The organism is Alloyangia pacifica (genome assembly GCF_020524285.1).
Taxonomy (GTDB): domain Bacteria; phylum Pseudomonadota; class Alphaproteobacteria; order Rhodobacterales; family Rhodobacteraceae; genus Salipiger; species Salipiger pacificus_B.
On sequence record NZ_JAIVKX010000004.1, the window covers coordinates 226,333 to 281,009 of the forward strand.

Annotated in this window: 55 protein-coding genes and 1 other RNA gene (1 of these 56 running past the window's edge); 15 read left to right on the top strand and 41 right to left on the bottom strand. The window is 68.8% G+C overall.

What is annotated here, in order from left to right; all coding sequences use genetic code 11:
* The 11 genes from ftsA to LC039_RS07455 form a co-directional block, all read right to left on the bottom strand.
* Positions 1-1,242 carry the 5' portion of a cell division protein FtsA gene (gene ftsA / locus LC039_RS07405; RefSeq protein WP_226622764.1) on the bottom strand. Its footprint begins 90 nt before the window's first position, so the window shows 1,242 of its 1,332 coding nt (coding positions 1-1,242); it begins with the start codon at positions 1,240-1,242; its stop codon lies off the left edge, out of view.
* The gene (locus LC039_RS07410; protein WP_226622766.1) at positions 1,242-2,162 is read right to left on the bottom strand and encodes a cell division protein FtsQ/DivIB; all 921 of its coding nucleotides are present in this window, start codon (positions 2,160-2,162) and stop codon (positions 1,242-1,244) included. Before LC039_RS07410 ends, ftsA begins: the two co-directional genes overlap by 1 nt.
* Positions 2,150-3,064 carry a D-alanine--D-alanine ligase gene (locus LC039_RS07415; protein WP_226622767.1) on the bottom strand — a complete coding sequence of 305 codons (915 nt, stop codon included), beginning with the start codon at positions 3,062-3,064 and terminating at the stop codon, positions 2,150-2,152. Before LC039_RS07415 ends, LC039_RS07410 begins: the two co-directional genes overlap by 13 nt.
* A 207-nt stretch (positions 3,065-3,271) precedes the next feature.
* Positions 3,272-4,201, bottom strand: coding sequence for a UDP-N-acetylmuramate dehydrogenase (murB, locus tag LC039_RS07420; RefSeq protein ID WP_226622769.1), 930 nt, complete (start codon positions 4,199-4,201; stop codon positions 3,272-3,274).
* A gap of 51 nt (positions 4,202-4,252) precedes the next feature.
* Positions 4,253-4,498 carry a DUF2484 family protein gene (locus LC039_RS07425; RefSeq protein WP_226622771.1) on the bottom strand — a complete coding sequence of 82 codons (246 nt, stop codon included), beginning with the start codon at positions 4,496-4,498 and terminating at the stop codon, positions 4,253-4,255.
* 123 nt (positions 4,499-4,621) lie between these two features.
* On the bottom strand, positions 4,622-4,849 hold the full coding sequence (locus LC039_RS07430; RefSeq protein ID WP_226622773.1) for a hypothetical protein: 228 nt from the start codon (positions 4,847-4,849) through the stop codon (positions 4,622-4,624).
* Positions 4,850-4,862: 13 nt separating this feature from the next.
* A complete protein-coding gene (gene murC, locus LC039_RS07435) occupies positions 4,863-6,260 on the bottom strand; it encodes a UDP-N-acetylmuramate--L-alanine ligase (protein ID WP_226623209.1) in 1,398 nt (465 codons plus the stop codon).
* Between the two features lie 32 nt (positions 6,261-6,292).
* Complete coding sequence (locus LC039_RS07440; RefSeq protein WP_226622775.1) at positions 6,293-7,498, bottom strand: UDP-N-acetylglucosamine--N-acetylmuramyl-(pentapeptide) pyrophosphoryl-undecaprenol N-acetylglucosamine transferase; 1,206 nt, start codon at positions 7,496-7,498, stop codon at positions 6,293-6,295.
* Between the two features lie 154 nt (positions 7,499-7,652).
* Positions 7,653-8,819 (bottom strand): putative peptidoglycan glycosyltransferase FtsW, encoded by a 1,167-nt coding sequence (locus LC039_RS07445; RefSeq protein WP_226623210.1) that lies wholly within the window; start codon positions 8,817-8,819, stop codon positions 7,653-7,655.
* Positions 8,820-9,041: 222 nt separating this feature from the next.
* On the bottom strand, positions 9,042-9,350 hold the full coding sequence (locus LC039_RS07450) for a hypothetical protein (protein ID WP_226622777.1): 309 nt from the start codon (positions 9,348-9,350) through the stop codon (positions 9,042-9,044).
* A gap of 223 nt (positions 9,351-9,573) precedes the next feature.
* Positions 9,574-10,746 (bottom strand): NAD(P)/FAD-dependent oxidoreductase, encoded by a 1,173-nt coding sequence (locus LC039_RS07455; RefSeq protein ID WP_226622784.1) that lies wholly within the window; start codon positions 10,744-10,746, stop codon positions 9,574-9,576.
* 169 nt (positions 10,747-10,915) lie between these two features.
* Here LC039_RS07455 and LC039_RS07460 point away from each other — a divergent pair, with 169 nt between their 5' ends.
* Positions 10,916-11,584 carry a hypothetical protein gene (locus LC039_RS07460; protein WP_226622786.1) on the top strand — a complete coding sequence of 223 codons (669 nt, stop codon included), beginning with the start codon at positions 10,916-10,918 and terminating at the stop codon, positions 11,582-11,584.
* A 22-nt stretch (positions 11,585-11,606) separates the two neighbouring features.
* On the opposite strand, the gene murD is transcribed toward LC039_RS07460, so the two are convergent.
* From murD to mraZ, 8 genes are all read right to left on the bottom strand, one after another.
* On the bottom strand, positions 11,607-13,010 hold the full coding sequence (gene murD / locus LC039_RS07465) for a UDP-N-acetylmuramoyl-L-alanine--D-glutamate ligase (RefSeq protein ID WP_226622787.1): 1,404 nt from the start codon (positions 13,008-13,010) through the stop codon (positions 11,607-11,609).
* A gap of 134 nt (positions 13,011-13,144) precedes the next feature.
* Positions 13,145-14,227 carry a phospho-N-acetylmuramoyl-pentapeptide-transferase gene (mraY, locus tag LC039_RS07470; RefSeq protein WP_226622788.1) on the bottom strand — a complete coding sequence of 361 codons (1,083 nt, stop codon included), beginning with the start codon at positions 14,225-14,227 and terminating at the stop codon, positions 13,145-13,147.
* Positions 14,228-14,245: 18 nt separating this feature from the next.
* The gene (locus LC039_RS07475) at positions 14,246-15,676 is read right to left on the bottom strand and encodes a UDP-N-acetylmuramoyl-tripeptide--D-alanyl-D-alanine ligase (RefSeq protein WP_226622789.1); all 1,431 of its coding nucleotides are present in this window, start codon (positions 15,674-15,676) and stop codon (positions 14,246-14,248) included.
* Complete coding sequence (locus LC039_RS07480) at positions 15,673-17,166, bottom strand: UDP-N-acetylmuramoyl-L-alanyl-D-glutamate--2,6-diaminopimelate ligase (RefSeq protein WP_226622790.1); 1,494 nt, start codon at positions 17,164-17,166, stop codon at positions 15,673-15,675. The genes LC039_RS07475 and LC039_RS07480 overlap by 4 nt, the downstream gene beginning before the upstream one ends.
* A gap of 69 nt (positions 17,167-17,235) precedes the next feature.
* Positions 17,236-19,029, bottom strand: coding sequence for a peptidoglycan D,D-transpeptidase FtsI family protein (locus LC039_RS07485; RefSeq protein WP_226622791.1), 1,794 nt, complete (start codon positions 19,027-19,029; stop codon positions 17,236-17,238).
* On the bottom strand, positions 19,026-19,388 hold the full coding sequence (locus tag LC039_RS07490; protein ID WP_226622793.1) for a cell division protein FtsL: 363 nt from the start codon (positions 19,386-19,388) through the stop codon (positions 19,026-19,028). The genes LC039_RS07485 and LC039_RS07490 overlap by 4 nt, the downstream gene beginning before the upstream one ends.
* On the bottom strand, positions 19,388-20,377 hold the full coding sequence (gene rsmH, locus LC039_RS07495) for a 16S rRNA (cytosine(1402)-N(4))-methyltransferase RsmH (protein ID WP_226622794.1): 990 nt from the start codon (positions 20,375-20,377) through the stop codon (positions 19,388-19,390). Before rsmH ends, LC039_RS07490 begins: the two co-directional genes overlap by 1 nt.
* Before the next feature lie 3 nt (positions 20,378-20,380).
* Entirely contained in the window at positions 20,381-20,899 is a 519-nt protein-coding gene (gene mraZ, locus LC039_RS07500) for a division/cell wall cluster transcriptional repressor MraZ (RefSeq protein WP_226622798.1), read from the bottom strand.
* 784 nt (positions 20,900-21,683) lie between these two features.
* Here mraZ and LC039_RS07505 point away from each other — a divergent pair.
* Positions 21,684-22,046 (top strand): teicoplanin resistance protein VanZ, encoded by a 363-nt coding sequence (locus LC039_RS07505; protein WP_226622799.1) that lies wholly within the window; start codon positions 21,684-21,686, stop codon positions 22,044-22,046.
* 12 nt (positions 22,047-22,058) lie between these two features.
* On the opposite strand, the gene LC039_RS07510 is transcribed toward LC039_RS07505, so the two are convergent.
* Complete coding sequence (locus LC039_RS07510; RefSeq protein ID WP_226622801.1) at positions 22,059-22,838, bottom strand: glycosyltransferase; 780 nt, start codon at positions 22,836-22,838, stop codon at positions 22,059-22,061.
* Between the two features lie 201 nt (positions 22,839-23,039).
* On the opposite strand from LC039_RS07510, the gene LC039_RS07515 reads away from it, so the two are divergent.
* The 5 genes from LC039_RS07515 (at position 23,040) to LC039_RS07535 (ending at position 27,542) form a co-directional block, all read left to right on the top strand.
* Positions 23,040-23,855 (top strand): TatD family hydrolase, encoded by an 816-nt coding sequence (locus tag LC039_RS07515; RefSeq protein WP_226622802.1) that lies wholly within the window; start codon positions 23,040-23,042, stop codon positions 23,853-23,855.
* Positions 23,852-24,652: an MBL fold metallo-hydrolase gene (locus LC039_RS07520; protein ID WP_226622804.1), complete on the top strand. Its 801-nt coding sequence runs from the start codon at positions 23,852-23,854 to the stop codon at positions 24,650-24,652. Before LC039_RS07515 ends, LC039_RS07520 begins: the two co-directional genes overlap by 4 nt.
* Positions 24,653-24,771: 119 nt before the next feature.
* Positions 24,772-25,701 carry an AEC family transporter gene (locus LC039_RS07525; RefSeq protein ID WP_226622805.1) on the top strand — a complete coding sequence of 310 codons (930 nt, stop codon included), beginning with the start codon at positions 24,772-24,774 and terminating at the stop codon, positions 25,699-25,701.
* Between the two features lie 304 nt (positions 25,702-26,005).
* Positions 26,006-27,301, top strand: coding sequence for an adenylosuccinate synthase (locus LC039_RS07530; RefSeq protein ID WP_226622806.1), 1,296 nt, complete (start codon positions 26,006-26,008; stop codon positions 27,299-27,301).
* Positions 27,302-27,308: 7 nt separating this feature from the next.
* Positions 27,309-27,542, top strand: coding sequence for a DUF2842 domain-containing protein (locus tag LC039_RS07535; RefSeq protein ID WP_226622807.1), 234 nt, complete (start codon positions 27,309-27,311; stop codon positions 27,540-27,542).
* Between the two features lie 308 nt (positions 27,543-27,850).
* Here LC039_RS07535 and LC039_RS07540 read toward each other — a convergent pair whose 3' ends face one another.
* Both LC039_RS07540 and LC039_RS07545 read right to left on the bottom strand, forming a co-directional pair.
* Positions 27,851-29,152, bottom strand: a complete 1,302-nt coding sequence (locus tag LC039_RS07540) for an MFS transporter (protein WP_226622809.1) — start codon at positions 29,150-29,152, stop codon at positions 27,851-27,853.
* A 290-nt stretch (positions 29,153-29,442) separates the two neighbouring features.
* Positions 29,443-30,045: an inner membrane-spanning protein YciB gene (locus tag LC039_RS07545; RefSeq protein WP_226622811.1), complete on the bottom strand. Its 603-nt coding sequence runs from the start codon at positions 30,043-30,045 to the stop codon at positions 29,443-29,445.
* A 108-nt stretch (positions 30,046-30,153) separates the two neighbouring features.
* Here LC039_RS07545 and LC039_RS07550 point away from each other — a divergent pair, with 108 nt between their 5' ends.
* On the top strand, positions 30,154-30,642 hold the full coding sequence (locus LC039_RS07550) for an MgtC/SapB family protein (RefSeq protein ID WP_226622817.1): 489 nt from the start codon (positions 30,154-30,156) through the stop codon (positions 30,640-30,642).
* A gap of 18 nt (positions 30,643-30,660) precedes the next feature.
* Here LC039_RS07550 and ftsY read toward each other — a convergent pair whose 3' ends face one another.
* The gene (ftsY, locus tag LC039_RS07555; RefSeq protein ID WP_226622819.1) at positions 30,661-32,046 is read right to left on the bottom strand and encodes a signal recognition particle-docking protein FtsY; all 1,386 of its coding nucleotides are present in this window, start codon (positions 32,044-32,046) and stop codon (positions 30,661-30,663) included.
* A gap of 110 nt (positions 32,047-32,156) precedes the next feature.
* Between ftsY and LC039_RS07560 the strand changes: the two genes are divergently transcribed.
* Both LC039_RS07560 and LC039_RS07565 read left to right on the top strand, forming a co-directional pair.
* A complete protein-coding gene (locus LC039_RS07560; RefSeq protein ID WP_226622820.1) occupies positions 32,157-33,059 on the top strand; it encodes a lytic transglycosylase domain-containing protein in 903 nt (300 codons plus the stop codon).
* Between the two features lie 169 nt (positions 33,060-33,228).
* Positions 33,229-33,621 carry a hypothetical protein gene (locus LC039_RS07565; protein ID WP_226622822.1) on the top strand — a complete coding sequence of 131 codons (393 nt, stop codon included), beginning with the start codon at positions 33,229-33,231 and terminating at the stop codon, positions 33,619-33,621.
* A 144-nt stretch (positions 33,622-33,765) separates the two neighbouring features.
* On the opposite strand, the gene xseA is transcribed toward LC039_RS07565, so the two are convergent.
* The gene (xseA, locus tag LC039_RS07570; RefSeq protein WP_226622824.1) at positions 33,766-35,256 is read right to left on the bottom strand and encodes an exodeoxyribonuclease VII large subunit; all 1,491 of its coding nucleotides are present in this window, start codon (positions 35,254-35,256) and stop codon (positions 33,766-33,768) included.
* Positions 35,257-35,452: 196 nt separating this feature from the next.
* On the opposite strand from xseA, the gene purD reads away from it, so the two are divergent.
* Positions 35,453-36,715, top strand: a complete 1,263-nt coding sequence (purD, locus tag LC039_RS07575) for a phosphoribosylamine--glycine ligase (protein ID WP_226622826.1) — start codon at positions 35,453-35,455, stop codon at positions 36,713-36,715.
* A 280-nt stretch (positions 36,716-36,995) separates the two neighbouring features.
* On the opposite strand, the gene LC039_RS07580 is transcribed toward purD, so the two are convergent.
* Together LC039_RS07580 and mgtE are read right to left on the bottom strand one after the other, a co-directional pair.
* The gene (locus LC039_RS07580) at positions 36,996-37,559 is read right to left on the bottom strand and encodes a 5-formyltetrahydrofolate cyclo-ligase (RefSeq protein ID WP_226622832.1); all 564 of its coding nucleotides are present in this window, start codon (positions 37,557-37,559) and stop codon (positions 36,996-36,998) included.
* A complete protein-coding gene (mgtE, locus tag LC039_RS07585; RefSeq protein WP_226622834.1) occupies positions 37,556-38,950 on the bottom strand; it encodes a magnesium transporter in 1,395 nt (464 codons plus the stop codon). Before mgtE ends, LC039_RS07580 begins: the two co-directional genes overlap by 4 nt.
* Before the next feature lie 122 nt (positions 38,951-39,072).
* On the opposite strand from mgtE, the gene guaD reads away from it, so the two are divergent.
* On the top strand, positions 39,073-40,374 hold the full coding sequence (gene guaD / locus LC039_RS07590) for a guanine deaminase (protein WP_226622836.1): 1,302 nt from the start codon (positions 39,073-39,075) through the stop codon (positions 40,372-40,374).
* Positions 40,375-40,420: 46 nt separating this feature from the next.
* Here guaD and LC039_RS07595 read toward each other — a convergent pair whose 3' ends face one another.
* The 5 genes from LC039_RS07595 to LC039_RS07615 all read right to left on the bottom strand — a co-directional run bounded on the left by LC039_RS07595 (position 40,421) and on the right by LC039_RS07615 (position 44,354).
* The gene (locus LC039_RS07595; RefSeq protein WP_226622838.1) at positions 40,421-40,984 is read right to left on the bottom strand and encodes a CAP domain-containing protein; all 564 of its coding nucleotides are present in this window, start codon (positions 40,982-40,984) and stop codon (positions 40,421-40,423) included.
* A 97-nt stretch (positions 40,985-41,081) separates the two neighbouring features.
* Positions 41,082-41,558: a CAP domain-containing protein gene (locus LC039_RS07600; protein WP_226622840.1), complete on the bottom strand. Its 477-nt coding sequence runs from the start codon at positions 41,556-41,558 to the stop codon at positions 41,082-41,084.
* A gap of 73 nt (positions 41,559-41,631) precedes the next feature.
* Positions 41,632-42,972, bottom strand: coding sequence for an 8-oxoguanine deaminase (locus tag LC039_RS07605; RefSeq protein WP_226622843.1), 1,341 nt, complete (start codon positions 42,970-42,972; stop codon positions 41,632-41,634).
* 113 nt (positions 42,973-43,085) lie between these two features.
* Positions 43,086-43,910: a histidinol-phosphatase gene (gene hisN / locus LC039_RS07610; protein WP_226622845.1), complete on the bottom strand. Its 825-nt coding sequence runs from the start codon at positions 43,908-43,910 to the stop codon at positions 43,086-43,088.
* Positions 43,911-43,967: 57 nt separating this feature from the next.
* Positions 43,968-44,354, bottom strand: coding sequence for a helix-turn-helix domain-containing protein (locus LC039_RS07615; protein ID WP_226622846.1), 387 nt, complete (start codon positions 44,352-44,354; stop codon positions 43,968-43,970).
* Between the two features lie 299 nt (positions 44,355-44,653).
* Between LC039_RS07615 and LC039_RS07620 the strand changes: the two genes are divergently transcribed.
* On the top strand, positions 44,654-45,619 hold the full coding sequence (locus tag LC039_RS07620; RefSeq protein WP_226622848.1) for an NADPH:quinone oxidoreductase family protein: 966 nt from the start codon (positions 44,654-44,656) through the stop codon (positions 45,617-45,619).
* Between the two features lie 3 nt (positions 45,620-45,622).
* On the opposite strand, the gene LC039_RS07625 is transcribed toward LC039_RS07620, so the two are convergent.
* Positions 45,623-46,495, bottom strand: a complete 873-nt coding sequence (locus LC039_RS07625) for a LysR family transcriptional regulator (protein WP_226622849.1) — start codon at positions 46,493-46,495, stop codon at positions 45,623-45,625.
* Between the two features lie 126 nt (positions 46,496-46,621).
* Here LC039_RS07625 and LC039_RS07630 point away from each other — a divergent pair, with 126 nt between their 5' ends.
* Both LC039_RS07630 and LC039_RS07635 read left to right on the top strand, forming a co-directional pair.
* Positions 46,622-46,846 carry a DUF1127 domain-containing protein gene (locus tag LC039_RS07630; RefSeq protein WP_226622851.1) on the top strand — a complete coding sequence of 75 codons (225 nt, stop codon included), beginning with the start codon at positions 46,622-46,624 and terminating at the stop codon, positions 46,844-46,846.
* 228 nt (positions 46,847-47,074) lie between these two features.
* Positions 47,075-47,818 (top strand): Bax inhibitor-1 family protein, encoded by a 744-nt coding sequence (locus tag LC039_RS07635; protein ID WP_226622853.1) that lies wholly within the window; start codon positions 47,075-47,077, stop codon positions 47,816-47,818.
* Positions 47,819-47,910: 92 nt separating this feature from the next.
* On the opposite strand, the gene LC039_RS07640 is transcribed toward LC039_RS07635, so the two are convergent.
* From LC039_RS07640 to LC039_RS07680, 9 genes are all read right to left on the bottom strand, one after another.
* On the bottom strand, positions 47,911-48,597 hold the full coding sequence (locus LC039_RS07640) for an aminotransferase class IV family protein (protein WP_226622854.1): 687 nt from the start codon (positions 48,595-48,597) through the stop codon (positions 47,911-47,913).
* Positions 48,555-49,712, bottom strand: a complete 1,158-nt coding sequence (locus tag LC039_RS07645; RefSeq protein ID WP_226622856.1) for an aminodeoxychorismate synthase component I — start codon at positions 49,710-49,712, stop codon at positions 48,555-48,557. The genes LC039_RS07640 and LC039_RS07645 overlap by 43 nt, the downstream gene beginning before the upstream one ends.
* Positions 49,713-49,846: 134 nt before the next feature.
* A complete protein-coding gene (locus LC039_RS07650) occupies positions 49,847-50,206 on the bottom strand; it encodes a hypothetical protein (RefSeq protein ID WP_226622858.1) in 360 nt (119 codons plus the stop codon).
* A 322-nt stretch (positions 50,207-50,528) separates the two neighbouring features.
* Complete coding sequence (rpmG, locus tag LC039_RS07655) at positions 50,529-50,696, bottom strand: 50S ribosomal protein L33 (protein ID WP_007799108.1); 168 nt, start codon at positions 50,694-50,696, stop codon at positions 50,529-50,531.
* A gap of 168 nt (positions 50,697-50,864) precedes the next feature.
* Positions 50,865-51,268, bottom strand: an RNA gene (gene rnpB, locus LC039_RS07660) — RNase P RNA component class A.
* A gap of 50 nt (positions 51,269-51,318) precedes the next feature.
* On the bottom strand, positions 51,319-52,026 hold the full coding sequence (locus LC039_RS07665) for an alpha/beta fold hydrolase (protein ID WP_226622863.1): 708 nt from the start codon (positions 52,024-52,026) through the stop codon (positions 51,319-51,321).
* Between the two features lie 254 nt (positions 52,027-52,280).
* Positions 52,281-53,324 carry an ester cyclase gene (locus tag LC039_RS07670; protein ID WP_226622865.1) on the bottom strand — a complete coding sequence of 348 codons (1,044 nt, stop codon included), beginning with the start codon at positions 53,322-53,324 and terminating at the stop codon, positions 52,281-52,283.
* Positions 53,325-53,386: 62 nt separating this feature from the next.
* Positions 53,387-53,815 carry a VOC family protein gene (locus tag LC039_RS07675; protein ID WP_226622867.1) on the bottom strand — a complete coding sequence of 143 codons (429 nt, stop codon included), beginning with the start codon at positions 53,813-53,815 and terminating at the stop codon, positions 53,387-53,389.
* A 10-nt stretch (positions 53,816-53,825) separates the two neighbouring features.
* On the bottom strand, positions 53,826-54,557 hold the full coding sequence (locus LC039_RS07680; protein WP_226622868.1) for an alpha/beta fold hydrolase: 732 nt from the start codon (positions 54,555-54,557) through the stop codon (positions 53,826-53,828).
* Positions 54,558-54,677: the final 120 nt, after the last annotated feature.

The window sequence follows — 54,677 nt, forward strand, 5'->3', positions numbered from 1 at the left end:
CTGCGGATGCGCCGCGAAGAGGCACATGCCGACCGCCGAGGCAAAGCCCGGCCCGGTCACAGCCTGCGGCAGCCCGTGCACGCGCATCGGTCGGCCCAGCCGGACCTGGCTGCCGAGGATGCGGCTCGCCAGCCCGTCGAGGCCGGGAATCTGGCTCGCGGCGCCGGTCAGCACGATCTGCTGGCTCGGCAGGTGCTCGAAGCCGGCCGCGTCGAGGCAGGCGCGGACTTCCTCGAGGATCTCCTCCACCCGCGGGCGCATGATGCCGATCAGTTCGGCGCGGCTTACCTGCCGCCGGTCGTGGTGCCAGTCGCCGGTGTCGCCGGAGATCTCGATCATCTCGCGGTCGTCCATGCCGGTGGCCACGACGCCGCCGTAGAAGGTCTTGATGCGCTCGGCCATGGCCATGGGGATCTGCAGCCCCATGGAGATGTCGCCGGTGACGTGATCGCCGCCCATCGGCACCGCGTCGCCGTAGATCATGTGCTTCTTCATGAAGATCGACACGCCGGTGGCGCCGCCCCCCATGTCGATGCAGGCCGCGCCCAGCTCCTGCTCGTCCTCGACCAGCGCCGCCACGCCGGACACGTAGGCCGAGCTGGCAATGCCCGCGAGTTCGAGGTCGCAGCGCTTGACGCAATGCGCGAGGTTCTGGATCGCCTGGGCGTTCACCGTCAGCATGTGCATGTCGCAGGTCAGCTCGCGGCCGATCTGCCCGCGCGGATCGCTGAGGCCCGAGCGGTGGTCCAGCGCGAAGTTCACTGGCTGCGCGTGCAATACCTCGCGGCCATGGCCGACGTCGGGCACGTCGCAGGCGGAGAGCACCCGCGCCACGTCCTGCTCGGTCACCATGCTGCCGTCGATGCTGACCTGGCCGTCGAGCCCGTAGCTGCGCGGCTCGGCGCCGGAGAAACAGGCCAGCACGTGGTCGACCCGGATGCCCGCCATCTTCTGCGCCGCCTGCACCGCGGTGCGGATCGCGCGCTCGGTCTCGGTCATCGCGGCGATCTCGCCGAAGCGCACCCCGCGCGAGCGGGTGGTGGCGGCGCCGATGACCCGGAAGCCGGCCTGCCCGGCCAGCGAGCCGACGCCGCTATCGGTGCCGCGCTCGGTGCCGTCGAAGCGGAGCACCAGGCAGGCGATCTTCGAGCTGCCCACATCCAGCACCGCAACGACACCGCGCTGCATCGCCGCCTTGCGCATGTTGCGCATCGCGCGCTGGGACTCGTAAAGCTCGAACATTATCGTGTTTCCCCGGTCTCGATGGACTTGATCCGCCAGTATTCCTGTGCCGCCGCATCGTGCAGCCGCAGTGTCGGACGCTGCGCCAGCCGCAGGTCCACCGCCGCGATGTCGCGCGACAGCATGTCGACCGCGCCATCCATCGCCATCGCCCGTTCGAGCGCCTGCACGGCGCCCTCCTCGGGCAGCATGATGCGTTGCCCGCCGTCCAGGACCACGTCCCAGCGGCGATTGCCGATGCGCTCCAGGCCGCGCAGCCGCGCGGCCATCGGCGCCGCGGCCGCGAAGAGCTCCAGCGCCTCGGGCACGCGGCTCTCGGCCCCGGCCCCGGCGATGACCGGCAGATCGACATGCGCCGCCCGCGTGCCCGCCGGACCGACCAGCACGCCGCTATCGTCCAGCAGCTCCAGGCCGCGCAGCCCGCGCCAGAGCACCACCGGCACGCGCTCGACGATGGACACCTCGAGCACCCCGCCCTGCTTGATCCGCAGGCTGGCCGACTTCACCGCGTCGAGGCCCGCAACGATGCCGCGCATCTCGTCGAGATCGAGGTCGAAGGAGCTGAGCGGGAAGTCGAGCGACAGGATCTCGCGAACGTCCTCGGCAACGCCGTCGCTGGCGCCGTCGATGGCCATGAGGTCGACGCGGAACTCCGGGCGGCTCTCGATCTGATCCCGGATCGAGTTGACCGCGCCGAAGAACGCCTCGCGGTTGCTGTCGATGGCGAAATACCAGCTCGCGCCGCCGACACCGATCAGGAAGGGTAGACCGAAGCGCAGCGAGAAGCGGAAGAGCGGCGTCAGCATGAGCCGCTCGAGCCGGTACTTCAGCCGCGAGGGCGCGGGATCGGAGCGGAAGACCTGGGCACGCGCGCCCTGGCCCTGCGGTGCGCGTGTCGGCGCGGCGCCTACCTGTCGCATGAGGCATCCTCCACCATCCAGCGGCAGAGCGCGCCGAACTCCATGCCGCAGGCCTGCGCCTGCTCGGGCGCCAGCGAGGTCGGCGTCATACCGGGCTGGGTGTTGGTCTCGAGCAGCACCAGCCCGTCAAGGCCGCGGCTCTCGTCCCAGCGGAAATCGGTCCGGCTCAGGCCACGGCACCCGAGCGCGCGATGGGCGCGCAGCGCGTAGTCGAGGCAGGCGTCGAAGATGTCCTGCGGAATCTCCGCGGGCACCACGTGGCGCGATCCGCCCGCCTTGTATTTGGCGTCGTAATCGTACCAGCCGTCGGTGAGGATGTCGGTCACGGTGAGCGCACGGTCACCGAGCACCGTCGTGGTCAACTCGCGGCCCGGCGCATAGGTCTCGACCATCACCGTCTCGGGCATCTCGTCAGAAAGCTGCGGCGGCTGGTTGGCCCCATCCATCACCAGGTAGACGCCGACCGAGCTGCCCTCGTTGTAGGGTTTCACCACGTAGGGCGGCGGCAGCATGTGGCTGGCGGCCACCTCGGACTTGGACGCCAGGACGCTGTCGACCACCGGCAGCCCGGCCGCGCGGTAGACCTGCTTGGAGCGCTCCTTGTCCATGGCGACGGCCGAGGCCAGAACGCCGGAATGGGTGTAGGGAAGCCGCATCCACTCGAGCAGGCCCTGCACGCAGCCATCCTCGCCCCAGCGGCCGTGAAGTGCGTTGAAAACAACGTCGGGAGACAGGTCCGCAAGCCGCACGGCCAGGTCCGGCCCCGCGTCCAGTTCGATCACCTCAAATCCCTCATTCCGCAAAGCGGCGGCACATTCCCGACCGGAACTCAGCGAGACCTCGCGCTCAGCCGAAGGTCCGCCCATCAATACCGCCACTTTGGGAGCTGCCCTGCTCGACATCCCCAAAACCGCCTCGTTGCGCGGGCCATGCCCGCCATGCCTGCCGCCGGGGTTTGCCCCGGTCAGCCGCCCGCGTGCCGCTCAATTCGGCGCGCGAACCTGATTCACCACGGCGCGCGACCCTGAGTTGATTCTGGGAAGACTGCCGCCTCGTTCATCGCACCCTGCCTGGGGGTGCTGCTTTTATCGTTGGGGCGTGTAACGCCCTCAGTTTTCAAGCGGATCGCCGACCCGCATGATTTCCCACTGTAGCTGCAAACCACTGTGTTGGAAAACCCTTTTTCGAACTTCCTCGCCGAGACCTTCAAGATCGGCGGCACTTGCCTCACCGGTGTTCACCAGGAAGTTGGAATGCATCGGGCTCATCTGCGCCCCGCCCCGCGTGGCGCCGCGCATTCCGGCCTCGTCGATCACCTTCCAGGCCTTCAGGTCATGCGTGTCGTCCGCGCGCCCGGTCGAGCTGAATCCCGCCGGGTTGCGGAAGGTCGAGCCCGCGGTGCGGTCCTTCGTCGGCTGGGTTTCGTCGCGCTTTTTCAGCTGCGCGTCCATCCGCGCCGCGAGCTCTTCGGGATCGCCCTGCGGCCCCTCGAAGACCGCTTCGACGACCACCGCGCCCTCGGGCAGCTCGGACTGACGGTACTGCAGCTTCAGCTCGGCGGCCGGCAGGGTCAGCAGCGCACCGTGCCGGGTCACCACGCGCACCTCGACCAGGTGATCGGCGACATAGGTGCCGTAGCATCCCGCGTTCATCCGCACCGCCCCGCCGATCGAGCCGGGAATCGTACGCAGGAAGGTCAGGTCCACCCCAGCCTGCGCCGCGCGCCTCGCCACATGCGCGTCAAGCGCCGCGCAGCCTGCGGTGACGCGGGTGCCTTCGGTCTCGATGCCATTGAAGCCGCGCCCCATGCGGATCACCACCCCGCGCATGCCGCCGTCGCGCACGATCAGATTCGAGCCGACGCCCATCGGAAAGACCGGCACCTCCGCCGGCAGCGCGGCGAGGAAATCCTGCAGATCCTGCAGATCGGCGGGCTGGAACAGCACCTCGGCGGGCCCGCCGACGCGCAGCCAGGTGAGTTCGGAAAGCGGGCGGCCTTCGGTCAGGCGGCCCCGGACGGGAGGGAGCTGGTCAATCATGTGCAGCGTTCTGACGCGTTCCGCGGCGCGGGTAAAGGCCCCGCGACAGGATCAGGATACGCGCCCGCGCAGCCAGCGCAGAAGGTAGAGCACCGGCCAGCGCAGCACGCTCGCCCCGGCGATCAGCACCAGCAGCGCCACCCAGGGGCCGTTCTGCCACCACACCCAGCCAAGCAGCGGCAGGCCGAGCGCGATCAGCACGTAAGCGCGGCTCCAGTGATTGTCACGCGAGGGGATCATCGCCAGCACATTGGCCAGCACCAGCCAGAGACAGGCGAGAAAGAGCGATAGGGTCATGCGGCAACTCCGGCAGCTCGGGCCAGAGTGGCGCAGGTATGGGCAAGTCGCAAGCTAGCCGCGCGTTGAGTGACCGCCCGGCCCCAAAACGAAATCGCTCGGCGAGCGCTGACCCGCGTCACCTCAGATCAGCATCCCGGTGAGGAAGCGCCGCACCGGCCAGGCCACCAGCAGCCCTCCCCCGGTGCTGGCGATGAGCGCCGCGCTGCCCGAGGGGTCGTGATGGATCTGCAGCGCCAGCCCCGCGAAGAAAGCCAGCGCGAAGAAGAAGACGAGGCGGCGCAGGATCCCCAGCACCGCCACCGCCGAGAGCAGGACGATCACGCCCGCGATGGCCCAGAGCACGCTCATGGCCAGCCCCGACTCACGTCTCCAGCCGCGCGGGCAGATTGTTGGCCCAGGCCGAGATCGTCCCCGCGCCGAGGCAGACCACCATGTCACCCGGACGCGCCTGCTCGCGCACCAGCCGCTCGAGATCGTCCTCGGAGAGGATCGCGCGGGCGTGGCGGTGGCCGTGACGGATCAGCCCGGCGACGAGATCGTCGCGGCTCGCGCCCTCGATCGGCTCCTCGCCCGCGGCGTAGACCTCGGCGATGGCGACCACGTCGGCCTCGTTGAAGCAGGTGCAGAAATCGTCGAACAGCGTGTGAAGCCGCGAGTAGCGGTGCGGCTGGTGCACCGCGATCACCCGGCCTTCCGAGGCCTGCCGCGCCGCCTTCAGCACCGCAGCGATCTCCACCGGATGGTGGCCGTAGTCGTCGATGATCGTCACCCCGTTCACCTCGCCGACGCGGGTGAAGCGGCGGTTGACGCCACCGAAGCCCGCCAGCGCCGCGCGGATCTCGTCGGCGGTCATGCCAAGGTGATGCGCGATGGCGATGGCCGAGAGCGCGTTCGAGACGTTGTGATCGCCGGGCATCGGCAGGGTGCAGCCCTCGATCACCGTGTCCTCGGCCTGGAAGGCGACGTCGAAATGCGCCACGCCCTTTTCATAGCGCAGGTTGACCGCGCGCACGTCGGCCTGGGCGTTGAACCCGTAGGTGATCACCCGGCGGTCGGTCACCCGGCCCACCAGCGCCTGCACCTCGGGGTGGTCGGTGCAGCAGACGGCGACGCCGTAGAAGGGAATGTTCGAGACGAACTGGTAGAAGCCGTCGCGCAGCTTCTCGATCGAACCCCAGTGCTCCATGTGCTCGGGATCGATGTTGGTGACGATGGCGATGGTCGCCGGCAGGCGGTTGAAGGTGCCGTCGCTCTCGTCGGCCTCGACCACCATCCACTCGCCGAGACCGACGCGGGCGTTCGAACCGTAGGCGTGGATGATGCCGCCGTTGATCACCGTGGGATCGAGATCCCCGGCATCCAGAAGCGTCGCGACCATGGTGGTGGTCGTGGTCTTGCCGTGGGTGCCCGCCACCGCGATGTTCGACTTGAGCCGCATCAGCTCGGCCAGCATCTCGGCCCGGCGGACCACCGGCAGGCCGCGCCGCCGCGCCTCGTCGAGCTCGGGGTTGCCCGGCTTGATCGCCGAGGAGATCACCACCACCTGCGCGTTCTCGAGGTTCTCGGCGCGCTGGCCCTCGAAGACCACCGCGCCCAGCGAAACCAGGCGCTCGGTGATCTTGGAGCACTTGAGGTCCGACCCCTGCACCGCGTAGCCGTGGTTGAGCAGCACCTCGGCGATGCCCGACATGCCGATGCCGCCGATGCCGACGAAGTGGATCGGGCCGACATCGCCCGGTAGCTTGGTCGCCGGGCTCATGCGCGCGCCTTCCTCGGTGAATTTCTCATCTTTCATCTCTGCCCCGTCTCCTGCTCATACGCCTGCTCTTTTTCTTCGCCGGAGTAATAGGCATCCGGCTCTTCTTCGTATGTATCCTCGGATCCGAACCCTGCCAGTTCCTCGACCATCTGCGCCAGACCGAGCGCGGCGTCAGGATGCGAGATCGACAGCGCCGCGCGCGACATTTGCGCAGCGCCCTCGGGGTTGCAGAGCACCGCCATCATCGCCTCGGTCATCGCCTCGACCGAGAGCTTGCTTTCCGGAATGCGGATCGCGGCGCCGGCATCGACCAGCCCCTGCGCATTGACCGTCTGGTGATCCGCAAGCGCGGCCGCGTAGGGGATCAGGATCGAGGGCCGCCCGATCACCGAGATATCGGCCACCGAGGACGCGCCCGAGCGCGAGATCACCAGCTGCGCCTCGGACATGCGCGCGGGCACGTCGTTGAAGAAGGGCTGCACCTCGGCATCGATGCCGTGCTCGTAGTAGAACTTCGCCACCCGCTCGCCGTCCTCGTCGCGCGCCTGGTGGCTGATCCGCAGGTGGCGCAGGATCTCCATCGGCAGGCGTTCGATGGCGGGCGGCACCACGTCCGACAGGATGCGCGCGCCCTGCGAGCCGCCGATCACCAGCAGCGACATCGGGTAGTCGCCCGGCGGGATGTAGCCCGCCCCCGCCCGCTCGCGCACGGCGTTGCGCACCGGGTTGCCGACAGGGATGCCCTCGACCCCTTCGGGCAGGCGCGTCGGCCAGGTGCCGCAGGCCACGGCATCGACCTTGCGGGCGAATTTCTCGTTCACCTTGCCCAGCACGCCGTTCTGCTCGTGGATCATCGAGGGCAGCTTCAGCAGCCGCGCCGCGCCAAGCGCCGGGATCGACGGGTAGCCGCCGAAGCCCACCACCACGTTCGGACGGTCGCGGCGGAAGCGCCGGGCCATGGACAGCACGCCCTTCACGATGCGCAGCGGCACCATCGCCTTGGAGACGATGCCGCCCCGCGCGAAGGTGGCCGAGGAGACCTCTTCGATCTCGGTGGAATGCGGAAAGCCGCCGGTGTAGCGCGCCCCGCGGGCATCGGTCGAGAGCTTCACCCGCCAGCCGCGGCGCAGCATGATCTCGGCCAGCGCCTGCGCCGGAAACATGTGCCCGCCGGTGCCGCCCGCCGCGATGACCAGAAGGGGCTGCTTGCCTTGGTCCGGCCCGCCGTGTTGCGCCATGTGCTCGACCTCGTTCCTGCGCGGGGTCTTGTGCCCCGCTGCCTCAATTCATCACCGCACCGACTCGTCTCGTGACCCGGGCGCGCTGACACGGTTTCGCGCCCGTCTAACGCAGCCGGGCACGGCGCGAAAGCGCCGCATCCCGGGCCCCGGATCAGCGCATCCTTGCGCGCAGGATCTCGCCGATCTCGCCCTGCGGGCGAGTGCGGGTGAAGGCCAGCAGCATGCCGACGGCAATGCCGCCCGCGATCAGCGACGAGCCGCCGTAGCTGACGAAGGGCAGCGTCATGCCCTTGGCGGGCAGCAGGCGCACGGCGACGCCCATGTTGATCATCGCCTGCACGCCGAACATCGCGGCAAGGCCGGTCCCGGCGAGACGGATGAAGGGATCGCGCTCGCGCATCAGCCGCAGCATCGAGCGCACCACCACCGTGGCGTAGAGCGCGATGATCACCATGACCAGCACCAGCCCGTATTCCTCGGCGGCGACGGCGATGATGAAGTCGGTATGGGCGTCCGGCAGCGACCATTTCACCTGCCCCTCGCCAACGCCGACGCCGAAGAAGCCGCCCTCGCGGATGGCGTTGGTGGCGTAGCCGAGCTGGGTGGTGGGGTCGACGTCGGGCGTCAGGAAGCCGTCGATGCGGCGGGCGAAATGCTCGGAGTTGTTGTAGGCAAAGGTGCCGCCCAGGACCACCAGCCCGGCAAGGCCGAGCAGCAGGACCATCGGCGCGCCGCCGACGAACCACATCACGCCCCAGCCGAAGAGCACGAGGCAGGCCTGCCCGAAGTCGGGCTGCAGCGCGAGGGTGATGACGATGGCGCAGGTCAGGCCGAAGGACCAGCTCTTGCCCGGCGGGCCGCCGATCTCCTGGCTCGCAGCCATCAGCCATGCGGCGACCACGGCGAAGACCGGCTTGAGGAACTCCGAGGGCTGCACCGAGGCAAAGCCCAGCGAGTACCAGCGCACCGCGCCCTTGCCGAAGTCGGTCCCCAGGACGGGCAGCGCCAGCAGCGAGGCGAAGGCGAAGGCAAAGCCGATCACCGCCGCGCGGCGCACCATCACCGGGGTCATCATCGAGGTCAGGAACATCGCGGTCAGCGCCAGCCCACCGAAGAAGGCCTGCCGCTGCACGTAGTGGAAGGGCGCGAAGCCGTTGCGCTCGGCCAGCGGCGGCGAGGCCGCGAGCCCCAGCAGGATGCCGACCCCGAAGAGCATCAGCACGCAGGACAGCGACCACCTGTCCACCGTCCGCCACCATTTGGGCAGGACAGGTTCGCCATCGCGCACGGAGACCGCGCCGTAGACCATTTCCGTCATGGGAATACCGCTCAATTTGCCTGATAGCCCGGGTTTTCCCGGGTCTTGCGGCAGAGGCTAGCACCTGCGGTGCCTTTTGGGAAGGGTCACGGCGGCGGCCTCCCCGCGCGTCCGCCGCAGGTGCACGCCGGCGCGGCAGGCCATCTGACGACCGTGCGGCCCAAGGCCTGACGCCCCTTGCGACGTCGAGAGCGGGCAGCGGCTGCGCCCGCTCCCGGGGGCTCACTTCTTGCCGAGGAACTGGCCGACGATCGCGGTCAGCACGCCGCCCCCGGCCGCGCCGCCAAGAAGCTGCCCGATCAGGGCACCGATATCCATGCCGCCCGCGGCGGTGGCCGCATCGGCCGCCGCCGTCGGATCGCCGCCGCCGAGAAGCGCGCCGATCGCCGAGCCGCCGAGGATGCCGCCGACCGCGCCCGACAGAAGCTTCGGAAGCACCGCCATGCCGACGGTCTTGACCACCTGCCCCGCGACGCCCCCGCCGACCATCCCTGCAATTGCCTGAACAATGAGTGCTGCAATACCTTCCATGAATGCATTCCTTATGGTTGCGCCGAAAAATATCGGTCGCCTCATGATAGCGTGATGCCGCGGATGCCGTTAGGTAAATTTTGCGCTGTTCATCCCCGGACCGGGAGCGGCGTCAAAGCCGCCGTCTGGCAGAATGGGAGAGACAGGGGACGACACGTCCCATGCCTTCGCTGCCTCCGGGAAGGTCCACGCCTAGCGCAACGCCCCGGACTGCCTGCGCCGTTCAGCCCGCGCGGCGTTCGGCGATCGCGGTGCCCGCGGCCCAAGCGGAAGACCAGGCCCATTGGAAATTGTAGCCACCCAGCCAGCCGGTGACATCGACCGCCTCGCCGATGGCATAGAGCCCCGGGACCGTCTTCGCCTCCATGCTGCGCGAGGACAGCGCCGCGGTCGAGATCCCGCCCGCCGTGACCTCGGCCTTGGCGTAGCCCTCGGTGCCCGTCGGGTGGAAGGTCAGCTGCGTCAGTGCGCCCGCGACCCGCTCGAGCTCGGCGTCGGAGCTGTTGCCGAGCTCCTTCTCCAGCACGATCCGGGTCGCCAGCACCTCGGCCAGGCGGTTCGGGAGATGTTCGCTCAGCGCCGCGCGCAGGTGGCTGCGCGGGGCGCGCCGCCGGGCCTCGCGCAGCAGGTCCATGGCATTGTCGAGCAGCGACAGCACGACGGGCTCGCCCGGTTGCCAGTAGGACGAGACCTGCAGGATCGCCGGCCCCGAGAGGCCCTTGTGGGTGAACAGCGCGGCCTCGCGGAAGGAGGCCGTGCCGACGCGCGCGGTGACCGGACAGGAGACGCCGGAGATGTCGCGGAAGGCCTGTGCGTCCGCCCCCAGCGTGAAGGGCACCAGCGCGGGGCGCGGCGTGACGAGAGGCAGGCCGAACCGCTCGGCGATCTGGTAGGCGATGCCGCTCGCCCCCATCTTCGGGATCGACGGCCCGCCGGTGGCGATGACCATCTGCGGTGCACGGGCCCCGGCAACGCGGAAATGCCCGTCCGCGTGACCGACCTCGCCGATCTGCGTCGACAGGCGGATGTCGACTCCGCCGCGGGCGCATTCCTCGAGCAGCATCGCCACCACCTGCCGAGCCGAACCGTCGCAGAAGAGCTGGCCCAGGGTCTTCTCATGCCAGGCGATGCCGTAGCGCTGGATCAGTCCCAGGAAGTCCCATTGCGTGTAGCGCGCGAGCGCGGACTTGGCGAAATGCGGGTTCTCCGACAGGAAGCACTCCGGCCCGGCGCCCATGTTGGTGAAGTTGCAGCGCCCACCGCCCGAGATCAGGATCTTCTTGCCCGCCTTGTCGGCATGGTCCAGCAGGAGCACGCGCGCCCCCGCCTGCCCGGCGGTTGCGGCAGCCATCAGACCGGCAGCCCCGGCACCCAGCACGATCACGTCATATTCCATGCCCGTCCTCTACGACTCGCGGACGGGGGAGAAAAGAGGGCATCGTGGTCCCCTGCCCCCGCGCCCTGCCGGTCGCGAGGGTCACAACACCGCCGACGCGCGCGAGGACTCTTGAAATCGTCACCCTTCCGTTACATTTTGTCATGCGATTGTCACATCAGGCAGCCTCATGGCCTTCACCGACCACCCGACGCTCTATCCCAGCAACTGGCTCCGGGACCTGCACGCGCAGGTGCCGCGCAAGGCGCTGCGCGACATGTGGAACCGGCTGCGCTACGGGCCGGGCGCGCCGCTGTCGGACGAGTTGATCCGGGTCGATGCCCGCGACGTGAACTACATCTACGCCGGCAAGCGCCCGCTGCGCCGCCAGCAGAGCGGCATGATCCTCGGTGGCAACTGGGACCAGCAGCGCCGCTCGGTCGAGGACAACCGCAAGCTGCTGAGCTGCCGCATGCATTTCGAGGGCGGCACGCCCTGGCGCGACACGCCGCTGTTCCAGAAGCTGCTGGCCGAGATCGCCCAGGGCAAGACCCCCGACGAATGCGCCACCGAAGAGCAGCTCGTGGCCCGCTACAAGCGGCTCGACGAGGTCTTCGAAGAGACCCGCCGCCGGGGCCGCCTGCTGACCCGGGCCGAACTGCCCGAGTATTTCCGCCGCGAACACGGCGGCATCCTGCTGCACGTCGGCCGCGACGGCACGCTGTTGCGCACCGGAGGCGGGGCACACCGCTTCGCCATCGCCCGCATCCTCGACCTGCCGAAGATCCCCGCGCAGCTCGGCGTGGTGCACCCGCAGGCGTTCTACGGCGGGCTGCTGGCGCCGATGCGCGACACCTGACGGCGTGCCGCCGCGCGAGGTCTCAGAGCCCCGCGCGCACCTTCTCGGCGAAATCCTCGCCGCGCTTCTCGAAACTGTCGTACTGGTCGAAGCTCGCCGCCGCGGGCGCCAGCAGAACGACGTCGCCCGGCTGCGCCTCGGCCCGCGCCTGCGCCACCGCGGTGGCCATGTCGGTGCAGACCTCGGCCTCGACGCCCGGCAGGCCAAGCGCGAAGGTCGCGGCCTCGCGGCCGATCACATAGGCCTTGGTGACATGGGCCAGCCCCGGCGCGAGCCCGGAGAGCCCGCCCTCCTTCATCAGCCCGCCGCAGATCCAGCGGATGTTCTTGAAGGCCAGCAGCGCCTTCACCGCCGCATCGACATTGGTTGCCTTGCTGTCGTTGACGAAGGTCACGCCGCCGGCCTCGGCCACGATCTGGCTGCGGTGCGGCAGACCCTCGAAGCTGTGGAAGGCCGCCTCGATCTGCCGCGGCGCCACGCCGAGCGCCCGGCAGGCCGCATAGGCGGCGCAGGCATTCTGGTGATTGTGCGCCCCCGGCAGCCCCCTGACGGTGCGCAGGTCGATCGAGGCCACCTGCCGTCCCTTGCGCCACTCGGTGAGAAAGCCCTTGCGCGCATAGACCAGCCAGCCCGGCCCGGCGAGCTTGGTGCCCGACGACACGCGGATCACCCGGTCGTCGGTCGGCGCCTCGGAGAGCTGGTTTGCAAGGTAGAGCCCCTCGTGCTCGTCCACGCCGATCACGCAGCGGTCCGGCCCGCCCTCGGCGAAGAGCCGGCGCTTGGCGGCGAAATAGCCGCCCATGCCGCCGTGCCGGTCGAGGTGGTCGGGCGAGAGGTTGGTGAAGACCGCCACGTCCGGGGTCAGCGACCGCGCAAGATCGGTCTGGTAGCTCGACAGCTCCAGCACCACGACGCCGCCGTCACCCGGCGGGTCGATGTCGAGCACGCCGCGGCCGATGTTGCCCGCGAGCTGGCTCTCGCGCCCGGCGCTCTGCAGGATGTGGTGGATCAGCGCCGAGGTGGTCGACTTGCCGTTCGAGCCGGTCACCGCCACCACCCGCGGCGGGGAATCGTACATGTCCCAATCCGACCCGGGGCTGGCCAGCGAGCGGAAGAACAGGCCGATGTCATTGTCCACCGGCACGCCCGCCGCCCAGGCGGCGACAATCACCGGGTTCGGCGCGGGGTAGAGATGCGGGATGCCCGGCGAGACCACCAGCCAGTCGACGCCGTCGAAGCCGCCCGCCCTGGCCAGTTCGCGGCTCTCGAAACCCTCGGCCTCGGCGGTCTCGCGCGCAGAGGCGTTGTCGTCCCAGACCAGCACCGAGGCGCCGCCCTCGCGCAATGCCCGCGCCGCCGAGAGGCCCGAGCGGCCAAGTCCCAGCACCGCGACGGTGCGCTCCTCAAAGCCGGATACCGGAATCATGCTACTGCCCTCATGCCTGCGATTGCCCTCGCCTCACGGCTAGCGCATCGGCGCGGCACGCACCAGAGCGCGGCAAATCTCTTCGAAGAGATTTGCACCCTCCTTCGAAGGAGGGTGCCGCTGCCCTGAGCGCCTCAGCGCAGCTTCAGCGTGGCGAGCCCGATCAGCGCGAGGATCAGCGAGATGATCCAGAAGCGGATGACGATCTGCGGCTCGGCCCAGCCCTTCTTCTCGTAGTGGTGGTGGATCGGCGCCATCAGGAACACCCGCTTGCCGGTGCGCTTGAAATAGAGCACCTGGATGATCACCGAGAGCGCCTCGACCACGAAGAGACCGCCGACGATGGCCAGCACGATCTCGTGCTTGGTGGCCACGGCGATGGCGCCGAGCGCACCGCCGAGGGCCAGCGAGCCGGTGTCGCCCATGAAGACCGCCGCGGGCGGGGCATTGTACCACAGGAATCCGAGCCCGCCGCCGATCAGCGCGGCGGTGAAGATCAGGATCTCGCCGGTGCCGGGCACGTAGTGCACGTCGAGATACTCGGTGAAGTCGGTGCGGCCCACGGCATAGGCGATGATGCCCAAAGTGCCGCCGGCGATCATCACCGGCATGATGGCCAGCCCGTCGAGCCCGTCGGTCAGGTTCACCGCGTTGGCGGCGCCGACGATGACGATCATCGCGAAGGGCACGAAGACCCAGCCCAGATCCAGCAGCGCGTTCTTGAACACCGGGAAGGCCAACTGCCCGGTCAGATCGGCCGGGTGCAGCCAGGCCGCCCAGGTCGCCGCGATGGCGGCGATGGCGAAACCGATCAGCAGGCGGACCTTGCCCGAGACGCCGTCGGTGTTCTGCTTTTTCACCTTGGCATAGTCGTCGGCAAAGCCGATGGCCGCGTAGCCCATGGTGACGAAGAGCACCATCCAGACGAAGCCGTTGTCGAGCCGCGCCCAGAGCAGCGTCGAGGTGAGCAGCGCGCCGACGATGAGCAGCCCGCCCATGGTGGGGGTGCCGGCCTTGACGAAATGCCCCTCGGGACCGTCGGTGCGGATCGGCTGGCCCTTGCCCTGCCGCTTGCGCAGCACGTCGATCAGCGGACGCCCGAAGAGAAAGCCGAAGATCAGCGCGGTCAGGAACGCGCCACCCGCCCGGAAAGTGATGTAGCGGAAGAGGTTGAAGACATCGCCGCCGTCACTCAATCCAGTCAGCCAGTAGAGCATGAGCCCCGGTCCTTCTTGTCAGATAGTGGCGGGCGCATGACCCATTTTGTGGATCGCGTCAACCACGCGCGCCAGCGCCATCGACAGCGAGCCCTTCACCAGCACGACATCGCCAGCATCCAGGTCATGCCGCACCCGCTCGGCCATGGCAGCGCTGGTCTCGGCCCAATGGCCGCGTTTTTCCGGCGGCAGCGCCTGCCAGAGATCGCGCATCAGCGGGCCGACGCAATGCACGATGTCGATCTTGGCCATCGACGGGTGCTCGGCCAGCGCCGCGTGCAGCGCGTGCTCCTGCGTGCCCAGCTCCTTCATGTCGCCGAGGTAGGCAATGCGGCGCCCGTGGTCGACCCGCCCCACCCCGTCCTTCGGTTTCGCCCCGGCGAGCACCTCGAGCGAGGCGCCCAGCGAGGCCGGGTTGGCGTTGTAGGCGTCGTCGATGAGCTCGAGCGTCAGCTGCGTCTCGACCGGGTCGAGCGTGATGACCTCGCGCAGGCCGCGGCCCGCCCCGGCCTCCCATTGCCCCAGCGCGGTGATCGCCATGGCCCGGTCGAGCCCCAGCGCGTGCACCACCGCCAGAACACCCATGCCGTTGACGGCAAAGTGACGGCCCGGCACCGCGACCTTGTAGAGCACATGCGTGCGCCAGGCCCGGCCCTGCGCCACGGTGGTCGCGTCGCAGATGGTGACCTGCTCGACGCGGTGGTGGTTGCCCGCCGCCTCGCCGAAGGTGATCACCTGATCGGCCTTTGCCTCGGCCATTTCGATGAGCAGCGGCGAGACCTCGAGGTCGCCGTTGACCACGGCGATGCCGCCGGGCTCCAGCCCTTCGAAAATGGCCGCCTTTTCGCGCGCGATGCCCTCGAGGCTCTCGAAGGCCGCGAGGTGCGCCGGCGCGACGATGGTGATCATCGCCACATGCGGCCGCGCCATGCGCGACAGCGGCGCGATCTCGCCGGGGTGGTTCATGCCGATCTCGATGACGGCGAAATCCACGTCGGCGGGCATCCGCGCCAGCGTCAGCGGCACGCCCCAGTGGTTGTTGTAGCTCTTCTCGGCGGCGTGGACGGTGCCCTGCGCGCTCAGAACGGTGCGCAGCATCTCCTTGGTCGAGGTCTTGCCGACCGAGCCGGTTACCGCCACCACCTGCGCCCGGGTGCGGGCGCGTGCGGCGCGTCCCAGCGCCTCGAGCCCCTGCAGCACGTCGTCCACCAGCAGCAGCGGCGCATCCTCCGGCACGCCCTCGGGGATGCGGCTGACGAGGGCAGCCCCCGCCCCCTTCTCGAGCGCCTGCGCCACGAAGTCATGCGCGTCGCGCGCCGCGGTCAGCGCCACGAAGAGATCGCCCTTCTCCAGCGTGCGCGTGTCGATCGAAACGCCGCTGACGGTCCAGGTGCCGATGGCGCGCCCGCCGGTGGCGCGCGCCGCGTCTTCAGATGTCCAGAGGGTCACAGGCCTCTCCCGTCCAGGGCTGCCACGGCGACGCTCGCCTGCTCGACATCGTCGAAGGGGTAGATGGTGTCGCCGACGATCTGGCCGGTCTCATGGCCCTTGCCGAGGATCATCAGCGCATCGCCGGGCTGCAGCAGGTCGACGCCGCGCAGGATCGCCTCGGCCCGGTCGCCAACCTCCAGCGCGCCGGGCGCGCCCTCGAGCACCTGCGCGCGGATCGAGCCCGGATCTTCCGAGCGCGGATTGTCGTCCGACACGATCACCATGTCGGCATGTTCGGTGGCCGCCGCGCCCATCAGCGGGCGCTTGCCCGGATCTCGGTCGCCGCCGGCGCCGACGATGGCGATGAGACGACCCATGACGTGCGGGCGCAGCGCCTGCAGCGCGGTCGAGACCGCATCGGGGGTATGGGCGAAATCGACATAGACCGCCGCGCCATTGTCGCGGGTCGCGGCGAGCTGCATGCGCCCGCGCACGGTCTCCAGCCGTTCCAGCGCCGGGAACACCTGCTCGGGCTCGGCGCCGCAAGCCAGGGCGAGGCCCGCGGCGAGCGCCGCGTTCTGCCCCTGGAAGCCGCCGATGAGACCGAGGCGCAGCTGCTGCACGGCCCCGCGCCAATCCAGCCGCAGGTCCTGCCCCGTGGCGTGGAACCGCTGGCCGAGAATGCGCAGGTCGCTGCCCGTCGCCTCGCCGACCGAGATCACCTCCTGGCCGCGGGCCCGGGCGATGGCCATCATGTCGACGCCGCGGGCGTCATCGATATTGATCACCGCCACGCCCTCGTCGGGCAGCACGCGCGCGAAGAGACCGGCCTTGGCCGCGAAATACTCTTCGAAATCCGCGTGATAATCGAGGTGATCCTGGGTGAAGTTGGTGAATCCCGCAGCCTTCAGCTGCACGCCGTCGAGGCGGCGCTGGTCGAGCCCGTGGCTCGAGGCCTCCATGGCGCAGTGATCGACCCCTGCCTCGGCGGCACCGGCCAGCGCACGGTGCAGGGTGATCGGCTCGGGGGTGGTGTGCTTGAGCGGCGCCTGCCAGTCGCCCTCGACCCCGGTGGTGCCGAGGTTGATGGCGCGAAAGCCCATGTCCTGCCAGATGTGGCGCAGGAAGGTGGCGACAGAGGTCTTGCCGTTGGTGCCGGTCACCGCGACGGTGACCTCGGGCTGCCCGCCGAACCAGAGCGCGGCGGCATAGGCCAGCGCCTGCCGCGGGTCGGCGGCGATCACCAGCGCGGCCTCGGAGCCGGCCAGCGCCTCGGCGGCCAGCGCCGCGCCCTCGGCATCGGTGAGAATGGCGGAGGCGCCCTGTTCCAGCGCCGTGGGGATGAAGGCCGCGCCGTGCACCTTGGTGCCGGGCAGCGCCGCAAAGAGATGTCCCGAGGTCACCTCGCGGCTGTCGACCGACAACCCCGTCACCCGCGCCTCGCGACCACCCCGTGCGGTCAGTCCCAGCTCGCTGAGGTTCTTGCCCTCTCCAATGACGGCGCCCATGACGGCCCTTTCATCTTTGTATTTCGGATATGCACGGCCCCGAAAAACGGGCCGGAGGCCAGCGCCGGATCAGTTGCGAACCAGCGTGACCTCCTCCTGTTCTGGCACATCGTAGTCCGGACGCAAGCCCAGAAGCGGCGCGATCCTGCCGATCATCTCGGCGGCCACCGGCACCGCGGTCCAACCGGCGGAGCGGCGCGGACGGCTGCCCGAGGTCTCGACCGGCTCGTCGAGCGTCACCACCAGCGCGTACTTGGGATCATCCGCCGGGAAGACCGAGCTGAAGGTCGCGATCACCTTGTCCTTGTAGTAGCCGCCGCCGCGCTCCTTGGGCTTGTCGGCGGTGCCGGTCTTGCCGGCCACCTTGTAGCCCGGCACGTCACCGAAGCTGGCGGTGCCGTCGGTCACAACCAGCCGCAGCATGTGGGTGGCCTCGGCCGCGACCTGCTCGGACATCACCGTGGGGCCGTAGTGCGGGCCATCCTGCTTGAGCAGCGTCGGGCTGACCTTGTGGCCGCCGTTGGCGATCGCGGCATAACCCGCCGCCAGGTGCAGCGGCGAGGCCGACAAACCGTGACCGTAGGAGATGGTCACCGTGCTGAGGTCGGTCCAGCGCGACGGCAGCAAGGGTTTGCCGCCCGAGGCTTCGGTCAGCTCGACCCCCGTGGGATCGAAAAAGCCCATGGATTTCAGGAACTCCTGCTGGCGCTCCGGACCGATCGCCAGCGCGATCTTGCCGGTGCCGCGGTTGGAGCTGTGCTGGATGATGCCCTCGACGGTCTGCTTGCCGTAGTTGTGGCCCTCGAACTCGCCGATGCGGAAGCCGCTGACCTTCATCGGCGGCGAGGTGTCGATCACCGTGTCGGGCCGCACCAGCCCCAGATCGAGCGCCTGCGCGGCGGCAAAGATCTTGAAGGTCGAGCCCAGCTCGTAGACCCCCTGCACCGCGTGGTTGAACAGCGGGCTGTCCGAGGGGCGGCCGGAAACCGGCGGGTTCGGGCGGTCGTTCGGATCGAAATCGGGCAGCGAGACCATGGCGAGGATCTCGCCGGTGTGCACGTCGAGCAGCACCGAGGCCGCGCCCCGGGCGTTCATCAGCTTCATGCCCGAGGACAGCACGCGCTCGGTGGCGGCCTGCACCGTCAGGTCGATGGACAGCTCCAGCGGCGCGCCGCCGCGGGCCGGATCGCGCAGCTCCTCGTCGAAGTAGCGCTCGATCCCCGCGGTGCCGATGACCTCGGCCGAGGCGACGCCTTCGCGCCCGAAGCTGGCGCCTCCAAGGATATGCGAGGCGAGCTTGCCGTTGGGATAGAGCCGCATCTCGCGCGGGCCGAACAGAAGCCCCGGCTCGCCGATGTCATGCACCGCCTGCATCTGCTCGGGGCTGATCTTCTTCTTGACCCACATGAACTTGCGCTTGGGGTTGGTGAAGTCCTTCACCAGCCGTTCGTGGTCGAGATCGGGGAAGATCTTCATCAGCTCGTCCGCCGCGCGCACCGGCTCGATCATCTGGTGCGGGTGGGCGTAGAGCGAGTGGGTCTCCATGTTGGTGGCGAGCACCCGGCCATGGCGGTCGACGATGTCGGCGCGCGAGGCGATGATCGACGCGCCCGAGGCCGCGGCCCGGGGCTCCTCGGCCTGCGATTGCGCCAGCATGCCCATGCGCAGGCCGATCACGATGAAGGCGCAGAAGAACACGAGGCCGAGCACCAGCAGCCGGCCTTCGGCCCGGGTCCGGGCCTTGTCGCGCATCTGTTCGTGCCGGATACGGAGGTTTTCGCGTTCGATCGCATCCGGGTTTTCGCCGCGGCGTCGGGCGTCGAGGACGCGGGCCAGCGGGCGAAGCGGGATGCGGCCGTTCATTGCAGCGCCCCCGATTGCGCCTTGGCGCCGGCGCTTGTCACGTCGACGAGATCGTTGAAGACCAGCGCGCGGTTGTCGGGGTAGTTCACCTGGTCGATGCGGCCGAACTGCTCGGGACGCATCGGCAGCAGGCCCAGCCGCTCGAAGTTCAGCTCGGCAAGGTCGCGCAGCCGGTCGGGGCGGTTGAGATAGGCCCATTCGGCGCGCAGGATCGCCAGGCGGGCGCGGGCATCGCCGATGTCGCGCTGCAGCTCGCGCACGTGGTCGAGCGAGGCCTGGGTCTTGTAGTTCTCGTGGTAGGCCCAGAAGGCCAGCCCGATCACCGCCATGAAGGTGGTCACGTAGAGAAGCGTTCGCATCAGCTCTTTCCTCTCAGCTGGGGCATGGAAAGCACCCCCGACTCGATATCTCCGGCCTCGGCCGTGGTCCGCCGCCCGACGCGCAGCCGGGCCGAGCGCGCGCGCGGGTTCCGCGCCAGTTCCTCGTCGTCCGGCCCCACCGCCTTGCGGGTGACCAGATCGAAGCGCGGCTGTTCGGTTTCGACCTGCGGCTCGTAGCGGCTGACCGAGGACAGCCGGCCCGAGCGCGCCTGCAGGAAGCGCTTGACCATGCGGTCCTCGACCGAATGGAAGGTCACCACGGCCAGTAGCCCGCCGGGCTTCAGCGCCCGTTCGGCGGCCATCAGACCGCGCCACAGCGCGCCGTACTCATCGTTCACCGCGATGCGCAGCGCCTGGAAGGAGCGGGTCGCGGGGTGGGATTGGCCGGGCTTGGGACGCGGCAGGCAGGCCTCGACGATCGACGAGAGCCGCGCCGTGGTCTCGATCGGCTCCACCGCGCGTTCGCGCACGATGGCCTTGGCGATGCGCCGCGAAGCGCGCTCTTCGCCGAAGGTGTAGAGAACGTCCGCCAGCGTGGTCTCGTCGAGCCGCTTCACCAGGTCGGCGGCGGTCTCGCCCGACTGTTCCATGCGCATGTCGAGCGGGCCGTCCTTCTGGAAGGAAAAGCCGCGCTCCGCCCGGTCCAGCTGCATCGACGACACGCCCAGATCGAGCACCACGCCGTCGACGTTCTGCGCGTGGGCGTCCATGTTGGCGAAATTGTCTTCGACCAGCTCGAGCCGCCCGCCGTATTCGCCGATCCAGCTTGCCGCCATCTGGTGCGCCAGCGGGTCGCGGTCGATGCCGATCACCTTGTCGGCGCCCGCCTCGAGCAGTCCGCGCGAATAGCCCCCTGCCCCGAAGGTGCCGTCGATCCAGGTGCCGTGCACCGGGGCCACGGCCTCCAGCAGCGGCCGCAGCAAGACGGGAACATGCGGAGCGGCGTTGGGGTCCTTGGGCGCCGCCATGGCTCAGGCCTCCTCGGTTTCGTCGTCTTCGTCGAGAAGCTCGAGCGGATCGAAGTCCGGCGGCATCTCGTCGAGGAATTCTTCGGTTCCGCCCAGTTCGATCTCCTCGAAGGTCTCGGGCTTCCAGATCTGGAAGGTGTCGACGTTGGAGGCGAAATAGGCCCAGTCTTCAAGGCCGATCTTATCACGCAGCTTGGCCGGAAGCACGATGCGCCCGGTTTCATCAACGCTGGTGGTGACGGATTGGGTCGAGAAGAGACGCTCCAGAAGGCGGCGCTTCTGCGAGCCGCGCTTCATCGCCGAGATGCGGTCCTCGACGGCCTCCATCTCCTCGATCGTGTAGCATTCGAGATATTTGCGGCGATGATCGCCGTAGACGATCACGAAATTCGGGTTAATGCCCTGGGTCCAGTCGGGATCACCAGCTTCGAGCACACGGCGAAAAGAGGCTGGGATCGACACCCGCCCCTTACTATCCACCTTGTTGCGGCTCTCGCCTCTGAACCTAAGCCTGCGGCCCACTGTCCCTACTCTCACCCCGTTTGAACGAAATACGGCGGGTTGATCTGCTGCCACCGATCAACCCGCCGCCTTGACCCGTGTTACGGGCTGGTCCAGCTACGCACGCCACCTGGGGGGATGTCTGCTCGCTCACGCGCTGGATTCTTCATGTCAACGAAGGGCGGGTGCCTGTATGAACCTGCTCGTTTTATATTTCTGGGATGTTCGCCGGGGTCGTTTGCTGCCCCTTATCCCGTCCCTTCGTCGTGATTAACGGTATGTCATGGGATTTCATGGGAAGCAATAGAAATTTGAGGGAGAATCCCCCTGCATGTTGTTCCACAGACCCCTGTAGAACAACATATTGAGGCAGTTTTGCCCCTGAATCACGAATATGTGGTAAGCGGGAACCCACCCATCACAAGATGTGGTAACGCTGCCGTGACAGAAAAAACTTCCACGAATTCCCAAAAAAATTTGTACGGCGGGCGGAATCGCGGGTCTGTGAGCATTTCTCACGCCAGCGAGATCGCATCAACCCTTGAATCGGAACAGGAATGCTTGCCGTGACGACCTGCGCCCGGAAGGCCACGCCACTCCCGCCCATCCCCGTCCCACGAATTCCCATGCCGCCCATGAATTCCCATCCCATGGTTTCCCACCGCGGCCGCGAGAGATGTCGTCCTGCCTGCAAGCGGCGCGACGGACCGCTTCACTGCCGCGCAGCCGGGCATTGACGTGAACGTGTAGCCGCGCCGCCGGCTCTGCGCTGGCTTTCGCACGCGCAGCATGATCTCTGGTCTAAATGGATCGCATTTCGCTTCTCACCCTCGCCCTCGTCCTCGGTCTCGCCACGCTGGTCACCGCGCTCACCGTGGGCCCGCGGCTGCCGCTCGCGGATGCCCTGATGAATGACAAGCTGCAGCACGCGCTCGGCTTCGGCGCGATCATCGCGCCCGCCGCCTTCCTGCGTCCGCGCTGGCTCTGGGTGCTCGCCCCGGCGGCGATCGCCTTCGGCGGGATGGTCGAGGTCGTCCAGGCCTATGTCGGGCGTGATGCGGAGCTGAGCGATTGGGCCGCCGATATCGTCGGTGTCATGGCTGCCTCGACGCTGGCGATCCTGCTGCGCGGCCAGTTGCACCGGCGCGGACTGCTGCGCGGCCTCTGATCCGGGGCTCCTTCAGCGCGCTGCCTCGAAGCCCTCGAACAAAGTGCAGTAGTGAGCGTAGGCCGCCGGATCGAGCCGCCAGAGATTGCGGTACTGAGGCATGAACCCCGCGCCGCCCCCGGCCTCCAGCGCGCGGATGTTCTCGGGCTTCGGCCCGTGGAAGTGCACGATGGAGACATCCCGACCGATGCCCCAGTAGGGCTTCCAGTTCATCCCGTGCGGCAGCCGCGCATGCCGCCAGCGGAAGACGCTGTTGTAGCTCACCTGGTCGTGCCCCGGCGGCGACCAGGGCTCGCGGAAGCGGCGCGCGACCGAGGCGGCGAAGGGCTCGGCCAGCGCCCGCAGCTTTGGCACGTTCATCACCAGCACCCCGCTGTTGAAATGCGGGTAGCGCCAGCGGTAGCGCTCGGGCGCGGCGGCGAGCGGCTTGCTCAGGCGCGGCGGTGTCGGGTGGGCGAGGAACATCACGTCGACATCGGTGTAGAGAACAAAGTCGTCCTCCTGCTCGAGCGCGGGAATGTCGAGGCGCAGCCAATGTCCCGAGAAGGTGTCATAGGCCTCGCCATAGGCGCGGCGCAGCAGCGGCTCGAGCGAGCTGCGGTGCCCGATGACCTCGACGCCAAGCGCGCGCAGCCGCGCCACATGCGCCTCGGAGGCGCCGTTATAGAGGCAGATCGGGCGCAGCCGGGTCTTCGCGAGACAGGAGGCCACGGCGACCCGCACCTGCACCAACACCTGCTCGAAGCCCTTTTCGTTCAGGCAGAAATACCACTTGCGAAGTTCCGTCGTCATTCCGCCCACGCGTCCAGTCACCTAGGGCGCCGTTAAAGGCCATGCCCGGGCGGCCATCAACCCAATTCCCCGCAGATTCCCCGCAGCGCGCCAGGATTGCCCGCACATCCGGCAACCGCGCCACGCCGCCCTTCCGCCAAGGCGCCGCCGCCTTGACCCTGCCCCGCGCATGTCTGATACCTGCGCGCAAAGGACGAACCCATGACCACTCCCCTGATCACCGACAGCCACTGTCACCTCGACTTCCCCGATTTCGACGAAGAGCGCCCCGAGATCATCGCCCGCGCGCTCGAGGCCGGGGTGCATCGCATGGTCACCATCTGCACCCGCCTGCGCAACGAGCCGCAGGTGCGCGCCATCGCCGAGGCGAACGAGCCGGTGTTCTACGCCGCCGGCACCCACCCGATGAGCGCCGCCGAAGAGCCCCTGGCCTCGGTCGACGAGCTGGTGGCGCTGGCGCAGCACCCGAAGTTCGTCGGCATCGGCGAGACCGGGCTCGACTACCACTACACCGCCGAGAGCGCCGAGGTTCAGAAGGTCTCGCTGGGCATCCACATCGAGGCGGCGCAGGAAACCGGCCTGCCGCTGATCATCCATGCCCGCGCCGCCGATGACGACATGGCCCGCATCCTCTCCGAGGCCCACGCGCGCAAGCCCTACGCCTGCGTCATGCATTGCTTCAGCTCCTCGCCCGAGCTGGCGCGTGCGGCGCTGGACTGCGGCTTCTACATGTCGATGTCCGGCATCGCCGCCTTCCCCAAGTCGAAGGACCTGCGCGAGATCTTCGCCGCCGCTCCGCTCGAGCGCATCCTGGTGGAAACTGACAGCCCCTACCTCGCGCCGCCGCCCTACCGCGGCAAGCGCAACGAGCCGGGCTACACGGTGCACACCGCCAAGGTCGGCGCCGAGGCGTTCGGCCTCAGCTACGAAGATTTCGCCGCGGCCACCGAGGCCAACTTCGAGCGTCTCTTCGCCAAGGCCGCCGCCTGGTCCCCGGCGCGGAGCACCGCCGAATGAACGGCGAGCTGCGCTTCACCATTCTCGGCTGCGGCTCCTCTGGCGGCGTGCCGCGGCTTGGCGGAAAATGGGGCGATTGCGATCCCGCGAACCCGAAGAACACCCGCCGCCGCTGTTCGATGCTGGTCGAGCGCGAGGGGTCCGACGGCACCACCCGCGTGCTGATCGACACCTCGCCCGACATGCGCGCACAGCTGCTCGACGCGGGCATCGGCCATCTCGACGCGGCGGTCTGGACCCACGGCCATGCCGACCACACCAACGGGCTCGACGACCTGCGCCAGATCGTCTTCAACCGCGGCTCGCGCCTGCCGGTCTGGGCCGACGCCGACACGCAGAACGACCTGATCTCGCGTTTCGGCTATGCCTTCGTGCAGCCCGAGGGCAGCCCCTACCCGCCGATCTTCGACCTGCATGCGATCCAGGGGCCCTTCACCATCGAGGGCGCCGGCGGCGCCATCGAGCTGACCCCGATCAAGGTCGACCACGGCAGCATCGACGCGCTCGGCTTCCGCATCGGCGGCCTCGTCTATATGCCCGACGTGGTGCGCATCCCCGAGGAGGCCTGGAGCCAGCTTCAGGATCTGGATTGCTTCATCGTCGACGCGCTGCGCCGCACGCCGCATCCGACCCATGCGCATCTCGACCTGGCGCTGGACTGGATCGCCCGGGCGCAGCCGCGCGAGGCGGTGCTGACCAACATGCACATCGACCTCGACTACGAGACGCTGGCGGCGGAAACCGCCGATCACATCCACCCGGCCTACGACGGGATGGTCCTGCGTTATGCGCTCTGAGGAGAAGCGCCGCGCAGACCTCCCGGGCCGCTGCCCGCCGCAAGGCCCCACGCCGCAATCCCTGACCCACCGCCGGAGCCCGCAGGCGCCCCGGCGCGCGCATTGAAAGCTCCTCTCCCATGCAGGCCCTTCTCGACGTCATCCTCCCGGTCTTCATCGTCATCGGCGCGGGCTACCTCGCCAGCTGGCGCAAGCTGCTGACCGACAATGCGATCGACGGGCTGATGGGCTTTACCCAGACCATCGCCGTGCCCTGCCTGCTGTTCCGCGCCATGTGGCAGCTCGATCTCGGCGAGTACTTCCGCTTCGACCTGCTGTTCTCCTTCTACGCCGGGGCGATCACCTGCTTCTTCGTGGCGCTGCTCGGCGCGCGCTTCATCTTCGGCCGCGACTGGGAAGACAGCGTGGTGATCGGCTTCTGCGGGCTGTTCTCCAACTCGCTGCTGATCGGCCTGCCGATCACCGAGCAGGCCTATGGCGAGGCCGCGCTGAACGGCAACTACGCGATCATCGCGATGCACTCGCCGCTCTGCTACGCCATCGGCATCACCGCGATGGAGATCGCCCGCGCCCGCGGCACCGAACTGCGCCGCCTGCCGATCACCATCACCCGCTCGCTGTTTCGCACGCCGATGGTCATCGGCATCTCGATCGGCATCGTGTTCAACCTGCTGAACGTCGAGCTGCCGCATCCGGTGACCGAGGCGCTGGGGCTGATCACCCGCACCGCCCTGCCCTGCGCGCTCTTCGCACTCGGCGGCGTGCTCTTTCGCTACCGCCCCGAGGGCGACCTGCGTACGATCCTCTTCGTGTGCGCGCTCTCGCTCGGGCTGCACCCGCTGATCACCTACACGCTCGGCACCGCCTTCGCCCTGCCCACCGACGCCTTCCGCTCGGCGGTGGTCACCGCCTCGGTGGCGCCGGGGGTGAACGCCTATGTCTTCGCCAACCTCTACGGGCGCGCCAAGCGCGTCGCCGCCTCCTCGGTGCTTCTGGCCACCGGCATGTGCATCGTCACCACCTGGGCCTGGCTGCACCTGCTGCCCTGACGGCTCGCACCGCCCCCGGCTTCTTCTCTTTCAAAATACGCCGGGGGTGAATTGGCCGCAGGCCAAGAGGGGGCCGAGCCCCCGGCCACGTCGCCGACCTCTGCAACGGAACGGGCCGTATTCCAATGCCACGCTGCGGGCACCGTTTCCCGGCAGGGGCTGCGCATATCGGTAAAGCCAGCCCCTGCCGCAGAGGAATTCTTTTCCGCAAGCCCTCGCCAATCCCCAATTTGATGGTTCCCACCGCCGCCGCGCGGATCTATACGGAGCCCGTTTGAACCGCCGGCAAAAGGACAGGTGAGCAATGGCTAACGTGGTCGTCGTGGGCGCCCAGTGGGGCGACGAAGGCAAGGGCAAGATCGTGGACTGGCTCTCGGAGCGGGCCGACGTGGTCGCGCGCTTCCAGGGGGGCCATAATGCAGGCCATACGCTCGTCATCGACGGCAAGGTGTTCAAGCTGAACGCCCTGCCCTCCGGCGTGGTGCGCGGCGGCAAGCTGTCGGTGATCGGCAACGGCGTGGTGCTCGACCCCTGGCACCTGGTGAAGGAGATCGCGACGATCCGCGAACAGGGCGTGGAGATCACCCCCGAGACGCTGATGATCGCCGAGAACACCCCGCTGATCCTGCCGATCCACGGCGAGCTCGACCGCGCCCGCGAGGAAGCGGCCAGCAAGGGCACCAAGATCGGCACCACCGGCCGCGGCATCGGCCCGGCCTACGAGGACAAGGTCGGCCGCCGCTCGGTGCGCGTCGCAGACCTCGCCGATCCGGCGACGCTGGAGACCCGTGTCGACCGCGCCCTGCTGCATCATGACGCGCTGCGCCGCGGCCTCGGCCTCGAGCCGGTCGACCGCGCCGCGCTGCTGGCCGCGCTGAACGAGATCGCGCCGCAGATCCTCGAGTACGCCGGCCCGGTCTGGAAGCTGCTCAACGAGAAGCGCCGCGCCGGCAAGCGCATCCTGTTCGAGGGCGCCCAGGGCGCGCTGCTCGACATAGACTTCGGCACCTATCCCTTCGTGACCTCCTCGAACGTGATCGCCGGCCAGGCGGCCACCGGCACCGGCATCGGCCCGGGCGCGATCGACTTCGTGCTGGGCATCGTGAAGGCCTACACCACCCGCGTCGGCGAGGGCCCCTTCCCGACCGAACTGGATGACGAGGACGGCAACCGCCTCGGCACCCGCGGTCGCGAGTTCGGCACCGTCACCGGCCGCAAGCGCCGCTGCGGCTGGTTCGACGCGGTGCTGGTGCGCCAGACCTGCGTGACCTCGGGCGTCAACGGCATCTCGCTGACCAAGCTCGACGTGCTGGACGGCTTCGAGACCATCAAGATCTGCACCGGCTACGAGCTTGATGGCGAAGTGCTCGACCACCTGCCTATCGCCACCGAGGAACAGCTGCGCTGCAAGCCAATCTACGAGGAGATGGAAGGCTGGTCCGAGTCGACCGAGGGCGCCCGCAGCTGGAACGATCTGCCCGGCGCCGCGGTGAAATACGTCCGCCGCATCGAGGAGCTGATCGGCTGCCCGGTGGCGCTGCTCTCGACCTCGCCCGAGCGGGACGACACCATCCTCGTCACCGACCCCTTCGCGGACTGAGCCCGGTATGGCCCTCAGCTACAAATCCCGCCGCCGCTGGTCGCTGGTGATCCTGCTGGTGGGCCTGCCGCTCTACATCGTCGCGGCGGTGAGCGTGGTGAACGCGCTCGGCCGCCCGCCGATCTGGCTGGAGTTTCTGGTCTACGTCTTCCTCGGGTTCCTCTGGATGCTGCCCTTCAAGTTCGTCTTCAAGGGTGTCGGCAAGGAAGACCCGGAGGCGGAGCCGCCGCGCGAAGACTGAAGCTCGCGCCAGAAGGTGCCTATTTGACGAACAATGAAAGGGCGCGGCCACCGAGGCCGCGCCCTTTTTTGCCTATCAGTTCACGCAACGGGAGCCGGGTAAGCGCCTGCCCGTGGGGTGGCGCACTGCCACTCGGCATCGGCATTCTATCTTTGCCAGCTCCGCATGAACTTCGAGCACTGCGCAAGGGTGACTAAGCGCCAGCCCGCGCTCGCCCAGCGGCGTCGCCTTGCTTCCGGGCGAGCGAAATCCCAACGAAAAAGGGCGCCGAAACCGGCGCCCTTTCCCAAACTTTCAGGCGATCCGCCTCAGACCTTGCCCTTGCCGCTGGCGAAGATGCACAGCAGGGTGATCGCCGCGGCGAAGAGCACGTAGTACCCCACGTAGGCCAGCCCGTAGTTGCTCTGCAGCCAGGTCGCGATATAGGGCGCGAGCGAGGCGCCGAAGATGCCGGCGAAGTTGAAGGTGATCGACGAGCCGGTGTAGCGCACGCGGGTCGGGAAAGGCGCCGCCAGCGCGGTGCCGATCAGACCGTAGGTCATGCCCATCAGCGCCATGCCCAGCGTCACGAAGCCCATGATCCGCATCTCGTTCTCGACCATCAGCACCGGCACGAGGAAGCTGAACACGCCGATCAGGATGGTGGTCAGCGTCAGGATCTCTCGGCGGCCGAAGCGCTCGGCCAGCTTGCCGGCCAGCGGGATGAAGGCGCCGAAGACCACCGAGCCCCAGATCTGGATCGCCAGCGCGTCGGTGAAGGGGATCTTCACGACCTTGACGTTGTAGCTCAGCAGGTACGCCGTGCAGATGTAGAAGAGCACGAAGGTCGCCAGCGCCACGAAGGTGCCGAGCACGATCGAGACCTTGTGGTTCTTGAACAGCTCGACCGCGGGCACGGCGACACGCTCTTCGTTGTCGATGGCCTTCTGGAAGTCCGGCGTCTCTGTGATCGACAGGCGCACCCAGAGGCCGACGGCGATCAGCAGCAGCGACGAGATGAAGGGAATCCGCCAGCCCCAGCTCAGGAGCGCCTCTTCGCTCATGAAGTGCAGCAGGATCCAGAACAGGCCCGACGAAAGGAACAGGCCCAGCGGCGCGCCGAGCTGCGGGAACATGCCGTACCAGTTCTTCTTGCCCTCGGGCGCGTTCTCGGTGGCCATGAGCACCGCCCCGCCCCATTCGCCACCAAGACCGAAGCCCTGGCCGAAGCGGCAGAGCGCCAGCAGCAGAGGCGCGATCACGCCGATGCTCTCGTAGCTCGGCAGGAAGCCGATCACCACGGTCGAGATGCCCATGGTCAGCAGCGCCGCGACCAGCGTCGCCTTGCGGCCGATGCGGTCGCCGAAGTGCCCGAAGACCAGCGCGCCGAAGGGGCGCGCGAAGAAGGCGATGGAGAAGGTGGCGAAGCTCGCCAGCAGCGCGGTCATCGGATCGCTGTTGGGGAAGAACAGCGTCGGGAAGACCAGCACGGCGGCGGTCGCATAGACGTAGAAGTCAAAGAATTCGATGGTGGTGCCGACGAGGCTCGCCGTCAGGACCTTGGCCGGGGAGTTCAGTGCCGGCGTGGCCCCGGCGCGCGGCGCGTCATAGGCTGCGTCTGAGAGGGACATTTTATTTCGTCTTTCATTGCGTCAGGAACAGCTTTGTTCCGAGATGGGATCGGTTAACGCAATCAGCAGGCGGGTGTAACCCGAGTGCCCGACTGTTTTCGTCAGCCCCGCCATGCGCTTGGCGCATAGCAAGGACGCCGAACCCGCCAAAACCGGAGGTTTTGGCCGCAAACATCGCGAATTATTCCCCTAGGTCAGCCGGTTGGCGGCACAGCCAAGCGGCACGCAACAAAATTACCGGGAACTTCCGCGCTCGCGCGGTGCCTCTACACCATCGCAGCGCGGCGCCTTCAGTCCTTGTCGGCCTCGAGCGCGTAGCGCTTGAACAGCCCGCCCTGCGTCATGAAGAAGACGAAGACCGCCGCGGTGAGGCCGAAGGTCTTGAAGTAGACCCAGCTCTCGGTGCTCATCGTGCGCCAGACGATCTCATTGAGCACCGCCAGGCCGAAGAAGAAGGCGCAGATACGCTTGGTGAGGATCATCCAGCCCTCTTCCTGCAACGGCATCAGCCCCTCCATCACCTTGCGCAGGTAGCTTTCGCCGCGCAGGATCCCGGCGAGCAGCGCGAAACCGAAGAGCAGGTAGATCAGCGTCGGCTTCATCTTGAAGAAGCGCTCGTCGTTGAGCCAGACCGAGAGCCCGCCGAAGACCACGATCAGCACCGCGGTGACCACCTGCATCGCCGAAAGATGCCCGGTCAGCTTCCACAGCAGCCCGGTGCAGAGCAGCATCAGCGGGATGAACCCGGCGGTGACCACGACAAAGCCCTGATACTCGCGCCCGCCGATCATGTAGGTGTTGTCCTTCAGCAGCAGGTAGGCCGCGAAGAAGGCCAGCACCGGCCCGAATTCGAGCGCCGACTTGAGGAAGGGGTTGATCTGCTTCGTGGCCATGCGGGTCTCCTTGTGCGAGAGCAGAGATAACCTCGCGGCGACGGCTTCTCAATGGCGGAACTGCCCCGCCCGCCGTCTCGTTGATCACGGACCAGCGGAGGAGACGTGATGATCGAGGACATGCTGAACGAATTCCGGGGCACCTTCTCGGTGATCGCCCCGGCAAGCGCCTTTGCCCGGCTGCTCGCGGCCATCGTGCTGGCGGGGCTGATCGGGCTCGAACGCGAACGGCGCGGCAAGCCCGCCGGCCTGCGCACCCATATCCTCGTGTCGGTCGCCGCCTGCCTCTTCGTGCTGCTGGGCCTCGAACTCGCCGCCATGGACTTCGGTGGCTCGGACGAGCAGCGCAACGATCCGCTGCGGATGATCGAGGCGGTGACCGCCGGTGTCGCCTTTCTTGCCGCCGGGCTGATCTTCACCTCGGGCGGCAAGGTCCGCAATATCACCACAGGCGCCTCGCTCTGGCTCGCGGGCGCCGTGGGACTGGGCTGCGGCGCGGGGCAGATGCCGCTCGCCGCCATGACAACGGTGATCGTGCTCGTGGTGCTGACGCTGCTGCGCTTAGTCGAGAACAGGATGGGCTGGAGCGAGGAGTAACCCCCGCCCCTCCCGGGTTCAGCCCTTCTCGAGACCGGTCAGCGCCGCCGCGAACTCCTCGGGATCGAAGGGCTGCAGGTCATCGATCTGCTCGCCGACGCCGATGGCGTGGATCGGCAGGCCGAACTTGTCGGCCAGCGCCACCAGCACGCCGCCGCGCGCGGTGCCGTCGAGCTTGGTCATCACCAGACCCGAGACATCCGCCACCTGCTGGAAGATCTCCACCTGCCGCAGCGCGTTCTGCCCGGTGGTCGCGTCCAGCACCAGCAGCGTGTTGTGCGGCGCGTCAGGGTCCTTCTTGCGGATCACGCGGACGATCTTGGCCAGTTCCTCCATCAGGTCCGCGCGGTTCTGCAGGCGCCCGGCGGTGTCGATCATCAGAAGGTCCGCCCCCTCGGCCTGCGCCTTGGTCATCGCGTCGAAGGCGAGGCTCGCGGGGTCAGAGCCCTCGGGCGCGGTCAGCACCGGCACCCCGGCGCGGTCGCCCCAGATCTGCAGCTGCTCGACGGCGGCGGCGCGGAAGGTGTCCCCGGCGGCGATCACCACCGATTTGCCCGCGGCGCGGAACTGGCTGGCGAGCTTGCCGATGGTCGTGGTCTTGCCCGAGCCGTTGACGCCCACCACAAGCACCACCTGCGGCTTCTTGGCATAGAGCGGCAGCGGCTTGGCGACCGGGTCCATGATGCGCGCCACCTCGGCCGAGAGCAGCTGCTTGATCTCCTGCGTCGAGACGCGCTTGCCATAGCGCCCCTCGGCGATGTTCGAGGTGACCCGCAGCGCGGTATCCACGCCCATGTCGGACTGGATGAGCAGCTCCTCGAGGCTCTCGATCATCTCGTCGTCGAGCGCGCGGCGCACCACCGGCGCGGCCGGCTGGCCCTTGCCGAAGAGCCGACCGATGAGACCGCCGCCGCGCGGCTGCTGCGGGACCTCCGGATCCTGCACCGGCTCCGGGATCTCCAGCGGCGCGGGCATCGGCGACGGGTCCGCGGGCGGCATCACCGGCGCCTCCTGCGGCGCGGGCTGCGGATCGGCGGGCGGCGGCGCCTGCGGTGTTTCCGGTGCGGGCTGCGGGTCCGGCTCGGGCAGCGGCGGCGCTTCGGGCTCCGGTGCGGGCGGTGTCTCCTGCGGCGGCGCCGGGGGCACTTCCTCCGGCACGGGCGGGGTCTCCGGCGCGGGTGCGGGCGGCGTCTCGGGGGCCGGCGGCGGCACGTCCGGGCCGGGGGTTTCCGGCGCCGGGGGCTCGGCGGGAGGCTGCGCCGGGGTCTGCGGCTCCTCGGGCGTTTCGGGAGCCGGTGCGGCGGCATCTTCCGTGCCGCCCTCCTGGACGATCGCGTCCAGCCCTTCCTCGAGCTTCGAGGAGGATTTGAAAAGCTTGCTCTTGAGCTTGCCGAAGAAGGACATGGCTGGACCTCTCTCTGCCTTTGCTTCCACCTAATACGCGCCGCGCGCGGATAAAAGTGTGAGTTGACCTTTCCGCGTCGCGCGGCCTTCATGGGGCCATGTTGCGGGCCGTGTTTTTCCTCGTCCTCCTGCTCGCCCCGCCGATGCTGCGGGCCGATCCTCTCCATCCCCATGCCAGCCCGCCGGAGCCCGGCACGCTCTGCTCTCCCGGCGCCTTCGGACCGGTGCAATGCATCCGGCCCTCGCAGTTCGTCCACGACACCTGCCAGGCGATCGAGCATTTCGCGCAGCGCAACGGTCTCGACCCCGGCTTCTTCGCGCGGCTGATCTGGCAGGAGAGCCGGTTCAACCCCAACGCCCTCAGCCCGGCCAATGCCCAGGGCATCGCCCAGTTCATCCCCTCGACGGCAAAGCTGCGCGGGTTGAAAGACCCCTACAACCCCGCCGAGGCGCTGGAGTATTCCGCCGAGTACCTCGGCGAGCTGACCCGGCGCTACGGCAACCAGGGGCTGGCGGCGGTGGCCTACAACGGCGGCGAGGCGCGGGCCGACGGGCTGATGGCCCGCAGCGGCGGGCTGGCGCGCGAGACGATCAACTACGTGGCGATCATCACCGGGCTCGCCGCCGAAACCTGGCGCGACACCCCGCCCGACACCCATGATTTCCGGCTGCAGGGCGACAAGCCCTTCCGCCGGGCCTGCCACGAGCTGGCCCGGCACCGCACGCTGACGAAATATCCCGAGGCCCGGCCGCCGCTGCATCCCTGGGGCGTGCAGATGGCCTTCGGCACCACGCAGGACCGGGCGCTTGCGCAATTCCGCCGCCGGGCGCAGGCCTGCCCCGGCGCCGTCGGCGGCGAGGCGCCCGAGCTGGTCTGGCAGAAGAGCCCCGCCAGCCCGCGCGGCGGCTACTGGATGGCGCGGATCGGGCGTGACGGGCGCGCCGAGGCGGCCAAGCTCTGCACGCAACTCAGGCAATCGGGCTGCATCTGCGCCGTCTACAAGAATTCCTGATCTTGCCCGGGGCCACGCATGCCCCCCGCGCAGGCCGGCACGCCCGCGACTTTCTCAACGTTCCCATAGCCTTCCGGCCTACCGGCACGCCTCCGCCGATCTCCGCGCTCGCCACGGGCCGCGCCGCTTCACCCTTCCCCAAAGGCCCCGGCTCTGGCAGTCTGCAGGCATGATCCGCCTCATGCTCCTGCTGTGCCTGCTCGCCAGCCCCCTTGCCGCCGCCCAGCCGATGAGCGCCGCGGAATTCGAGGCCTATGTCACCGGCAAGACGCTCTACTTCGGCAGCGAGGGCGCCGCCTACGGGGTCGAGGAATACCTGCCGGACCGCCGCGTGCGCTGGTCGTTTCTCGACGGCGACTGCAAGGAGGGGCACTGGTACGCCGACGCGCAGATGATCTGCTTCGTCTACGAGGACATGAACATCCCGCAATGCTGGAGCTTCTTCCGCGAGGGGAGCGGGCTGCGCGCGGTCTTCGAGAACGATCCGCAGAACACCGTGCTCTACGAGGCGCAGCAGAACGACGAGCCGATGCTCTGCTACGGCCCCGACACCGGCGTCTGAGGCGCGGCGCCGCCCCGCCCCCCTTCGTCTAGACGAAAATATCCCGGGGGAGCCGCGCGCGGCGCGGCGGGGGCAGCGCCCCCTCCGACCCGACCTGCGCGCCCCTGGCACTCGGTGGCAGAGCCTCCGCCCTCAGCCTCAGCCTCAGAACAGGCTGCCCTGCTCCGGCGCCTTGGCCTTCTTCGGTTTGCCCGAGCCGCCGCCGCCGATCTTCATCCGCCCGTCGGCGAATTCGATCTCCAGCCCGGCGGCTTCCTTGGCAGCGGCCGAGGTGGTCAGCACCTGCCCGCCCTCGCCGCGCACCACGGCGTAGCCGCGCGCCAGCGTGCCCTTGTAGCTCAGCGTCTGCAGCAGCCGGTCGAGCCCGTCGAGACGGTCGCGCGGCGCCTCGACCCGGCGCGCACCGGCATCGTCGAGCCGCTTGCCGAGCGCCTTCAGCCGATCGCCCCCGAGCGCGATCTCGCGCTGAATGGGACGGATCGAGAGCCGGTCGGCGCGACGGCCCAGCGCCTCGGCGCGGGTGGCGAGCATGCGGCTCAGCAGCCCCGGTCGCAGCGCCCCGGCGGGCTGCGACAGCGCCAGCCGGCGCCGGTCGACGCCGCGGATCAGCGCCTGCGGCAGCCGGTCCGACAGCAGGTCGAGTCTCTGCCGCGGCTGGTCCAGAAGCGTCTCGGCCCGTGGCATGGCCCGCGCCAGATCCCGCAGGCGCTGACCACGTACCTCCAGCCGATGTGTCAGCGCCCGCGTCAGGCGCATCTGCCCCTCGCCCGCCCGCGCCAGCAGCTCCATGCGCACCGGCACGGCCATTTCCGCGGCGGCGGTGGGGGTGGGTGCGCGCTTGTCCGAGACAAAGTCGATCAGCGTGGTGTCGGTTTCGTGGCCGACCGCCGAAATCAGCGGGATCTGCGAGGCGGCGGCGGCGCGCGCCACGATCTCCTCGTTGAAGCCCCAGAGATCCTCGACCGAGCCGCCGCCGCGCGCGACGATCAGCAGGTCGGGCCGCGGCAGCGCGCCGCCCGGTGTGAGCTTGTTGAACCCCTCGATGGCGCGGGCCACCTCGGGGGCGCAGTTCTTGCCCTGCACGGCCACAGGCCAGATCAGCACCTTGCGCGGGAACCGCTCGCGCAGGCGATGCAGGATGTCGCGGATCACCGCCCCAGACGGCGAGGTGACCACGCCGATGATCTCGGGCAGGAAGGGCAGCGGCTTCTTGCGTTCGGGATCGAAGAGCCCCTCGGCCTGCAGCATGGCCTTGCGCTTCTCCAGCATGGCCATCAGCGCGCCGAGCCCGGCGGGACGCATGTCCTCGATGATGATCTGGTAGCGGGACTGCCCGGGATAGGTGGTCAGCCGCCCGGTGGCGATCACTTCCATCCCCTCCTCGGGCTGCATGTCGAGCTTGGAGGCGACACCGCGCCAGACGATGCCCGAGATCACCGATTTGTCGTCCTTGAGATCGAGGTAGAGATGCCCCGAGCGCGGCCGCGAGATGCGCCCGAGCTCGCCGCGCACCCGCACGAATCCGAACTCGCCCTCGATCACCCGCTTCACCGCGCCGGAAAGCTCCGAGACGGTGAATTCCGGCATGTTGCCGTTGCCGGCGTCCTCGGGGGTGTCGTCTTCGAAAAGGTCCATGGTGCCCGTCTTGTCTTGCCCTGAGTGCCCTGTCCGGGCTGCAACGCCCGCGTTGCCCCCAGAGTAGCGCCGCGCGGCGACAAGGGAAAGGCGGGCGGCCCGGGAAACGCTGTGAAGCGGCCCGCCCTGCCTTCTTGCCACAAGCCCCCGCCCCCGCTAGGAAGCCCGCGATCCTTACCTTGAGAGAGCGGGCCCCATGAACATCCTCATCCTCGGCGGCGGCGGTCGCGAACATGCCCTCGCGTGGGCGGTCATGCAGAACCCCAAGTGCGACAAGCTGATCGTCGCCCCGGGCAATGCCGGCATCGCGCAGATCGCCGAATGCGCCACGCTCGACGTCGAGGACGGCGGCGCGGTGGCGGAATTCGCCGGGGAGAACGCCATCGACCTCGTCATCGTAGGCCCCGAGGCGCCGCTTGCCGCGGGCGTCGCCGACCGGCTGCGCGAGGCCGGCGTGCTGGTCTTCGGCCCGTCCAAGGCCGCGGCCCGGCTCGAGGCGTCGAAGAGCTTCACCAAGGAAATCTGCGACGCCGCCAAGGCGCCGACCGCCGGCTACGGTCATTTCACCGATGCCGAATCTGCAAAAGCGCATGTCCGGGCGCAGGGCGCGCCGATCGTGGTCAAGGCCGACGGGCTCGCCGCCGGCAAGGGCGTGATCATTGCCGAAACGGTGGCGCAAGCTGAAGACGCCATCGACGACATGTTCGGCGGTGCCTTCGGCGGCGCCGGTGCCGAGGTGGTGATCGAGGAGTTCATGACCGGCGAGGAAGCGTCCTATTTCGTGCTGGTCGACGGCGAGGATGTGCTGCCCATCGGCACTGCGCAGGACCACAAGCGCGTCGGTGAGGGCGACACCGGCCCCAACACCGGCGGCATGGGCGCCTACTCCCCCGCCCCGGTGCTGTCGGACGAGGTGGCGCAGAAGGCCCTGGACGAGATCGTCCGGCCGACCATGGCCGAGATGGCCCGCCGCGGCACCCCCTACCAGGGCGTGCTCTACGTCGGGCTGATGATCGAGAACGGTTTGCCGCGGCTGGTGGAATACAACGTCCGCTTCGGCGATCCCGAGTGCCAGGTGCTGATGATGCGTCTCGGCGGACAGGTGCTCGACCTGCTGCACGCCTGCGCCGAGGGGCGGCTGGCCGAGGCCAAGGTGACCTGGGCCGATGATCACGCGATGACCGTGGTGATGGCCGCCGAGGGCTACCCGGGCGCCTACGAGAAGGGCACAGTGATCGGCGGGCTGGAGGCGCTGCCCGAGGACAGCTTCACCCAGATGTTCCACGCCGGCACCGCCGAGAAGGACGGCAAGATCGTCGCCACCGGCGGCCGGGTGCTGAACGCCACCGCCCGCGGCGCGACGCTGGCCGAAGCGCAGGCCCGCGCCTACGCGCTGGTCGACGCGGTGGACTGGCCGCAGGGCTTCTGCCGCCGCGATATCGGCTGGCGCGCGCTCTGATGCGCGCGCCGTGAGGGGGCGCTGCCCCCTCGCCCGTTCCGGGCTCACCCCCGGCGTATTTGGAAAGAGAAGAAGGGGCGGGTCGCGGTGTGCGGACCGCCCTTGTCGTATCAGTGCGCGTTGGCGTGGTGCCGCATCAGCTCGCACCAGCCCGGTATCCGCTCACAGCGCACGCGGCGCGCGTTGCGGCATCCTCGCAGGGTCAGCCAGAAGCACACCGCGTTGGCTCACGCATTTCCCCTGAAGGCGCCTCCCGTAGTCCGCCGCCCCGCGGTGCGGGTCAGCCTGCGGGCAGGGTGATCACCTCGGTGGGGGTGACGATCATGTCGAGCGGTGCATCGGTGGCCTCGAGCGGGATGCGCTCGGCCTCCTGCTCGGCATAGGCGAAGCCGATGGCCAGCGTCGGGCGCGCGGCGCGCAGCCCCTCGAGCGTGCGGTCGTAGAAGCCGCCGCCGTAGCCGAGCCGGTGGCCGCCCCGGGTGAAGGCCAGCAGCGGCACGATCAGGATCTCGGGGACGAGGAACTCCGGCGCCTCGGGGATCATCGCGCCGAAGGCACCGGGCACCAGGACCATGTCGGGCTCCCAGCGGGCGAAGCGCAGCCGCTGGCCCATGCCCTCGATCACCGGGATCGCCACCGGACCATGCGCCGCCGCCTCGGCCATGGCAGGCAGCGGGTCGATCTCGGAACGGATCGGCATGTAACCCGAGAGCGGCACGCCGCGGTAGCCGGCCAGCACCGAACTCAGCACGCCCGCCGCCGCGCCGGGATCGGCGGCATGCGCCGCCTTGCGGCGCGCCCCGGCGGCGGCGCGGGCGGCGCGCTTGTCCTCGGCGAGGCTCACAGCAGCACCGCCTGCGCCAGACCGAGGAAGGCGAAGAAGCCGACCACGTCGGTGACCGTGGTCACGAAGGTGCCAGAGGCCAGCGCCGGGTCGACCTTGAACTTCTCGAGCACCACCGGCACGGCGATGCCCGCCAGCCCGGCCACCACGAGGTTGATCACCATCGCCGCGGCGATGACCACCGCCAGCATGGCGCTGCCGAACCAGAGATATTCGAGAACCCCCATCACCAGTGCGAAACTGAGCCCGTTGATCAGCCCGACCATCAGCTCGCGCCCGATCACCCGCCAGACGTTGGCGCTGGTGAGGTCCTTGGTGGCCAGCGCGCGCACCGCCACGGTGAGCGACTGGGTGCCGGCGTTGCCGCCCATGGAGGCGACGATCGGCATCAGCACCGCCAGCGCCACGAGCTGGCCGATGGTGTCCTCGAACTGCGCGATGACCAGCGAGGCGAGGATCGCGGTCAGCAGGTTCACCGCCAGCCACGGCAGGCGCTGCCGGGTGGTCTCGAGCACGCTGTCGGAGATCCGGCTCTCGTCGCCGACACCGGCGAGGCGCAGGATGTCCTCCTCGTGTTCCTCGTCGAGCACGGTCATCGCGTCGTCGATGGTGATCACGCCGACCAGCCGCTCGTTCTCGTCGACCACCGGGGCCGAGATCAGGTGATACTGGTTGAAGGCATAGGCGACCTCGGCCTCGGGCCGCGTCACCGGGATCACGTGGAAGGTCTCCTCGACCAGCGATTTCAGCAGCACCTCGCGGCGCGCCGCCATCAGCTTGCCGAGCGTGACATTGCCCACCGGGCGCAGCTTCGGGTCGACCAGGATGATGTGGTAGAACTGCTCGGGCAGATCCTCGGAGCTGCGCAGGAAGTCGATCGCCTCGCCGACGTTCCAGTGCTCGGGGGCCATCACCACCTCGCGCTGCATCAGGCGGCCGGCGGAGTATTCGGGGTAGGTCAGCGATTTCTCGACCGCCACCCGGTCGCTGTCCTCGAGCACCTCGAGGATGGCGTCCTGCTGCTCCTGGTCGAGGTCTTCGAGCAGGTCGACCACATCGTCGGAATCGAGCTCGCGGACGGCGTCGGCCAGCACCTCGGGGGTCAGGCCGCGGATCACCTCCTCGCGGATCGACTCGTCGAGTTCCGAGAGGATCTCGCCGTCGAACTCCTTGTCGTAGAGCTTGATCAGCCGCGTCCGGTCGTAAGCGTTGATCTGCTCGAGAAGGTCGGCGATGTCGGCCGCGTGCAGCGGCTCCATCAGCTCGACGAGCTGCTCCCGATCGCCCACATCCACCGCGTAGAGGATGGCCGAGACCACCTTGCGCTCGAGCGGGTTGGTTTCGTCGTCCTGGGTCTCTTCCGCCGCCGGGTTGCCGGTCTCTTCGGTCATGCCTGCCCCATTGAATGCCGTTCGCGCAAACCTTAGGGGATTGCGGGAACGAGCAACAGAGGCGCATTGCGCTTGACCTTGGCCGCCCGCATCCTAGGCCGGCCGCAGACAAGAGACTTTCCATGACCCTGCCCGCCTCCAAGACGCTTCACCTGGGCCAGACCCTGAGTTTCGCCGCCTCGCCCTTCGACGAAGGCCCGGAGGCGGCGCGCTTCGAGAGCGCCGGCGCGCTGCTGGTCGAGGGCGGCATGATTCGCGAAACCGGAAGCGCCGCGGGGCTGCGGGCGGCGCACCCCGAGGCAGAGGTGGTGGATCATGGCGCGGCGCTGATCGTGCCGGGCTTCGTCGATGCCCATGCGCACTACCCGCAGACGCCGATGATCGCGAGCTGGGGCAAGCGGCTGATCGACTGGCTGAACCACTACACCTTCCCGACCGAGGCGCGCTTTGCCGACCGCGCCTACGCCGACGAGATCGCCGGGCGCTACCTCGACCTGTTGCTGGCGCATGGCACCACCTCGGTCTGCTCCTATTGCACCATCCACCCCGAGTCGGTGGAGGCGCTGTTCTCGGCCGCCGCGGCGCGCGGCATGCGGGTCTTCGCAGGCAAGACCTGCATGGACCGCGACACCGCCCCCGAATTCCTGCGCGACAGCGCGCAATCGGCCTATGACGACAGCAAGGCGCTGCTGGAGCGCTGGCACGGCAAGGGCCGCGCCGAATATGTCATCACCCCGCGCTTCTCGCCGACCTCGACGCCCGAGCAGTTGCAGGCACTCGGCGCGCTCTGGGCCGAGCATCCGGAGGTGCTGATGCAGACCCATCTGTCGGAGCAGACCGACGAGATCGCCTGGGTGAAATCGCTCTACCCGCAGGCGCGCGACTACCTCGACACCTACGAGGCCTACGGGCTGCTGGGGGAACGCGGCCTCTACGGCCACGCCATCCATCTGGAGCCGCGCGAACATGCGCGGCTGAAAGAGGTGAACGCGGCGCTGGTGCATTGCCCAACCTCGAACACCTTCATCGGCTCGGGGCTTTTTGACATGGACGGGCTGACCAAGGCAGGGATGCGGGTCGGGCTGGCCACCGACACCGGCGGCGGCTCGTCCTTTTCCATGCTGCGCACCATGGCGGCGGCCTATGAGGTGGCGCAGCTGCGCCACCGCCCGCTGCACCCGGCGGAACTGCTGTGGCTGGCGACGCAGGGCTCGGCGATCGCGCTGATGGCCGAGGACCGGATCGGCAATCTTGCGCCCGGGCTCGAGGCGGACTTCACCGTGCTCGACCTCGCCTCCACCCCGGCCATCGCGCAGCGCGCGACCAGCGCCGAGGACATCTGGGAGGCGCTCTTCCCGACCATCATGATGGGTGACGACCGGGCGGTAAGCGCCACCTACGTGGCCGGGAAACGGATGCTCTGACGCTCTTGGTCGGGGTGTGTCGTCCGCCCCGACGGTCGCAACCGCCCTATTTCCGCACGCCCATGACCAGCGTCCAGTAGCGGCCGGTCTGCGCGAGGCCGAATTCGCGCACATCGGTGCGCAGCATGGCGGCGCGGTGCGAGGAGGACTTGGCCCAAAGCTCCATCGCGCTGTCGATGCCGAGCGGGGTCATGGCGACGTTTTCCGAGACGTGGCGGTACGGGTAGCCCTGCGCATGCGCGCGCGCCCCGACCCGGCTGCCGTTGCTGCCCACGTGGCTCATCTTGTTCATCCGCGCCATGTCGTCGGAATGGACCTGTGCCGCGCGCTGCAGCTGCGCCGAACGGGTCAGCGGCGCGAGCCCCTGCGCCCGCCGCCAGCCGTTGAAGGCCGCGGCGGCCTCGGCCTGCGAGCTCTGCACCACCTGCGCGGGCGCGCGGCGCAGCTCGTAGATGCTTGCCCCCTCGACCTGTCCACGCGCCGCGGGCTGGCTGGCCACGGGCACCGCCCTAGCCGCCGGCGATGCCGCTCCGGGTTGCACACGCACGTCGACGCAGGCGGCAAGCGTCAACGGCAGCAGGGTCAGGGCAAGCCACGCGGGCAGGTTCATGGGCGCTCTCCGGAAAGTCAGGTTGTCCCGATAGATGGCGCAGAGAGGCCGATCCGGCAAGCGCCGACGGCGCCGCGCTCTCTTCACGCTCGGCGGATCACTTCACCCGCGCCACAACCATGGCCCAGTAATTGCCCGAGCCCGCGATGCCGTATTCCTTCACGTCCTCCATCAGCATGTTGGACAGATGCGGCGGCGAGTTTGTCCAGATCTCCATCGCGCCGCCCAGCCCCCGGCGGGTCACGGCGATGTTCTCGGCGCCGCGCCGCAGATTGTAGCCCCGGCGCTTGATACGGTCGCCGATGGTGCTGCCGTCGCTGCCGATATGGGTCATCTCCTGCATGCGCGCCATGTCCCTGGCATGGCCCTGTGCCACCTTCTGCAAGGTGGGCGAATAGCTCAGCGGCGCCAGGCCGTTGCGCGCGCGCAGCGCGTTGAGCTGCGCCCCCGAGGGATTCTCGAGAAACCGCGCCGGCTCTCCGCCGGTGTCGGTCTGCGGCAGGGGCACCACCACGCAGGCGGTCAGCGTCGGGACAAGCGACAGGGGCAGAAGGATCGCGGTCCGTCTTCGCATATGGGTCTCCGGTTGCGCCCAAGTTTGATCCCCGATGGCACCACTGCCGGGAGACAAGATTGCTCAGGGGCGCTCAGCCGAGCCCGGCCAGTGTCCGCGCCATTTCCCTATGTCGGGTTAATGCGGCTTCGATGTCTATGGTTGCAATGCGCCGGTCGCGCACAACCTGGCGCCCCTCGACAAAGAGGTGCCGCACCTTCTGCGGCCCTGCAAGCAGAAGCGCCGCCGGGTCCCAGGAACCGGCGCTTTCCAGCCCGCTCACGTCCCACAGCGCGAGGTCCGCGCGCATGCCGACGGCGACCTGCCCGCAATCATGGCGCCCCAGCACCTCGGCACCACCGCGCGTCGCCACCCGCAGCGCCGCCCGGGCGCTCATCGCGTCGGCGCCGTTCTGCACCCGCTGCAGCAGCATCGCCTGCCGCGCTTCGCCGATCAGGCTGGCCATGTCATTGCTGGCCGAGCCATCGACACCGAGCCCCACGTTCACCCCCGCGTCCAGCATCGCCCGCACCGGCGCGATGCCCGAGCCGAGGCGGCAGTTGGAACAGGGGCAATGCGCAACGCCGGTGCGCGTGGCGGCGAAGAGGTCGATCTCCTGCCCGTCGAGCTTCACGCAGTGGGCGTGCCAGACGTCGGGGCCGGTCCAGCCGAGGTCCTCGGCGTATTGCCCCGGGCGGCAGCCGAATTTCTCCAGAGAATAGGCCACGTCCTCGTCGTTCTCGGCGAGGTGGGTGTGCATCATCACCCCCTTGTCGCGGGCCAGGATGGCGCTGTCGCGCATCAGCTCGCGGCTCACCGAGAAGGGCGAACAGGGCGCGACGCCGACGCGCACCATGGCGCCCTCCGAGGGGTCGTGGAAAGCGTCGATCACCCGGATGCAGTCCTCGAGGATGGCCCCCTCGTCCTCGACCAGCGAGTCCGGCGGCAGACCGCCCTTGCTGACGCCGATGCTCATGCTGCCGCGGGTGGCATGGAACCGCACGCCGAGATCCTCGGCGGCGGCGATGCTGTCATCCAGCCGCGCGCCGTTGGGATAGAGATAGAGGTGGTCCGAGCTCAGCGTGCAGCCCGAGAGCGCCAGTTCCGCCAGCCCGACCTGCGCCGAGACGTAGAACTCTTCGGGGCCGAAGCGCTCCCAGATCGGGTAGAGCGTCTGCAGCCAGCCGAAGAGCAGCGCATCCTGCCCGCCCGGCACCGCCTTGGTGAGCCCCTGGTAGAGATGGTGATGGGTGTTCACCAGCCCCGGCGTAACCACGCAATGACGCGCATCGACGATCTCGCCCACGGTTTCCAGCCGCGGGCCGATGCCCGCAATCACCCCGTCGCGCAACAGGATGTCGGCCTCCGAAAGCTCGGTCTCGGCATCGTCCATGGTCAGGACGGTGCGCGCGTTGCGGATCAGGATTTCGCTCATTTCGGGCCTCCTCGCGTGGGTTCTGCCACCCTGCCCCTTCGGGGCAGCGAAGGAAAGGCTGGCCCCGCGCGAGGCTGTTTCGGGATTTGCCGAAGAATGAAGGAGGCGGGCCCTCAGCCGTTCAGCAGCGCCATCGCCTCGGCATGGATCTCGGCGTTCGCGGCGGCAAGCACCTGCCCGCCCTCGTGCACCTTGCCGCCCTGCCAGTCGGTGACCAGACCGCCCGCGGCCTCGATCACGGCGATCGGCGCCTGGATGTCATAGGGCTGCAGCCCGGCCTCGATCACCAGGTCGATCTGCCCCGCCGCGAGCAGCGCGTAGGCGTAGCAATCCATGCCGTAGCGGATCAGCCGCGCCTGCGCCGCAACCCGGCGAAACGCCTCGGCCTCGGCCTCGGTGCCGACCTCGGGGAACGTGGTGAACAGGATCGCCTCGGCCAGCGGCCGCGCCGCGCGCGCGCGCAGCGGACGGGTGCCCAGCGGGCCGGACCACGTGGCACGCCCAAGGCCGCCCTCGAAACGCTCTGCGGTATAGGGTTGGTCGATCACCCCCAGCACCGGGCCGGAGGCATCCGACAGGGCGATCAGCACCCCCCAGGTCGGCGTGCCCGACAAGAAGCCGCGGGTGCCGTCGATCGGGTCGAGCACCCAGGTCAGGCCGCTCTCGCCCGCCGCGCGGCCATATTCCTCGCCGAGGATGGCATCCATGGGGCGCCGCGCCGCCAGCACCTCGCGCATCGCCTGCTCGGCGGCGCGGTCTGCGACGGTGACCGGATCGAAGCCTTCGGACAGCTTGTTCTCCGCGCCGAGCCCGTCGGCGCGGAAATGCGGCAGGATCGCCGCGCGCGCGGCCTCGGCCAGCTCTGCGGCGGTTCGCCAGAGCTCGTCGGCCAGCTCTGCAGAGATGTCTGCGGAAATGTCGGTGGAAGTCTCAGCCATGACGGCCCCCTGCTGCGCGGTCCTACCGGATCCAGCTATCGCAGGGGGCGCTCAGGCTCAAGCGACGTCGGAGAGAACCCGCGCCAGCTCGAACAGGCGGCGGCGCTGGTTTTCCGGGATCGCGTAGTAGGAGCGCACGAGGTCGAGCGCTTCTTTGTCGCCGAGGATGTCGGCAGGCATCGCCGGGCTCGCGGGCGCGGCCTCGGCATCGCCGGATTGCTGTTCGCTCTCGATGCCTTCGAAGAAGAAGCTCACCGGCACCTCGAGGGCATCGGCAATGTCCCACAGGCGAGAGGCGCTGACTCGGTTCGCACCGGTCTCGTACTTTTGGATCTGCTGAAACTTGATGCCGACATGTTCGGCCAGCTGCTGCTGTGTCATACCAACAAGCCAGCGGCGGTGACGAATGCGTTTACCCACATGCACGTCCACGGGATGCGTCATCGTATTTTCCTTTCACTCGCCCTGTGCAAAAAACCAGAGCACCAACAAAAATCCGACCGCTCACAGCAGCGGCCGGAGCCACACTTTTAACGTGAACAAAAGCTACCTTGCTTATCCGAGTTAGATCAAGTGAGTTGCGCCGCAGGCGATGAGCGTCGGAGGGGCGTTGCACTCCGTGGTTGTAAATCCAAACAATGACTTAACGTCGCTTCCCGCGCGTTCACATTTTTGCCAAGTTCTTCCCGGCGCAGCGATAAATTTGGGCGCTTCCAGCACAAACCTATACCGAGGGATATGTAATGCTAGCCTATCGGATTGACTCGCAGGGCACCCTTCCGAATCTCACCGAGACGGCCATTCCGGCCCCCGGAGAGGGCGAGATTCGCCTCCGGATCGAGGCTTGCGGCCTCAATTTCGCCGATCTTCTGATGATCGAGGGACGCTATCAGGACACGCCGGAGCCTCCTTTCACCCTTGGGATGGAGGTCGCCGGGGCGGTCGACGCGGTGGGTCCCGGGGTCAGCGGGCTGCGCCCCGGCGACCGCGTCGCGCTCTTCGGCGGTCAGGGCGGGCTCGCGGAATACGGCGTCTTCGACGCGGCGCGCGCGGTGCCCCTGCCCGACACGATGAGCAGCACGGTCGCCGCCGGTTTTCAGATTGCTTATGGCACCAGCCACCTCGCCCTCGACCACCGCGCCCGGCTGCAGCCCGGCGAGACGCTGCTGGTGCTCGGCGCGGCCGGGGGCGTCGGCCTCACCGCGGTGGAGATCGGCAAGATGATGGGCGCGCGGGTGATCGCCTGCGCGCGCGGGCCGGAGAAGCTCGAGGTCGCGCGCCGCGCCGGGGCGGATCACCTGATCGATGCCCGCGAGGCCGACATCCGCGCCGAGGTGAAGGCCCTTGGCGGCGCCGACGTGGTCTATGACGCGGTCGGCGGGGCGCAATTCGACGCCGCCTTCCGCGCCTGCAACCCCGAGGCCCGCATCCTGACCATCGGCTTCGCCAGCGGCACCGTCCCGCAGATCAAGGCCAACCACCTGCTGGTCAAGAACCTCACCGTGATGGGGCTCTACTGGGGCGGCTACCTGAAGTTCCGCCCCGAGGCGCTGACCGGCTCGCTGGCGCAACTCTTTGCCTGGCACGCCGAGGGAAAGCTGCACCCGCACGTCAGCCACGTGCTGCCGCTGTCGCGCGTGGCGGAGGGGCTCGAGCTGCTGCGCAGCCGGGCCTCCACCGGCAAGGTGGTGATCGAGATCCCCGGCTGAGCCCTATTCCGCCGCCATCTCCGGGCGGCGGCGCAGGCTGCAGAACTCGCTGCGCAGCATCTCCTGCAGCGGCTCTATGATCTGCGGCTTGGCGCCCGAGCCGTAGAGGCAGATCTTCTGCAGCCCGAGGTCCGGCAGCACCCCCTGCGGGATCATCTCGAAATGCTGCGGCGCGTGGCCTTCGAGGATCGGCGTCACCGCAAGGTCCGCCGAGACCGAGACCTCGATGGTCCGGTCCATCTCGGAATCCACCGCCAGCTCCCAGTCCAGCCCCTCGCGCTCCATCTGCGCGATGGCCACCGGCCGGAACCCGCAGCGGCGCGAGAAGGCGATGCGCAGCGGCTTGCTGCGCCAGGCGGTGCCATCCGGTGCGCCGAACCAGCGCAGCGGCACCTCGAGCAGCGCCTCGCCGCCCTCGCCCGGCGCACTCTCGGTGGTCAGGATCACGTCGATCGCGCCGCGCGCGAACTGCTCCTTCAGGTCGGTCGTATACGAGCTGATCAGCTGCACCCGCACCCGCGGGTAGTCGCGCTGCATACGCTTCATGATACGCGGGATCACCGGGTAGACGATGTCATGCGGCACGCCGAGTACGATCTCCCCCTCCCAGTCCTGGCGGGTGAGCCGGGCGTAGATCTCGTCGTTCATCTCGACCATGCGGCGGGCGTATTTCAGCAGCTGCTCGCCGGCGGGGGTGAGCGCCACGCCGCGCCCCGAGCGGTCCAGCAGCGCCAGTCCCAGCATCTCCTCGAGCCGCTTGAGCTGCATCGAGACCGCCGATTGCGTCAGGTTCAGGAACCCGGCCGCGCGGGTCACCCCGCCGGAATCCGCCACCGCCACGAAGGAGCGCAGGGTCGTCAGGTCGAGATTTCGCATACATCAAGCTCCGTGATGAATAGCTTCAGGATCATTCGTTTTACAGATTTCCTGAAGAGCAGCATAAACCATCACACAGCAACATGGAAACACCGAGACACATCAGCATATGTGAAGGATAAGCTCATGCCCCGTGATATCGCCCTCCCCCGCGCCCGGATCCGTCACCGCCCGCTGCGCCGCGCCACGCGCCTGGCGCGCTTCATCGACCTGCTCGGCCTCGCCCGCCAGCGCCGCAAGCTCGCCGAGCTCGACGATCATCTGCTGCGCGACCTCGGGCTGACCCGGCGGCAGGCGCTGGAAGAAGCCAAGCGCGGCTTCTGGGACGCCCCGGGCCACTGGCGCAACTGAGTTCCCTGCAACCCCCTCGCGCCATTCCGCTTTTCGGGCCGCTCCCCCGGGGCCCGCACTGCCCTCTTCGCCGACGCCCTTCCGCGGGCCGCACGAAGAGGGCATTTTTAGTTCAGAAACAGTCTCTTTTGCGCATCGCCCGTCTTGAAATGGGCAAAGGTGCTGCCAATATCGAAGCGGAACAGTTATCTTTAGGCTGCACATATTCAACTCGGAGGACACGACCCGATGGCAGACTTGAACACAATCCGGACCCACGGCGCGGCGGGCGCACGCGCGGCCCAGATTGACGCGGGGCTCCGCGCGCACATGAACAAGGTCTACGCGACCATGTCCGTGGGCATGCTGCTGACCTTCGCAGTCGCCTGGGCCGTGGGCACGAGCCCGAACCTTCTGGCGGTCTTCCGCGACCCGGCGACCCTGCAGCCGAACATCCTCGGCTGGATCGTCATGTTCGCCCCGCTGATCATGGTCTTCGCCTTCGGCGCGGCCCTCAACCGCCTGTCCGCCGCCGGCGCGCAGCTGTTCTTCTACGCCTTCGCGGCGGTGATGGGCCTGTCGCTGAGCTGGATCTTCGTGGCCTTCACCGGCTTCTCGATCGCCCAGGTCTTCCTGGTGACCGCGATCGCCTTTGCCGGCCTCTCGCTCTGGGGTTACACCACGAAGAAGGACATCTCCGGCTGGGGTTCGTTCCTGATCATGGGCGTGATCGGCATCCTGGTCGCCTCGATCATCAACATCTTCCTCGGCTCGCCGGCGATCTACTTCGCCATCTCGATCCTGGGTGTGCTGATCTTCGCCGGCCTGACCGCCTATGACACGCAGAACATCAAGAACACCTACCTCCAGCACGCCGCCCACGGCGACAGCGAATGGCTCGCCAAGTCGGCCATCGTCGGCGCGCTGAACCTCTACATGGACTTCATCAACCTGTTCATGTTCCTGCTGCAGCTGCTCGGCAACCGCGAGTAATCGCGCCGCCGGCACCGGCATCCCGGCCCCGCCAGACCCCAGGGTTTGGCGGGGCTTTTCTTTGGCGATTTGCAATATCGGCGCCCGGCGGCTCAGAGCGACACGGAAACCTCGCCGGGCAGCAGCTCGGCGGCCATGAGCCCGCGCAGCGAATTGCCGATCCAGAGCCGTTTCGCACGCTGAAGGTCGGCAAGGCTCACCCTTGCCTCGGCAAAGGCCCCCTCCTCCAGCAACGTCTCGCGCAGAACTCCCGGCAAGAGGCCGGACGACAGCGCGGGCGTCACCCGCGCGCCGTCTTCACGCTCCAGAAAGACATTCGTGTAAGCCCCTTCGCAGAGCGCGCCGTAGGTGTTGAGGAACAGCAGCTCGTCCACTCCCTCGGGCCGCGCCTTCAGCGCCGCGTCGTAGAGCGCGCGCGCGGTCGTCTTGTGGCGCAGCAGCGCGTCATCAGGATCGAGCCGCGCCGCACAGAGCATCACCCGTGTCCCCGCGGGGACAGAGGCCTGATCGAAGGGCGCCGAGGTGATCTCGATATCCCCGGCCCGCCCGACCGTCAGCCGCAGCCGCCGCGGTCCGTCAGCTTGAAACCCGGACAGCGCCGCCTCCAGCGTGGCGCGCTCCATAGAAATGCCGAGCGCCACGCAGCTTCGCAGACAGCGCGCCACATGGCGGGCGCCGCGCAGCGCGCCGCGCCCCGGCTCCCAGCGCAGGGTCTCGATCAGCCGCAGCTCGGGGCTCAGCCCTTCTGCAGCAATCCGGTCAGGAATCGGGCTTTCCACAGCGCCTCCTCGTATTCCGCCTCGCAGGTGCTGTCCTGCACGATACCGCCGCCGACGCCCAATAGCGCACGGCCCGCGCCGGTCACCGTCAGCGTGCGGATCGCCACGTTGAACTCCGCCGACCCATCCGGCGCCATCCAGCCGAGCCCGCCACAATAGACCCCGCGGCGCCAGCGCTCGAGCCGGTGGATGGCCTTCATCGCCGCGATCTTCGGCGCGCCGGTGATCGACCCGCAAGGGAAGATCGCCCGCAGGAGATCAGGCACCGTGGGCCTGGCCTCGAACTCGGCCACCACGCGCGAGACCATCTGGTGCACCGTGGCGTAGCGCTCGACCTTCAGCAGCTCGGGCACCTTCACGCTGCCCGGCCGCGCCAGCCGCGACAGGTCATTGCGCATGAGATCGACGATCATCACGTTCTCGGCCCGGTTCTTCTCGTCCGCCGCCAGCGCCTCGCGCAGCGCGTCATCCTCGGCCGGAGTGGCGCCCCGCGGGGCGGTGCCCTTCATCGGCGCGACCTCGATGCGCCCCCCGGCGTCCAGCCGGAAGAACAGTTCAGGCGAGCAGGACAGGAGCGTTTCACCCCCAAGCTGTGCAAAGCCGCCGTGCCCCACCGGCTGGTAAGCCCGCAGCGCCGCCCAGAGCGCCTCGGGCGCGCCCTCGAAGCGGGCCTCCACCGGCATGGTCAGGTTGACCTGGTAGAGATCCCCCGCCGCCAGCATCTCCTTGACCTCTTGGAAAGCCGCGGCATAGCGATCGCGGGTCCAGAGCGGCGTCACCTCGGTGACCCGCGCGCGCTGTCCCTGCATCTCCGTAAGCGCCGCCGAGGCGTCCTGCGGGCCGTCGAAGACGCCGAATTGCAGCAGAGGGGCGCCGGGCTCCCAGAGGTGCGCCAGGGAGGGCTCCAGCGCGAATCCCAACTCGTAGGCGGCATAGCCTGCGACCCAGAACCCCGCCGCCCGGGCCTGCTCGAGCCGCGCGAGGGCGACCAGCGCCCCGGCGGGGCTGGAGGCGGTGACCAGCTCACGCGGACGGTCGAAGAGCGCCGGTGCGCCACCCGGCCCCGCCTCAAGAATGATCCGTGTCTCGTTCATCGCCGCACCAGGTCGCCGCATCCTGGCGCGACCCCTAGCAGAGCGCCGGGGCGCGCGCGAGGGGCCAATGCGCAGCAAAAAGGGCCGTCCCCGCGGGGACGGCCCTGAGTGGTTTCTGCAGGGTCTCGGCGACCGCTTCGGCGCCGCCGCCCTACTCAGTTCAACGCAAGTTCGGTCCGGGCCGGGGCGCTGGTCACGGTGACCGCATCCGCGCTGCGCTCGAAACGGTAAGAGACGCCCGAGACGCCCGGCAGGCCGAAGGTGGTGCTGTCGCCATCCTCGAGGCGCATGGCGAGGCGCAGCGGCTCGGCGCCGGCGCGCTCGGTGTAGACGGCCACGACCTCGATTCCGGCCGCGTCGGCGGGCTGGGTGTAGATGGACATGTCCACGGTGCCCTCGCGCAGGGTGCCGCCGGCGAGCGGCTCGGAGAGGGTCAGCGACGCCGCGGAGGCAGCCATGGGAAGCGACATGGGAAGGGCGATGGCCAGGGCGGCCAGGAGGGGAGCTTTGATCATTTCGGTCTCTTTCAGGTCTGCGCGGAGCGCGCCGGGAGGAAGGACCGCGACTCGTGCGGCCAAATTTCTGCGATGCAGAATTTCACGAAAGAGAGAGCCGGAAAACCCACGTGTCGGAATGCCCGACATGCAGCGAAATCAATGCGTTAGCTGTATACTATGGGCCACTTTGGCATACGAAGGACGGCAAGTGCCTCGGAAAACAGGCAAAATCGCGCCCGCCTGCCCCAGCCCTCGGAGCCGAGGCTTGCAAGCGGTCCGTCGAAACGACAAGAGCCGCGCGGTTTCCCGTGCGGCTCTCGTGATCCGAAATCAAGAAGGCTTACTTGATCTTGCCTTCTTTGTATTCCACGTGCTTGCGCACGACCGGGTCGTACTTACGCACGGTCATCTTCTCGGTCATGGTCCGCGCGTTTTTCTTCGTCACGTAGAAATGGCCCGTCCCGGCGGTCGAGTTCAGGCGGATCTTGATGGTGGTCGGCTTCGCCATTCTTCTTCTCCTGCAACGGGGGGCGAGCGCCGCCCGTGAAATCTCTTGAAGCCCGCCTTTTACCCAGCCGCGGCCCGGAGTCAACAGCTCTTGGACCGGGAATCGCGACGAAGGCGGATTTTCCCCAATTTCCTCCCCAACCCGCCCCGGAGGGGCGGTGGGGCAGTCATGCGTGGAGGGCCTGTAAGCCGGATTTTGTCCAGAGCGGGTTGCCCCGCCCCTGTGCGACCATTCCTCTAGGCCGTACGTTGCCGCACGGCTCAAGCTGCCAACCCGGACCCCTCGGGCTGAAGCGGCCCTGCGGCGATATCTCCGAAGAGATCATGCCCCGCGCGGGGTCCCTATTTGGCATTGCTCCCGGTGGGGCTTGCCATGCGGGGCCTGTTGCCAGCCCCCCGGTGGGCTCTTACCCCACCGTTTCACCCTTACCGCCCCGGAGGGCGGCGGTCTGTTCTCTGTGGCGCTTTCCGTCAGGTTGCCCTGCCCGGGCATTACCCGGCACCGATGCTTCAGCGAGTCCGGACTTTCCTCTCCGGCGGTCACCCCGCCGCAGCGGCCGCCCGGCCCTCCACGCCCGGCTCCCATAGGCGGCGGCGCGGGGGCGGTCAAGCATTGGCGCGGCTCAGCGCGGCGCGGGCATGCGCATCCACTCGCGGATCGCCGCGCTGAGCGCGTCCGGATCCTCGAGCATCGGCAGGTGGCCGGTGCCGGAAATCATCCGAAGCACCGCGCCGGGCACCAGCTCGGCCAGCACGCTCTGGCGCTTCTCGGGGTAGAGGGTGTCCTGCGTGCCGGCGACGATCATCACCGGGATGCGCAGCTTGCGCACCACCGCCTGCTGGTCGCGCCGACGCTGCAGCGCCCGCGCCTGCCGCACGAAGACATCCGGGCCAAGCCCCTCGGCCATGTCGCGCACCAGCGCCATGATCTCGTCGCGGTAGGGGCTTTCTGCGAGGCATGTCTCGGGCAGCAGCCCGTCGATCGCCTCGGCGAACTTGCCGGCCCGGGCCTTGATCACCAGCCGGTCGCGCTCATCGGCCTGCTGCGGCGTGTCGGCGAGCGGCGAGCTGCCGATCAGCATCAGCCGCGCCATCCGGTCCGGGGCACGGCGCTGCAGCTCGATCGCCACCATGCCGCCGAAGCCGCAGCCCGCCAGCGCGAAGCGCCGCGGCAGCACGTCGAGCAGGCTCGAGGCGATCTCCTCGACGCGGTCCCCGAGGTGCACGGGGGCCACCATCACCGCCATCTCGCGCGAGAGGTCTGCGATCTGCGGCCCGTAGAGCCGCGCGTCGCACATGGTTTCCGGCAGCAGGACAAGCGGCTCAGCCATGATAGCCCCGCCGGGAAGTCCGATCGCGATGCCGCGCGGCGGGCGCCGCGCGCTTGAGGTGCGTGAGGTGGGTCACCAAGTCCGTTCTGCCCTGTCATCGAAGCGCGGGACTCTTCGCGGCGCCCCTTGCGCCGGTCCCTGCGGTAAAAGCTAGAGTATCGACGGAGATTTCCCAGTGAAAGCCGGAAGTCACCGCGCAGGCGGCTCGCCGCCGTGCGGCCACGCGAATGTGATCCCCGAGCCTTGTCCGCGCGTTAGCCTAGGCGCGCGGCCGGCCGACCCGGCCTGGTCCCGGTTGCATGAACGGTGCCGGTGCCACTGTCGATGCCACTGCCGGTGCCAATGTGGATCTGCATCCAGACCGCCGCCTCGTCGTAGAGCGACCATTCCCGGCGCAGCCCCTGCGGGCCGAACTCCGCCTGGCTGAGGCCCATCACATGCACCTCCGCGCCGGTGGGCGGGCCGAAGCGGCCCCAGCCCTCGTGCCGGCCGGTGAGCGACCAGCGCAGCGCGGCGCGCGGCGCCTGGCCCGGCTGCTCGGCGCCGATGCGGTGGTGGATGGTGAACCGCGCCGAGGGGAAGGCGGCGCGCAGGCCCAGCCAAAAGCGCTCGCCGCCTTCGGCCCCGCGCAACAGCTCGCCGCCGGTCAGGCAAAGCCGCGCGGCGGGGTCGTAGCGCGCCGGTGCGACGGAGAAGCCGCCCGCCATCATCTCCTCGAGCAGCGCGGCAAAGGCCCCGCCCCACTGGCTGTCGTTGCCCTGCCCGGTGTAGGGCCCCTGCACGTCCGCCTGCGGGCGGAAGGGCTGGGTGTCGGGATCGCGCCCGGCGAGCCGCCAACGCGCCCAGTCCCGCACCGACAGGCCGAGCTGGCGCAGGATTGCCCCGGTATCGCGCACCGCCCAGAGGTCGGCGACGCGATTGTCCTTGGCGTGCAGCTCGGCGAGCGCGCGGAAGCGCAGGCGCTTGCCGGTGGGCGCGCCGAAGACGCCCTCGCCGCCATGGGTCGCAGAGCAAAGCAGCCGCTGCGCCCCCAGCAGCCCCCGCCGTGGCGTGCCGGTGCAGATCACCTCTTCGGTCAGCGCCTCGAGGTCCGGCAGGGCCGAGACCAGCTCGAAGACCTCGGCCCGCAGCGCCTCGGGGCCGAAGCCGATGCCGCCGGGACGGCGCAGGATCACGTGCGGGTGCCAGAAGCGGTCGGTGTCCTGCTCGCCGCCGAGCCCGCGGCGGGACCACACCCGCTGCGCCAGCCGGCGCAGGTAGTCCGGGTAGTCCCGAAACTCCGGATCGAAGCCCTGCATGGCCGCCTCCCTCGTTGAGGGCAGCCTAGGGATGTGTGGTTAAGGAAGCCTTGCCGACGCCCTCAGTAGCCACGCCAGCGGAAGGCACCATCTTCCGCGCGCAGCGGCGAGAACGGGTTGTGGGCGATCTCCCAGACGTGGCCCTCGGGGTCGGCGAAATAGCCGATGTGCCCGCCCCAGTGCACCGCGCCGCCGGGGCGCAGGATCTTCGCCCCCGCCGCCTCGGCCTGGGCCATCAGCGCGTCCACCTCCTCCGCCGAGCCGACGTTATGCGCCAGCGTCATCGCGCCATGGCCGAGCGTCTCGGGGTCCACACCCATGTCCTCGGCCAGCGCATCACGGGAATAGATGCCGATCGCCTGTCCCAGCAGGTCGAAGACCACCATGCCGGGCACCGCATCGACGCGCTGCCACCCCAGGGCCTCGTAGAACCCCGCCAGCGCCTCGGGGTCGCGGGCGGCCAGGGTGATCAGGCTGATGCGGTGGTCCATCGGTCTCTCCTCAGCCGCCGACTTCGAGGATGGCGGTCTCGATATGGGTCAGGTTGTCGGGCTCGGAAAAGCGGTGGTCGGCGCCTTTGACCAGCGTGAGCCGCAGGTCGGGGCTGTCGATGTGGTCGAGCAGGCGCAGCGCGGTCTCGCGGGTCACCGCCTCGTCCTCGGTGCCCTGCACCAGCCGCACCGGGTAGGGCATCGGCAACGGCGCGCGCAGCACGAGGTTCTCGCGCCCGTCCTCGATCAGCTTGCGGGTGACGGCGTAGGGATCGCCATAGGCCGAGGGCAGGTAGACCACGCCCTTCTCCATCACCTCGGCGCGCTCGGCCTCGGAGAAGCCGGCCCAGAAGCTGTCTTCCGAGAAATCCGGCGCGGCGGCGATGCCGACGAAGCCGCGGACGTCCTTCAGCCGCCGGGTCAGCAGGCTGGCGATCCAGCCGCCCATGGACGAGCCGACGAGGATCAGCGGGCCGGAGGTGACGTGCTCGATCACCGCCTGTGCGTCCGCCGCCCAGTCGCCGATGCAGCCCTCCTCGAAGGCACCGCCGGACTGGCCGTGACCGGAGTAGTCGAGCCGCAGGAAGGCGCGGCCCCGGGCCTTAGCCCAGGCCTCGAGATGCACCGCCTTGGTGCCCTCCATGTCCGACTTGTAGCCCGACAGGAAGACCACGGTCGGCCCCTCCCCCGGCGTGTGGACATAGGCGAGGCGATAGTCGGGCATGTCGAGGTATTGGGTCATCGGTCCTTGCGTCTCTGGGCACGGGTCTTGAAGTCTGTCGGCGCCAACCTGACGCCTCGCCCGGCGCGAGGCAAGACCCGCCCGCTGGCGGTTTCCCGCCTGCCACAGAATCGCTGTTGG

What these genes read in the sequence shown, in the direction of transcription:
- hisN (WP_226622845.1), bottom strand. Translation starts at nt 43,910, where the DNA reads ATGGCTGAGACTTCCACCGACATTTCCGCAGACATCTCTGCAGAGCTG.
- LC039_RS07675 (WP_226622867.1), bottom strand. Translation starts at nt 53,815, where the DNA reads ATGGACCACCGCATCAGCCTGATCACCCTGGCCGCCCGCGACCCCGAG.
- purD (WP_226622826.1), top strand. Translation starts at nt 35,453, where the DNA reads ATGAACATCCTCATCCTCGGCGGCGGCGGTCGCGAACATGCCCTCGCG.
- LC039_RS07530 (WP_226622806.1), top strand. Translation starts at nt 26,006, where the DNA reads ATGGCTAACGTGGTCGTCGTGGGCGCCCAGTGGGGCGACGAAGGCAAG.
- LC039_RS07670 (WP_226622865.1), bottom strand. Translation starts at nt 53,324, where the DNA reads ATGCAGGGCTTCGATCCGGAGTTTCGGGACTACCCGGACTACCTGCGC.
- LC039_RS07540 (WP_226622809.1), bottom strand. Translation starts at nt 29,152, where the DNA reads ATGTCCCTCTCAGACGCAGCCTATGACGCGCCGCGCGCCGGGGCCACG.
- LC039_RS07620 (WP_226622848.1), top strand. Translation starts at nt 44,654, where the DNA reads ATGCTAGCCTATCGGATTGACTCGCAGGGCACCCTTCCGAATCTCACC.
- LC039_RS07440 (WP_226622775.1), bottom strand. Translation starts at nt 7,498, where the DNA reads ATGGCGCAACACGGCGGGCCGGACCAAGGCAAGCAGCCCCTTCTGGTC.
- LC039_RS07515 (WP_226622802.1), top strand. Translation starts at nt 23,040, where the DNA reads ATGACCACTCCCCTGATCACCGACAGCCACTGTCACCTCGACTTCCCC.
- LC039_RS07535 (WP_226622807.1), top strand. Translation starts at nt 27,309, where the DNA reads ATGGCCCTCAGCTACAAATCCCGCCGCCGCTGGTCGCTGGTGATCCTG.
- LC039_RS07550 (WP_226622817.1), top strand. Translation starts at nt 30,154, where the DNA reads ATGATCGAGGACATGCTGAACGAATTCCGGGGCACCTTCTCGGTGATC.
- murD (WP_226622787.1), bottom strand. Translation starts at nt 13,010, where the DNA reads ATGATTCCGGTATCCGGCTTTGAGGAGCGCACCGTCGCGGTGCTGGGA.
- LC039_RS07600 (WP_226622840.1), bottom strand. Translation starts at nt 41,558, where the DNA reads ATGCGAAGACGGACCGCGATCCTTCTGCCCCTGTCGCTTGTCCCGACG.
- LC039_RS07445 (WP_226623210.1), bottom strand. Translation starts at nt 8,819, where the DNA reads ATGACGGAAATGGTCTACGGCGCGGTCTCCGTGCGCGATGGCGAACCT.
- LC039_RS07645 (WP_226622856.1), bottom strand. Translation starts at nt 49,712, where the DNA reads ATGCGGCGACCTGGTGCGGCGATGAACGAGACACGGATCATTCTTGAG.
- LC039_RS07430 (WP_226622773.1), bottom strand. Translation starts at nt 4,849, where the DNA reads ATGAGCGTGCTCTGGGCCATCGCGGGCGTGATCGTCCTGCTCTCGGCG.
- LC039_RS07455 (WP_226622784.1), bottom strand. Translation starts at nt 10,746, where the DNA reads ATGGAATATGACGTGATCGTGCTGGGTGCCGGGGCTGCCGGTCTGATG.
- LC039_RS07480 (WP_226622790.1), bottom strand. Translation starts at nt 17,166, where the DNA reads ATGGGCGCCGTCATTGGAGAGGGCAAGAACCTCAGCGAGCTGGGACTG.
- LC039_RS07415 (WP_226622767.1), bottom strand. Translation starts at nt 3,064, where the DNA reads ATGTCGAGCAGGGCAGCTCCCAAAGTGGCGGTATTGATGGGCGGACCT.
- LC039_RS07545 (WP_226622811.1), bottom strand. Translation starts at nt 30,045, where the DNA reads ATGGCCACGAAGCAGATCAACCCCTTCCTCAAGTCGGCGCTCGAATTC.
- LC039_RS07485 (WP_226622791.1), bottom strand. Translation starts at nt 19,029, where the DNA reads ATGAACGGCCGCATCCCGCTTCGCCCGCTGGCCCGCGTCCTCGACGCC.
- mraY (WP_226622788.1), bottom strand. Translation starts at nt 14,227, where the DNA reads ATGCTCTACTGGCTGACTGGATTGAGTGACGGCGGCGATGTCTTCAAC.
- LC039_RS07630 (WP_226622851.1), top strand. Translation starts at nt 46,622, where the DNA reads ATGCCCCGTGATATCGCCCTCCCCCGCGCCCGGATCCGTCACCGCCCG.
- LC039_RS07615 (WP_226622846.1), bottom strand. Translation starts at nt 44,354, where the DNA reads ATGACGCATCCCGTGGACGTGCATGTGGGTAAACGCATTCGTCACCGC.
- rpmG (WP_007799108.1), bottom strand. Translation starts at nt 50,696, where the DNA reads ATGGCGAAGCCGACCACCATCAAGATCCGCCTGAACTCGACCGCCGGG.
- LC039_RS07595 (WP_226622838.1), bottom strand. Translation starts at nt 40,984, where the DNA reads ATGAACCTGCCCGCGTGGCTTGCCCTGACCCTGCTGCCGTTGACGCTT.
- LC039_RS07525 (WP_226622805.1), top strand. Translation starts at nt 24,772, where the DNA reads ATGCAGGCCCTTCTCGACGTCATCCTCCCGGTCTTCATCGTCATCGGC.
- LC039_RS07410 (WP_226622766.1), bottom strand. Translation starts at nt 2,162, where the DNA reads ATGCGACAGGTAGGCGCCGCGCCGACACGCGCACCGCAGGGCCAGGGC.
- LC039_RS07625 (WP_226622849.1), bottom strand. Translation starts at nt 46,495, where the DNA reads ATGCGAAATCTCGACCTGACGACCCTGCGCTCCTTCGTGGCGGTGGCG.
- ftsY (WP_226622819.1), bottom strand. Translation starts at nt 32,046, where the DNA reads ATGTCCTTCTTCGGCAAGCTCAAGAGCAAGCTTTTCAAATCCTCCTCG.
- LC039_RS07680 (WP_226622868.1), bottom strand. Translation starts at nt 54,557, where the DNA reads ATGACCCAATACCTCGACATGCCCGACTATCGCCTCGCCTATGTCCAC.
- murB (WP_226622769.1), bottom strand. Translation starts at nt 4,201, where the DNA reads ATGATTGACCAGCTCCCTCCCGTCCGGGGCCGCCTGACCGAAGGCCGC.
- LC039_RS07665 (WP_226622863.1), bottom strand. Translation starts at nt 52,026, where the DNA reads ATGGCTGAGCCGCTTGTCCTGCTGCCGGAAACCATGTGCGACGCGCGG.
- rsmH (WP_226622794.1), bottom strand. Translation starts at nt 20,377, where the DNA reads ATGGCGGCGCCCAAGGACCCCAACGCCGCTCCGCATGTTCCCGTCTTG.
- murC (WP_226623209.1), bottom strand. Translation starts at nt 6,260, where the DNA reads ATGAGCCCGGCGACCAAGCTACCGGGCGATGTCGGCCCGATCCACTTC.
- LC039_RS07490 (WP_226622793.1), bottom strand. Translation starts at nt 19,388, where the DNA reads ATGCGAACGCTTCTCTACGTGACCACCTTCATGGCGGTGATCGGGCTG.
- LC039_RS07605 (WP_226622843.1), bottom strand. Translation starts at nt 42,972, where the DNA reads ATGAGCGAAATCCTGATCCGCAACGCGCGCACCGTCCTGACCATGGAC.
- guaD (WP_226622836.1), top strand. Translation starts at nt 39,073, where the DNA reads ATGACCCTGCCCGCCTCCAAGACGCTTCACCTGGGCCAGACCCTGAGT.
- LC039_RS07450 (WP_226622777.1), bottom strand. Translation starts at nt 9,350, where the DNA reads ATGGAAGGTATTGCAGCACTCATTGTTCAGGCAATTGCAGGGATGGTC.
- LC039_RS07635 (WP_226622853.1), top strand. Translation starts at nt 47,075, where the DNA reads ATGGCAGACTTGAACACAATCCGGACCCACGGCGCGGCGGGCGCACGC.
- LC039_RS07650 (WP_226622858.1), bottom strand. Translation starts at nt 50,206, where the DNA reads ATGATCAAAGCTCCCCTCCTGGCCGCCCTGGCCATCGCCCTTCCCATG.
- LC039_RS07425 (WP_226622771.1), bottom strand. Translation starts at nt 4,498, where the DNA reads ATGACCCTATCGCTCTTTCTCGCCTGTCTCTGGCTGGTGCTGGCCAAT.
- mgtE (WP_226622834.1), bottom strand. Translation starts at nt 38,950, where the DNA reads ATGACCGAAGAGACCGGCAACCCGGCGGCGGAAGAGACCCAGGACGAC.
- LC039_RS07565 (WP_226622822.1), top strand. Translation starts at nt 33,229, where the DNA reads ATGATCCGCCTCATGCTCCTGCTGTGCCTGCTCGCCAGCCCCCTTGCC.
- LC039_RS07460 (WP_226622786.1), top strand. Translation starts at nt 10,916, where the DNA reads ATGGCCTTCACCGACCACCCGACGCTCTATCCCAGCAACTGGCTCCGG.
- LC039_RS07510 (WP_226622801.1), bottom strand. Translation starts at nt 22,838, where the DNA reads ATGACGACGGAACTTCGCAAGTGGTATTTCTGCCTGAACGAAAAGGGC.
- LC039_RS07520 (WP_226622804.1), top strand. Translation starts at nt 23,852, where the DNA reads ATGAACGGCGAGCTGCGCTTCACCATTCTCGGCTGCGGCTCCTCTGGC.
- LC039_RS07505 (WP_226622799.1), top strand. Translation starts at nt 21,684, where the DNA reads ATGGATCGCATTTCGCTTCTCACCCTCGCCCTCGTCCTCGGTCTCGCC.
- xseA (WP_226622824.1), bottom strand. Translation starts at nt 35,256, where the DNA reads ATGGACCTTTTCGAAGACGACACCCCCGAGGACGCCGGCAACGGCAAC.